This is a genomic window from Mycolicibacterium sp. MU0053 (assembly GCF_963378095.1).
GTDB classification, from domain to species: Bacteria; Actinomycetota; Actinomycetes; order Mycobacteriales; family Mycobacteriaceae; genus Mycobacterium; species Mycobacterium burgundiense.
Genome location: NZ_OY726397.1, coordinates 2,219,510 through 2,275,972 on the forward strand (window position 1 = coordinate 2,219,510; position 56,463 = coordinate 2,275,972).

Genomic DNA, 56,463 nt, shown 5'->3' on the forward strand with positions numbered 1-56,463 from the left:
GGGAGCTTTACACGTCGTAGTACAGCGAGAACTCGTACGGATGCGGACGGATCTGGATCGGCATGATCTCGTTCTCCCGCTTGTAGGAGATCCAGGTCTCGATCAGGTCTTCGGTGAATACCCCACCCTCGGTGAGGTATTCGTGATCCTCCTCGAGCCGGTCGATCACTGCCGACAGCGAGGTCGGGGCCTGCGGGATGTTGGCGGCCTCGTCCGGCGGCAACTCGTAGAGATCCTTGTCGACCGGGGTCAACGGCTCGATCTTGTTCTTGATGCCGTCGATGCCGGCCATCAGCATCGCCGCGAACGCCAGGTACGGGTTACCCGAGCTGTCCGGGCAGCGGAACTCCAGCCGCTTGGCCTTGGGGTTGTTGCCGGTGATCGGGATCCGCACGCACGCGCTGCGGTTGCGCTGGCTGTAGACCAGGTTGATCGGGGCCTCGTAACCGGGGACCAGGCGCTTGTAGGAGTTCACGGTGGGGTTGGTGAACGCCAGCAGGGACGGCGCGTGGTGCAGGATGCCGCCGATGTAGTGCCGGGCCAGGTCCGACAGGCCGGCGTAGCCCGATTCGTCGTGGAACAGCGGCTGTCCGTCCTTCCACAGCGACTGGTGGGCGTGCATGCCCGAACCGTTGTCGCCGAACAGCGGCTTGGGCATGAACGTGACGGTCTTGCCGGCCTGCCAGGCGGTGTTCTTGATGATGTACTTGAACAACTGCACGTCGTCGGCCGCGGCCAGCAGGGTGTCGAACTTGTAGTTGATCTCGGCCTGACCGGCGGTGCCGACCTCATGGTGACCGCGCTCGAGGATGAAGCCCGCGTTGGTCAGGTTGGTCGCCATCTGATCGCGCAGGTCGACGTAGTGGTCGTACGGGGCAACCGGGAAGTACCCGCCCTTGGGCCGGACCTTGTAGCCGCGGTTGGCGCTGCCGTCGGCCTCGAACGGCTCGCCGGTGTTCCACCAGCCCGACTCGGAGTCGACCTCGTAGAACGTGCCGTTGATGCGGGAATCGAAGGTCACCGAGTCGAAGATGTAGAACTCGGCCTCGGCACCGAAGTAGCAGGTATCGGCGATACCGGTGCTCACCAGGTAGTTCTCGGCTTTGCGGGCCACGTTGCGGGGGTCGCGGGAGTAGGCCTCGCGGGTGAACGGGTCGTGCACGAAGAAGTTCAGGTTCAGCGTCTTGGCGGCGCGGAAGGGGTCGATGCGCGCCGTGTCGGGGTCGGGCAGCAGCATCATGTCGGACTCGTGGATGGACTGGAAACCGCGCACCGACGAGCCGTCGAACGCCAGGCCGTCCTCGAACACGCTTTCGTTGAACGCCGATGCCGGAATCGAGAAGTGCTGGACCATGCCGGGCAGATCACAGAAGCGGATGTCGACGTATTCGACCTGCTCGTCCTTGATCAGCTTGATGATGTCATCAGCGTTCTTTTCAGCCACTTAGTACTCCTTCATAAGTACGGAGATTGCACACTTTCGTGTAACTCGCGCCTGACGCTATGGAGCCGATGTTGCACGGCAGTCAACCGTATGTTGCATGGACGTTACGGCAATCTGAGGCCCCCTATGCTGGAGGACATGGCTCGTGCGACGTCGTCCTGGCTTTCCGGTGGTGATCCGGCGGATTCGGCACCGGATTCGAGGTATCCCGGCGAGTTGCTCGGTTTGCCCGAGAGCGGGTCGCAATCCCTGGCGTCGAGCGGACGCCGCATCCTCGCGCTGCTGCTGGACTGGCTGATCGCTTACGGGTTCGCGGCGCTGCTGATGAGCCTCGGGCTGTTCTCCCAGGCACTGTTGTCGACGGCCGTGCTGCTGGTGTGGCTGGTGGTGGGCGCGGTCTCGGTGCGGCTGTTCGGGTTCTCGCCTGGTCAACTGGCGCTGGGATTGATGGTGGTGCCGGTCGACAACCGCATCCATGTCGGTCTCGGCCGCGCCCTGGGACGCGGTGCGCTGCTGGCGCTGGTGATTCCGGCGTTGTTCATGGACGGTGACGGCCGTGGCCTGCAGGACAAGTTCACCCACACCGCGGTGGTGCGCAGGTAGTTTCTCCGGCCGAGTCAGACCTGAGGCGACGGGCTTCTCGCACTTTGCCTGCGTGGTTTCTGACTCGAGCTCAGGCGGCTGCGGTTGTGGATAGCCGAGCACGCGACGTTCGCCTGATCTGGCATTTTGCCTTGGATGGCTCACGTGTTCATCGGCAGCGAGGCGCTCGCGGCCGGCAAGGTCACTCGCTATGAACTCAGCACGCGTTATCAGCGGGTGTTGCCCAATGTCTATGCGCCCAAGCGTGCCTCGCTGTCCCTCTTTGATCGCACGACCGCGGCATGGTTGTGGTCCAAGCGAAAAGGTGTCGTCACCGGCTTGGCGGCCTCGTCGCTGCACGGTGCTCGCTGGGTGAAAAGCGAAGTGGCGATCGAATTGAACTTGGCCAACAACAAGTCGCCCGCAGGGGTGTTGACCAGGAACGAGACGCTGCCTGAGGGGGAGGTCACCCGCCTTAAGGGGATGGCCATCACCACAATTGAGCGCACCGCCTTTGATCTCGCGCGCCGCTTACCGGTGGGCAAGGCGGTTCAACGACTGGACGCGCTGGCCCACGCCACCCATTTCAAACCGGCGGACGTGCTGGAACTCCTGCAAAGCCATCGTGCGGCAAGGGGGTGTTCAAGAGTCCCCAGCATCTTGGACCTCATTGACGCGGGCGCACAATCGCCGCAGGAGACGTGGCTGCGGCTGCTGTTCATCGATGCGGGATACCCGAGACCACAAACCCAGATTCCGATCCTGGGCCCGACTGGCTTCCCCAAGTACTACCTGGACATGGGTTGGCCGGAGTTGATGGTGGCCGTCGAATACGACGGTGAGCAGCATCGGCGCGATGACGGCCAGTACCGCCGCGACATCGGCCGCTCGGAGTACATCGAGCGAATAGGCTGGCGTCGTATCAGGGTGATCGCGGGCGACACCGCGCCCAGCATCTTGCGGAGAGCTGAATTGGCCGGCTTGCGACGCTGATCAGATCGAGTCAGACCTCAGGTGAGGGCCTTCTCGCACTTTGCCTGCCAGTTTTCTGACTCGGCTCAGCACCAGCTACTTGCGGCGGACGGTGCGGCCCACGCCGCGCATCTTGGCCTGGGCGGGCAGCGGCCCCTTCGGCATTGCCGCCGGGCCGATCTTGCTGCCCAGCGCCACCAACTTGGACTCCAACGCGTCGATCTGCTTGGCCGGGATGTTGGCCGGCAGCCGGGTCAGATGCCGCTCCAACTTGGCCAGCGGCACCTCGCCCTCGCCATTGCCGACGATGACGTCGTAGATCGGGACGTCGCCCACCAGGCGCGCGGTGCGCTTCTTCTCCTGCGCGAGCAGGGGCTTGACGCGGGTGGCCGAGCCCTCCGCGACGAAGATCACCCCGGGCCGCCCGATCACCCGGTGCACGGCATCGAAGTTGCCGGTGGCGGCGACCCCCGGCGTCACGCGCCACTTGCCGCGGAGGTTGTCCAGCGCCCACGCGGCCGCACCGGTCTGCCCCTCGGCCTTTTGGTAGACGGACTTCTGGGCGCGGCGGCCGAAGACGATGAAGGCGATGAGCGCCCCCAACACGATGCCCAACGGGATCATCATGTACATCGTGAAGCCGCCGATCGCGACGCCACCCAGTACCGACAACCCGACGACGACCAAGAAGGCCAGGATCATGTAGGGCAGCAGCCGCTTGTCTTCTTTGCGCTGCATCTGGAACGCCTGCCAAAGCTGACTGCGACGCTGCTTGGAAGCGGCCTTGCGGGCGGCCTTGGCCTCAGCCTTGGCGGCCTTGGACGCGGCAGGTTTACGGGGTTTCGCCATACAGCAAGGATAAGGGCTGAAAATTAGTGCTTGGCAGCGGTGCGCTGCTCGACGGCCTGGGCGTAGAGGCGGCCGGCGCGGTAAGAGGAGCGCACCAGTGGACCGGCGAGTACTCCGGCGAAGCCGAGACGCTCGGCGAACGCGGCATGCTCGACGAATTCCTCGGGCTTGACCCAGCGCGCGATCGGATGGTGGCGCACCGAAGGCCGCAGGTACTGGGTGATGGTGACGATGTCGCAGCCGGCCCCATGCAGATCGCGCAGCGCGGTCTCGACCTCGTCGGGGGTCTCGCCCATGCCGAGGATCAGGTTGGACTTGGTGACCAGGCCGTCCTCGCGCGCGGCGCTCAGCACGTCCAGGCTGCGCTGGTAGCGAAACGCCGGACGGATGCGCTTGAAGATCCGCGGCACGGTCTCGACGTTGTGCGCCAACACCTCTGGGCGCGTCTCGAACACCTCGGCCAGCTGCTCGGGGATGCCGTTGAAGTCCGGGATGAGCAGCTCCACCCCGGTGCCGGGATTGAGCGCCTTGATCGCGCGCACCGTCTCGGCGTACAGCCAGGCGCCGCCGTCGGGCAGATCGTCGCGGGCCACGCCGGTGACCGTCGAGTACCGCAGGCCCATCGCGGCCACGCTTTCGGCGACCCGGCGCGGCTCGTCGCGGTCGAGTTCGGCCGGCTTGCCGGTGTCGATCTGGCAGAAGTCACACCGGCGGGTGCATTGTTCGCCGCCGATCAGGAACGTCGCCTCGCGGTCTTCCCAGCACTCGTAGATGTTGGGGCAGCCCGCTTCCTCACACACGGTGTGCAGGCCCTCGCGCTTGACCAGCGCTTTGAGTGCGGTGTACTCCGGTCCCATCCGGGCGCGGGTCTTGATCCACGGCGGTTTGCGCTCGATCGGGGTCTCGGCGTTGCGAACCTCGAGACGAAGCAGCTTGCGGTTACCGGGATCGACACTCACAACGATGATGCTACGCGGTGCGACTCTTTGCGCTGGACCGGCAACAGTCCGTCCAGCGCGTCGCACACCGCGTCGCTGACCTGCCGGCGCACCTCGGCGACCCCGACGGGTCGGCCCAGTTCGGCCGAGAGCGAACTGACCCCCGCATCGGCGATCCCGCACGGCACGATGGCGCCGAACGCGTTCAGGTCACAGTCACAGTTCAATGCGAAGCCGTGCAACGTCACCGCCCGCGCGACGCGGATGCCGATCGCGCCGATCTTGCGCTCCGGCCGTGGGACGCCGCCGACGACCTGTTCGGGCAGCCAGACCCCCGAGCGGCCCTCGACCCGGCCGGCGTCGAGTCCGAGCCCGGTGCACACGCTGATCAGCGATTCCTCCAGGCGCCGAACGAAATTCACCACATCCAGCGGCTCGGCCAGGCCGATGATGGGATAGCCCACCAATTGTCCGGGCCCGTGCCAGGTGATCTTGCCGCCGCGGTCGGTGTCGACCACCGGGGTGCCGTCCACCGGGCGCTCATGGGCCTCGGTACGGCGTCCCGCGGTGTAGACCGGCGGATGCTCGAGCAACAGCAGCGTGTCGGGCCCGCCGGCCACTCGGGCGTCGGCGCATTCCCGCTGCAATTGCCAGGCGTCCTGATAGTCGATGCGACCCAACTCGCGCACCTCGATCGGCGTGCTCGCCGCTCGAATCGAGGCCGTGGTCATGGGATTCACAGTACTCGCAGCGGCACCTAGGCCCGCCGCATCACATAGGACAGCGCCTCGCCGATGGTGTTGTGCTCGAACCCGAAGCCGGCCCGCTCCAGCGCCGCCGGGATGGCCCGCTGCCCCGTCAACAGCCCCTCGTCGGCGAAGTCGCCCATCGCGATCCGGGCGGCGAATCCCGGAATCGCCAGCAGCGTCGGGCGATTCAGCGCCCGACCCAAAGCCGCGGTGAACTGCGCGTTGGTGACCGGGGCGGGTCCGGTGAGGTTGACCGGCCCGGACAGCTCGGAGTTGGTGAGCGCGAAGCGAAGTGCGCGCACCTCGTCGACCAGGGTGATCCACGGCATGTACTGCCGCCCATTGCCCAGCCGGGCGCCCAGGCCGAGCGCAAAGAGCGGCCGCAACCGGGCCACCAGGCCGCCGGCGGGGGAGAGCACCAGGCCCGTGCGCGCCAACACCACCCGGGCGCCCGCCGCGGTGGCGGCCTGGGTTGCGGCCTCCCAGTCCTGACACAACCTGGCCAGGAAACCCGTGCCGGCCGGGGCACTTTCGTCGACCGTGCGATCGCGGGTGTCCCCGTAGTAGCCCACCGCGCTGGCGTTGATCAGCGTGGGCACCCCGGTGCGCGCGACGGCCGCCGCGAGCACCTCGGTGGGTTCGATCCGGCTGTCGCGCAGGCTCTGTTTGAACGCGCCCGACCACCGGCGACCGCCGACGTTGACGCCGCACAGGTTGACGACGGCGTCGACGCCGGACAGATCGTCGGGATCGAGTTCACCGGTATCGGGATTCCAGTACCGCTCATCCGGGTTCGACGGTGCCCGCCGCACCAGTCGGGTCACGCGGTGACCGTCGGCGCGCAACGCCGAGGTCAGCGCCGAGCCGATCAGCCCGGAGGAACCGGCGATCGCAACGGCGGTGGCTGCTTGCCCGGCCACCGGCTAGAGCCCCAGGTCGGCCTCGAACGCACCTTCCTCGAGTCTCTTCTTGATGGTGGTCAGGAAGCGGCCCGCGTCGGCGCCGTCGATCAGCCGGTGGTCGTAGGTCAGCGGCAGGTAGCAGATGGACCGCACGCCGATGGACTCGTTGCCGGTCTCGTCGACCACCACCCGCGGGCGCTTGACGATCGCGCCGGTGCCCAGCATCGCGGCCTGCGGCGGCACCAGGATCGGGGTGTCGAACAGCGCGCCCTGGCTGCCGATGTTGGTGATGGTGAACGTGCCACCGGACAGCTCGTCGGGCTTGAGCTTGCCGGTGCGGGCCCGGTTGGCGATGTCGTGGATGGCGCGGGCCAGCCCGGCCAGCGACAGATCGCCGGCGTTGTGCACCACCGGCGAGAGCAGGCCCTGCTCGGTGTCGACGGCGAAGCCGAGGTGCTCGGCGTCGAAGTAGGTGATCTCCTTCTTGTCCTCGTCGTAGCTGGCATTGATGTTCGGATGAGCCTTGAGCGCGTCGATCACCGCGCGGGCGATGAACGGCAGGTAGGTCAGGTTCACTCCCTCGCGTTCGCTGAACTCCTGCTTGGCCCTGGTCCGCAGCGCCACGATCTTGGTCATGTCGACCTCGTGGGTCTGCGTCAGCTGCGCGGTGGCCTGCAGCGACTCGCGGGTCTTCTTGGCGGTGATCTGCCGAATCCGATTGGCCTTCTGCGTGCTGCCGCGCAGGTGTGCCAGCGGGCTCGGAGCGGTCGACGCCGCCGGAGCCGCGCTGGCCGCGGGAGCGGACGGCGCCGCCGGTGCCGGCGCGGCCGGAGCCTTCTTGGCCTCCGCGGCGGCCAGCACGTCCTGCTTGCGAATGCGTCCGCCGACGCCGGTGCCCTTGACCGACGCCAGGTCGACGTCGTTCTCCACGGCCAGCTTGCGCACCAGCGGCGTGACATAGGGCGTGCTGTCGGACTCGCCGGCCGGCGCGGCCGCCGCAGCGGCGGGCTTGGGCTCGGGCTTGGGTTCCGGCTTGGGAGTGGCGGCCGGTTCCGGCTTGGCTTCCTCGGCCGGCTTGGCCTTGGGCTCCGGTTCGGGCTCGGGTTCCGGCTCCGGCTCCGGCTCCGGCTCGGGCTCGGGTTCCGGCTCGGGTTCCGGCTTGGACTCCGCGGGTGCGGCGTCCTGGTCGCCGATCACGGCGAGCTCGCCGCCCACCTCGACGGTGTCGTCCTCCTCGGCGGCGATCGACAGCAGGGTGCCGGCCACCGGCGACGGGATCTCGGTGTCGACCTTGTCCGTGGACACCTCGAGCAACGGCTCGTCCACCTCGACGGAGTCGCCGACCTTCTTCAGCCAGCGGGTCACGGTGCCCTCGGTGACGGACTCGCCGAGTTCGGGCATGGTCACCGAGGTCCCGGAACCGCCACCGGAGGAGGGTTCGGCCTTGGCGGCGGGCGCGGGTTCCGGCTCGGACTGCGGCTCTGGTTCGGGTTCCGGCTCGGGCTCGGGCTCGGACTGCTCCTCGGAAGCATCGGCGTCGCCGCCGGCAGCGCTGTCGTCGTCGGCGTCGCCGATGACGGCGAGTTCGCCGCCGACCTCGACGGTGTCGTCCTCCTGGGCCACGATCTTGGTCAGGACACCGGCGACCGGCGAGGGGATCTCGGTGTCGACCTTGTCGGTGGAGACTTCGAGCAGGGGCTCGTCGACCTCGACCGTGTCGCCCTCCTGCTTGAGCCAGCGCGTGACGGTACCTTCGGTAACGCTCTCTCCGAGTTCGGGCATCTGTACGGACACGGACATGTCAGCTGACTCCTCGAAGGTCGTTTGCACCGGTTGTCCTCTGGCTTACCACAGCCTTGTGAGCGCTGCCGGGAACCGATGGGGATCGTCGGGCATCCATCCTGTCACTGCGTGGGTTCTGTCACGAACTCGGGCTGAAAGCAGACTCTGGCACTATCGAAACATGGGTTTTTTCGACCGCTTCCGGAGGTCCGGCAGACGCGGCTCCGCAGAGGTGGCCTACCTGCGTGACTGGGTGGCCTCGCACCACGGTGTGGAGGCCTACATCGAGCCGAAAACCACGGTCACCGACGTGACCGCGTGCCTGGTGGCCAGCGACGGCGAATGGACGCGGCGCAGCGTCGGGGAGGTCGGCGCGCAACGGTTGTCTGCGCAGTTGCGCATTCCGGTCTACGACGTGCAGAAGGTGGGTTACCCGCAGCGGATGCGGGACTTCGACGCGCGTCGGCGGATCGAACGCAAGAGGGCGCTGCGCAGGGAACTCGAGAGCTGACCGATCCCTTGACATCCCGTTACCGGCGGTATGAGGTACTGGCAGGCATGGAACGACGGGAGAGTCAGGGATGACCAGTGCGCGCTACGTGGACGCCGGCGACGGCATTCGGATCGCGGTCTACGAGGAGGGCAACCCGGACGGCCCGCCGCTGGTGATGGCGCACGGCTGGCCCGACTCGCACGCGCTGTGGGACGGCGTGGTCGCCGAACTCTCGGATCGGTTCCGCATCATCCGCTACGACAACCGCGGTGTGGGCGCCTCGACCGTCCCGAGGCCGGTGCGCGAGTACACCATGGCCCGACTCGCCGACGACTTCGCGGCCGTGGTCGCCGAACTGAGTCCCGGGGTGCCCGTGCACGTGTTGGCCCACGACTGGGGTTCGGTGGCCACCTGGGAGTACTTGAGCCGGCCGGCGGCCACCGCGACGGTGGCATCGTTCACCTCGGTGTCGGGCCCGAGCACCGACCACTACGGCGCGTTCATCTTCGACGGGCTGACCCGGCCGTACCGGCCGCTGCGATTCGCGCGCGCCGTCGGACTGGCCGCGCGGATGGCCTACTGGTTCCCGTTCTCGGTCCCGGTGCTGGCGCCGGCCGCGATGCGGGCCGGGCTGGCCCGCCGGCTGCAGGCCAAGGATTCGCCGGGCGCACCGAAATACCGCGGCGAGAACTTCGATGACGACGCCGCCAACTCGATGAAGATCTACCGCGCCATCGCGTTTCGGGCGCCGACCGTGCGCCGCGATCACTACGTGTCGGTTCCCGTGCAGCTCATCTGCAACGACAACGACCCGGTGGTACGCGGGTACGGCTTCACCGACGAGGCGAAGTGGACGTCGCGGCTGTGGCGTCGTGACCTCAAGGCCGGGCACTGGGCGCCGTTCTCGCACGCCCCGGCCATTGCGCGGGCCGTCGTCGAACTCGTCGACCACCTCGAGGGCGCCCCCGCCGCCCGGGCGCTGCGCCGCGCCGAGGTGGGCCGGGTCCGCGGCCTGTTCGGCGACACCCTGGTCTCGGTGACCGGGGCCGGCAGCGGCATCGGCCGCGCGACCGCGCTGGCGTTCGCCGCCGAGGGGGCCGAGGTCATCGTCAGCGACATCGACGAGGCCGGCGCCAAGCAGACGGCCGCGACCGTCACCGCCCGCGGCGGCGCCGCACACGCCTACGTGCTCGACGTCGCCGACGCCGAGGCGGTGCAGCGCTTCGCCGACGAGGTCTGCGCCACCCACGGCGTGCCCGACGTCGTGGTCAACAACGCCGGGGTCGGGCAGGCGGGCCCGTTCCTGGACACCCCGCCGGCGGAGTTCGACCGGGTGCTCGACGTCAACCTCGGCGGCGTGGTCAACGGGTGCCGGGCGTTCGCGGCCAAGATGGTGCAGCAGGGCACTGGTGGTCATCTGGTCAACATCGCCTCGATGGCCGCCTATGCGCCGTTCGGGTCGATGAACGCCTATTGCACCTCCAAGGCCGCGGTGTACATGTTCTCCGACTGTCTGCGGGCCGAATTAGCCTCCGCGGGAATCGGTTTGACCACGGTGTGCCCGGGTGCGGTCGACACCAACATCGTGGCGGCCACCCGCTTCGACATCGACCCCGACGCGGGTGAGGCCGCCCGGGCCCGTGCCCAGAAGGTGTTCCTGCGGCGCGGCTACAGCGCGGACAAGGCGGCCAAGGCCATCCTGGCCGCGGTCCGCAACGACACCGCGATCCTGCCGGTCACGCCCGAAGCGCAGGTGGTCTACGGCCTGTCGCGACTGCTGCCCGGGGCGCTGCGCCGCGCCGCGCGCGCGGAGGCCTTCTAGGGGCCCGCTAGCCCTTCTCGGCGATGTCCTCGAGGACCGCGAGCATGGTCCGGGTCGGCACCCCGGTGCCGCCCTTGGGGGTGTAGCCCCACGGACCGCCGGTGTTGTAGGACGGGCCGGCGATGTCGATGTGCACCCACTGGACCCCGTCCGCGACGAACTCGCGCAGATACACGCCGGCGACCAGCATCCCGGCGAACCGTGACGAGCCGACGTTCGCCAGGTCGGCGACGGTGGACTTGAGCTCGTCCTTGAGTTCATCCGGCAGCGGCATCGGCCAGCCGTTCTCGCCGACCCCCTGGGACAGTTCGGCGACCCGGTCGCGGAATTCCTCGGAGCCCATCACGCCGGGGATCCGCGCACCCAGGGCCACGGTTTGGGCGCCGGTCAAGGTCGAGGTCTCGATCAGGTAGTCCGGATCGTCCTCACAGGCCCGCACGATCGCATCGGCCAGGATCAACCGGCCCTCGGCGTCGGTGTTGAGCACCTCGACCGTGGTCCCGCCGTACTGGGTGAGCACGTCGCCGGGGCGCTGCGCGGTCGACGACGGCATGTTCTCGGCCATCGGCACCGTCGCGATCACGTCGATGGGCAGCTTGAGTCGCGCGGCCAGCACCACGGTGGCGATCACCGCGGCCGCCCCGCCCATGTCGGAGGTCATGTGATGCATGGACGCGGCCGGCTTGATCGAGATGCCGCCGGTGTCGAACGTGACGCCCTTGCCCACCAGCGCGACGGTCTTGGCGTCCTCGCGGCCGGACCGATGGATCAGCCGCACCAGCCGCGGCGGCCGCGACGAGCCCTGCCCAACCCCGACGATCCCGCCGAACCCGTTCTCCTCGAGCGCCTTTCGACTCAGCACCTCGACCTCGAGGCCCGCCGCCTTGCCCAGCGCCTTGGCGCGTTTGGCGAACTCCGCGGGGAACAGGTGGCTCGGCGGGGTGTTGACGAAGTCCCGGGCGGTGGCCACCGCCCCGGCGACCGCGGCCGCGCGCGCGGCCCGCTGCTGCGCGTCCTTGGCCTTCGACAGCACGGTGATCGACCGCAGGCCGGTGTCCTTCGGTGCGGTCTTGGCGCTGCGAAACTCGGTGAAGCGGTAGGCACCCAGGATCAGGCCCTCGACCGTCGCCTCCAGGTCCAGCCCGCCCAGCGTGCTGATCACCGCCTCGGTGCCGTTGAGCGAGCGGGCCGCGGTCCCGGCGGCCTGCCGGATGACCTCGGCCGGCCACTGGTCCCGCGGTTTGCCCAGCCCGACGGCCAGCACGCTGGCCACCGGAAGCGAGGGCACCACCACGCGGCTGACCTGATCGACGCCGCCCTTGGCGCCCAGGGCCGCGCACGCCGACTCGATCTCGGCGATGGCCGCCGCGTCCAGGACGTCGCTGCCGACCACCGTGGCCGTGGCCTCGGGGTTGTCCGGATCGCCGCTGACCACACCGACGATCAGCACGGCCGGGTCCGCGGCGCGGTCGGGCAGCGTTTTGGCGACGGTGACGGCGGGGGACTGGTAACCAAGTTCAGTGCTCACGGTCTTCACCCTATCGAGGTGACTAGGGTGGATGGCCGTGACCGACAACTCAGGTGACCTATTGCACGGACCGCTCGAGGACCGCCACCGCGAACTCGGGGCCAGTTTCGCCGAGTTCGGCGGGTGGTCGATGCCGGTGTCCTATGCCGGGACCGTCAGCGAGCACAACGCGACCCGCACCGCCGTCGGGCTCTTCGACGTCAGCCACCTGGGCAAGGCGTCGGTAAAGGGCCCCGGTGCGGCAAAGTTCGTCAACGCCTCGTTCACCAACGACCTGGACCGGATCGGGCCCGGCAAGGCGCAATACACGATGTGCTGCACCGAAACCGGCGGCGTCATCGACGATTTGATCGCCTATTACGTCGGGCCCGACGAGATCTTCCTGGTGCCCAATGCCGCGAACACCGCCGCCGTCGTCGCAGCGCTGAGAGCCGCTGCGCCCCAAGGTGTCACCGTCACCGACGAGCATCGGTCGCTGGCCGTGCTGGCGGTGCAGGGGCCCCGCTCGGCCGAGGTGCTCACGGCGCTGGGGCTGCCCACCGACATGGACTACATGGGCTACGTCGACGCCGAATACGCTCGGGTGCCCGTGCGGGTGTGCCGCACCGGCTACACCGGTGAGCACGGCTACGAGTTGTTGCCGCCGTGGGATTCGGCCGCGCCGGTCTTCGACGCGCTGGTGTCCGCGGTCAGCGACGCCGGCGGCGAACTCGCGGGCCTGGGCGCGCGCGACACCCTGCGCACCGAGATGGGCTATCCGCTGCACGGCCACGAATTGTCGCTGCAGATCACGCCGGTGCAGGCCCGCTGCGGGTGGGCGATCGGATGGAAGAAGGAGCAGTTCTGGGGTCGCGCGGCGCTGCTGGCCGAGAAGCAGGCCGGACCGAGCCGGCTGGTGCGCGGCCTCAAGGCCGTCGGCCGCGGGGTGCTGCGACCCGAGTTGACCGTGCTGTCCGCGGGCGCCGAGGTCGGTGTCACCACCTCGGGGACGTTCTCCCCGACGCTGAAAACCGGCATCGCCCTGGCGCTCATCGACACCGCCGCCGGAATTGACGACGGCGCAACGGTCACCGTCGACGTGCGGGGACGCGCGCTGGAATGCGAGGTCGTCCGGCCGCCCTTCGTCGATGTCAGCCCCCGGTAACTCGGTGGCGCTCGGTTATACAATTCCTCTCATGACCAACGGCCCTCTCGAGTTCTCGCTTGCCCGCCATCCCAGCCCGGCAAGCGACGAGGTACGGGCGAAGCTGCTGGCCGATCCCGGATTCGGGCGGTATCACACCGACCACATGGTGTCGATCAACTACAGCGACGGCCGCTGGCACGACGCGCAGGTGCTGCCGTACGGGCCGATCGAGCTGGACCCGTCGGCCATCGTGCTGCACTACGCGCAGGAGATCTTCGAGGGGCTGAAGGCCTACCGCTGGGCCGACGACACCATCGTGTCGTTTCGTCCCGAGGCCAACGCGGCGCGGCTGCGCACCTCGGCGCGCCGGCTGGCCATCCCGGAACTGCCGGAGGACGTGTTCCTCGAGTCGCTGCGGCAGCTCATCGCGGTCGACGGCGCCTGGGTGCCGCCGGCCGGGGGCGAGGAGTCGCTGTACCTGCGGCCGTTCATCTTCGCGACCGAGCCCGGCCTGGGGGTCCGGCCGTCGAACGACTACCGCTACCTGGTGATCGGATCGCCGGCCGGGGCCTACTTCAAGGGCGGGGTCAAACCGGTCAGCGTGTGGCTGTCCACCGAATATGTCCGCGCCAGCCCGGGCGGCACCGGCGCGGCCAAGTTCGGCGGCAACTACGCCGCCTCGTTGCTGGCGCAGGCCGAGGCCGCCGAACACGGCTGCGATCAGGTGGTCTGGCTCGACGCGATCGAACGCCGCTACATCGAGGAGATGGGCGGGATGAACCTGTTCTTCGTGTTCGGCAGCGGCGGCTCGGCGCGGCTGGTGACACCGGAGCTGTCCGGCTCGCTGCTGCCGGGCATCACCCGAGATTCGTTGCTGCAGTTGGCCACCGACGCGGGCTTCGCCATCGAGGAACGCAAGATCGACGTCGAGGAACTGCGCAAGGGCGCCGCCGACGGCGAGATCACCGAGGTTTTCGCGTGCGGCACCGCCGCGGTGATCACCCCGGTGTCGGTGGTCAAGCACAGCGACGGTGGCGGCGGGGAGACCGAATTCACCATCGCCGACGGCGAACCCGGCGAGGTGACGATGGCATTGCGCGACACCCTGACCGGTATTCAGCGCGGCACCTTCGCCGACACCCACGGCTGGATGGCGCGTCTGAGCTAGCCGATCGCCAGGCCGAGGGCGGTGAGCGTGGTCGCCGTCTCGACCGCGGCGCCGAGCACGTCGCCGGTGATCCCGCCGAAGCGGCGCACGCAGTGCGCCACCAGCAGCGCCACCAGCACCAGCACGACCAGCACCGTGACCGGACCGTGCCAGGGCCGCGGCGCGGCGAAGGCGGCACCGGCGGCCAGTGCGAGCACCCACACCGCGACGATCCACCGCGGTTGGGTGCCCGCGGCCAGGGCGCCCAGGGTGCTGCCGTCGGCGGCCGGCACGCCGCGTCGGCACACCAGCACCGCCGCGACCCGGCCCGCGGTCACGGCGACGACGATCCCGAGCACGCTCAGTTCGGCGAACGCCAGGGCCTGCAGCCCGATCGCCACCACCACGGCGGCCACCCCGAACGGTCCGGCCGTGCCCTCGCGCATGATGGCCAGCGCCCGCTGCGGGGGCCCGTAGCAGCCCAGGCCGTCGGCGGTGTCGGCCAGCCCGTCGAGGTGCAGGCCGCGGGTGGCCAACAACAGCACGGCCACCGCGAGCAGCCCGGCGATCGGGTTGCCGGTGCCGAACATCGCGGACCCCGCCCAGGCGGTGCCCGCGGCCAGGGCGCCCAGCGCCAGACCCACCACCGGAAGCGCCGTCACCGCGCCCCGACCGAACGCGCCGCCGGGCACCGGCAGCACCGTCGCGAACGCGAAACTGCCCCGCAGCGCGCCGATCACGAATCCGATTGCCCGGATATCCCGGCCGAGTCGAAGGTCGCCATCGATGCCAGCGTCGCCACGGCCGCGCGCACCAGCGGCAGCGCCAGCACCGCGCCGGTGCCCTCGCCGAGGCGCATGTTCAGGTCGAGGAGGGGCTCGAGTTGCAGCTGCGTCAGCGCCAGGGTGTGCGCCGGTTCGGTGGAGCGGTGACCGGCCTGCCACCAGGCGCGCGCGCCGGGGGCCAACCGTTCGGCCACCAGCGCGGCGGCGCTGACCACGACGCCGTCGAGCAGCACCGGGGTGCGACGCACCGCGGCCTGGGCCAGGAACCCGGCCATCGCGGCCAGGTCGGCGCCGCCGGCCACCCGCAGCAGCCCCAGCGGATCGGAGCGCACCGGATGGGCGCGGTAGAGCGCATCGCGCACCGCGGCGGTCTTGCGCATCCAGCCGTCGTCGTCGATGCCGGTGCCGCGGCCGATCACCGCCACCGGTTCGGTGCTGGTCAGTGCGCACACCAAAACCGTTGCCGCGGTGGTGTTCCCGATGCCCATGTCGCCGGCGATCAGCAGGTCGGCCCCGGCGTCGACCTCCTCGTCGGCGATGCGCTGACCGGCGGTGACCGCGGCCTCGACCTCGTCTGGGCTCAGGGCGTCGGCGACGGCGATGTCGCCGCTGGAGCGGCGCACCTTGTACGCGGCTGTCGCGGGGCCGGCGGCCGCGCTGTCGACGGCGATGTCCACCACCCGCACCCCGGCGCCGGCGATTTCGGCGAGCACGTTGATGGCCGCGCCGCCAGCGGCGATGTTGGCCACCATCTGGGCCGTGACCTCCGGCGGATACGCCGACACCCCGGATCGGGCGACGCCGTGATCGCCGCAGAACACCACCACCCGCGCACGTTCGAATTGCCTTGGCGGGCAATGCCCCTGGCAGGACGCGGCCCACACCGACAACTCTTCGAGGCGCCCCAGCGAACCCGCCGGTTTGGTCAGACGATCCTGCCGGGCGCGCGCTGCCGCGGCCACCTCGGCATCCGGCGCGACCACGTCGGAAAATGCCGGTGTGGCCATCAGGCTGCCGCCATAGTCGGTCAGGAGATCTTGTCGCCGCGGTTGACCTGCGGCTTCGGGGCGCGCATCCGGCGCAGCTGCGAGGCGCGGCCGGCGGCGTAGAAGCCCAGCCGCCAATTGCTCTCGGTGTTGTCCGGGAACTTCTCGTCGACCGCCTTGTTGACCCGGCGGGACAGCACGATGGCGTCGATGGCCATCATCGCCATCAGGATCAGCATGGCGGGGGAGATGTAGTACTGCACCTGCGGCACCGCGAGCATCGAGAAGATCATCAGCAGGGCCGCGGGCATGAACAGACCCAGCACGTTGTAGCGCGAGTCGACCAGGTCTCGGACGTACTTGCGGACGGGGCCCTTGTCGCGCGGCAGCAGGTAGCCTTCCTCGCCGGCCATCATCCGCGCGCGGTTCTCGTTCAGCCGGGCGCGACGCTCCAGCCGCTCGGCCTTGCGCTCGGCCTTGGGCAGCTTGGGGCCGGCCATCGCCTTGCGTCGCTTGCGGGCCTCGGCCGTGGTCATCGGGGCCGGCGCGATCGGGCCGCGACGGCGGCGCTCGTCACGCTTGGGCGTCGGGCGACCCTTGGGTGCGGTGGTCTTGGCCGATCCGGCCGCCTCGACACCCGCGATTTTCTCGACGGTCGACTCCGAACCAGGTTCGTCGGCCGGGTTGGTGTCGCCGTCGCCGTTCTTTCGACCCAGCAGCTTCACGCCTGCCAGGTTACTTCGCTCCCGTTGGGCGTCCGGCACGCACCCGTCGGGGCGCGGCCGATCGCCGCGGGACTACGGGAATAGCGCGGCGAGGAGGTACCGTTAGAAGCATTGGTGGTAATGGGGTCAACGGACCCTGCCCACCGGTAAGCGACCCCGCGAGGGAACCCGAGGAGAAGGTAATGACTGTTCAGGACGAGTCGGCGACCACCACGACGCACGGTGCGACCCTGACCGCTGCCGCTGCCGCCAAGGCGAAGTCCCTGCTCGAGCAGGAGGGCCGCGACGACTTGGCGCTGCGGATCGCCGTGCAGCCGGGTGGCTGCGCCGGCCTGCGCTACAACTTGTACTTCGACGATCGGACCCTGGACGGCGACCTCACCGCCGAGTTCGACGGCGTCAACCTGACGGTCGACCGGATGAGCGCACCGTACATCCAGGGCGCCTCGATCGATTTCGTCGACACCATCGAGAAGCAGGGCTTCACCATCGACAACCCCCAGGCCACGGGCTCGTGCGCATGCGGGGACTCGTTCAACTGAGCGCCACCGACCGCTAGAAGGCCCCGGCCGTCCGCAGGACGTAGGAACACACCAGGATCTGGTTGTCGTAGCTCAGCAATTGGGCCACACCCTGGCGTTCTGCCGGGCCGCCGCGGGTTCCGCGGGCCGGCTCGGTGCGCATCGTGAACAGCACCTGAGCGGCGTTCGGGGACGCGTAGACGATCGCGTCCACCGAGGTCACCTCGGCCTCGGAGAACTGCTTCTCGAACGCGTCGCTGGACATCTTCGCCAGCGCGTCGTCGGACCGCCGGTCCTTGACTCCCTCGTAGATCCCGCACAGCGTGTTGCGGGCAATCACTTCCAAATCCTTGTTCGACAGCGCGTCGAGGTAGGTCTGGATGGCCTCCTGCGCACTCTCGGCGGTGATCGCCGGACCCGTCGTCGTCGACGTCGACTTCTCGCCACCGGCGAACACCAGCGCCACCACGATGCCGGCCACCGCCGCCACCGTCACCAGCCCCGCGACCAGCAACGGCCAGCGCGGCGCCTTCGGGAACGGCACCGGCGGCGGCAGTGGGGTGGGGTAGGCCCCGTCGGCCGAACCGCCGTAATTGGGCCCATAGGTGGGCGGCACCGGGTAGGGCCCGGATGGGTCGGTACCCTGGTGCGGCGGATACGGGCCGGCCATGGCTTTCCTTCCCATGCGGTGCGGGAGTCGGGTGAACGTGGTCGAACCATTCCGCGCCAACGGCGTTCGACTGCGCGGACGCGGTATGCAGACTGGCTCTGCTAGGCAGGTTATCGCAACTCGGCACCGGCCAATGTGACCGCGGCGGCCGATAGGCTTGGATAGATCGACTATCGATGAAGGGCGGACCCGTTCGTGACAATTGCTGTGACCGGCTCGATCGCAACTGACCATCTGATGAGGTTCCCGGGCAAGTTCTCGGAACAGTTGTTGGCCGAGCACCTGCAGAAAGTGTCGCTGAGCTTCCTCGTCGACGATCTGGTGGTGCGTCGCGGCGGTGTCGCGGGCAACATGGCCTACGCGATCGGGGTGCTCGGCGGCGAAGCCGCGCTGATCGGCGCGGCCGGCGTGGACTTCGGTGAGTACCGGAAATGGCTCGAGGACTCCGGGGTGGACTGCAATCACGTGCTCGAGTCGAAGACCGCGCACACCGCGCGCTTCGTCTGCACCACCGACCAGGACATGGCCCAGATCGCCTCGTTCTATCCGGGCGCGATGTCGGAAGCCCGCAACATCTCGCTCGCCGACTACGTCTCCGCCAGCGGCGCACCGGAATTGGTGATCATCGGCGCCAACGATCCGGCGGCGATGTTCGCCCACACCGAGGAATGCCGCAAGCTCGGCCTGCCCTTTGCGGCCGACCCGTCCCAGCAACTCGCCCGGCTGTCGGGGGAGGAGATCCGCGCGCTGATCGACGGCGCGGAGATCCTGTTCACCAACGACTACGAGTGGGATCTGCTGCTGAGCAAGTCCGGCTGGACCGAGGCCGAGGTGATGGCCCAGATCGGCCTGCGGATCACCACGCTCGGCGCCAAGGGCGTCGACGTGGTGCAACCCGACGGGACGACGCTGCACGTCGGTGTCGTGGCCGAAACCGTCCGCACCGACCCGACCGGTGTCGGCGACGCGTTCCGGGCCGGCTTCCTGACCGGCCGCAGCGCGGGGCTGGCGCACGAGCAGTGCGCGCAACTCGGCTCGTTGATCGCGGTGCTGGTGCTCGAGACCGACGGCACCCAGGAGTGGGCCTGGGACCGGGATGCGGGTCTGGCCCGGATCAAGGACGCCTATGGTGCCGAGGCCGCCAGCGCGATCGCCGCGGCGCTGGTCTAGCTGGCGGTAACACCCGCCCAGATTGACGCTTTGCCGGACACCACTCGCACTTTGCGGCCCAAACTCACCTTTGGGCGCAAAGAGCGGGCGGGTTACAGCTCGACGGGGTAGGTCGGCTCGCTGATCCGCGGGGTGATGGTCTGCTCGACGAAGATCGCGTGCCAGAGCATGAAGATCAGCACCGTCCACAACCGCCGGCTGTGATCGGCGCCGCCGGTGCGGTGCTCGTCGAGCATCCGGCGCACGGCCGCCCGGTCGATCAGCTGGTCGGTCTGCGAATCGGCGATCATCTGCTGCGCCCACTCGAGCAGTTCCCCGGCGCGCAACCAGTGCCGGATCGGCACCGGGAAGCCGAGCTTGGCCCGGTTCAACACGTGGGCGGGCACGATGGGCTCCAGGGCCCGTCGCAGCGCGTACTTGGTGGTGGTCCGGGTGATCTTCTGGTCCAGCGGTAACCGCGAGGCCACCGCGAAGACCTCGGAGTCCAGGAACGGCACCCGCAACTCCAGCGAGTTGGCCATCGTCATCTTGTCGGCCTTGACCAGGATGTCGCCGCGCAGCCAGGTGAACAGGTCGATGTGCTGCATCCGGGCCACCGGATCCCAGCCCGCGGACTCGGCGTACAGCGGCGCGGTGACGTCGGTGTGCACCCAGTCCTCGCGGAAGCCGGGCAGCACCGCGCGCAACTGCGCATCGTTGAAGCTGCGGGCGTTGCCGTAGTAGCGCTCCTCGAGCGTCAACGAGCCGCGGTGCAGCAGGCTCTTGCCGCGCATGCCCTCCGGCAACGGCTGCGCGATCTTGCCCACCGAGCGGCGCAACCGGCCCGGGAAGTAGTCGAACGGCTTGAGGGACAACGGCTCCCGGTAAATGGTGTAGCCGCCGAACAGTTCGTCGGCACCCTCGCCACTGAGCACCACCTTGACGTGCTTGCGGGCCTCCCGGGCAATGAAGAACAGCGGCACCAGGGCCGGATCGGCGACGGGCTCGTCGAGATACCAGACGATCTGCGGCAACGCCTCGACGAACTCGGCCGCGCTGACCACCTTGGTGACATGCCGGGCGCCGATCGCCTCCGCGGACGCGGCAGCCACGTCGACCTCGGAGAAGCCCTCACGCTCGAATCCGGTGGTGAACGTGATCAGGCGCGGGTTGTGCCGGATGGCCAGCGCGGCGATCGCGGTGGAATCGATCCCGCCGGACAGGAACGCGCCGACGGTGACGTCGGCGCGCATGTGCTTGGCCACCGAGTCCTCCAGGACCGCGGTGATCTCGTCGTAGCGGGCCTGATCGGTGCCGCGCCGGGAGCCGTTGGCGAACGGCACCGCCTCGAAGCGCGGTTCGAAGTAGCGCGTCACGGTGGGGGCGGTGCCCGGCCGCAGGCGCGCGTGGCAGCCGGACTCCAACCGTCGCACCCCGCGGTGCAGGGTTTCGGGCTCGGGCACGTACTGCAGCACGGTGTAGTGCTGCACCGCGCGGACATCGATCGTGGTGTCGATGCCCAGCGGACCGGCCAGCTCCATCAGGCACTTCTTCTCGCTACCGACCACGGTGCCGCCCGGACCGGTGGCCATGAACAGCGGCTTGATGCCGAACGGGTCCCGGGCGCAGAACAGCTCGCCGGCCTCGGTGTCCCAGATCGCGAACGCGAACATGCCGCGCAGCCGGTTCAGTGCCGCCGGACCCCAGTGGTGATAGGCCGCGACGATCGCCTCACTGTCGCCCTCGGTGGCGAACTCGGCGCCGTATTGGGCGCTCAGTTCGGCCCGCAACTCCAGGTAGTTGTAGATCTCGCCGTTGAACACCAGGACGTAGCGCTGCGGCGCCTCCGGCGGGCCCCACCGCAGCGGCTGATGGCTGTGGGCGATGTCGATGATCGAGAGCCGATTGAACCCGAGCACCACGTGCTCGTCGGACCAGGTTCCGGGCTCGTCGGGGCCGCGGTGGCGCATCAGGTGCGAGGCCCCCGCGACGGTCTCCACGATTTCGCTGGTGACGGACCGGTCCGGGTCGCACACCAGAGCTAGCAGTCCGCACATTGTTGGCAAGTATGCCGCACTTGCGGCGGTGCTCACGCAGCAGGACTGAGGACGCGCACCGCGGATCGGGTAGGTGTGTCGCGCCCGGCAAGTGGGCGTGGTCTACGCTGCGTAGTATTCGATTCGCGCCGGATTTGGCTGCGATTGATGGACAGGAACTCATACAGGAGGCACCGACGTGAAAACCCGCGGGCTCGCCTTGCCACAAGGCCGTTCTCGTCGGTTCCGCACAGTGGGTCTAGCGGCAACGCTGGGCGCACTGGCGGTCACCCTCAGCGGTTGCAGCTGGCAGGACGTCATCGGGCTGGGTTGGCCCAAGGGCATCACCCCAGAGGCGCACGCGAACTACAACCTCTGGATCGGCTCGGTCATCACCGCGTTCGTCGTCGGTGGCCTGGTCTACGTGGCGTTGTTCTGGACCTCGGCGTTCCACCGCAAGAAGGACACCGACACCGAGTTGCCGCGCCAGTTCGGCTACAACATGCCGCTGGAGCTCGTGCTGACCGTCGTGCCGTTCCTGATCATCTCGGTGCTGTTCTACTTCACCGTGGTGGTGCAGGAGAAGATCATGCACAACGACCCGAACCCCGAGGTCGTGGTCGACGTCACCGCATTCCAGTGGAACTGGAAGTTCGGCTACCAGAAGATCAACTACGCCGACGGCACGTTCAACTACGAGGGCGCCGACGACGAGGCCAAGGCGGCCGTGCTGTCCAAGCCGGAGAGTCACGGCGACGGCGAGCACCAGGCCGTGGGCGCCATCGCCGGCCTGAACCCCGAGGACCGCTCGTACCTGAACTACAACAAGGTCGAGACGCTGGGCACCAGCGAAGAGATCCCGGTCCTGGTGGTGCCCGCCGGCAAGCGGATCGAGTTCCAGATCGCCTCGGCCGACGTCATCCACGCCTTCTGGGTGCCGGAGTTCCTGTTCAAGCGGGACGTCATGCCCAACCCGGTGCAGAACAACTCCCAACACATCTTCCAGGTCAGCGAGATCACCGAGACCGGTGCGTTCGTCGGGCGTTGCGCGGAGATGTGCGGTACCTACCACGCGATGATGAACTTCGAGCTTCGGGTCGTCGAACCGAACGACTTCAAGGCCTACCTGCAGCAGCGCATCGACGGGAAGACCAACGCGCAGGCATTGCAGGCCATCAACCAGCCGCCGCTGGCCATCACCACTGCACCGTTTGACACGCGACGCGGCGAGCTGGCGTCCGCGCCGGGCAACTAAAGGACGAGGACCGCCTCCATGCATATCGAATCCAGGTTGTTCGAAATCCTCACCGCATTCTTCGTGGTGACCACCGCGGTCTATGCGGTGCTGACGGCGATGTTCGCCCAGGGCGGCGTCGAATGGGCCGGCACCACGGCGCTCGCGCTGTCCGGCGGCCTGTGCCTGATCATCGGTACGTTCTTCCGGTTCGTGGCGCGGCGGTTGGACACCCGGCCCGAGGATTACGAGGATGCCGAGATCAGTGACGGCGCCGGTGAATTGGGCTTCTTCGCCCCGCACAGCTGGTGGCCCGTGTCGGTCGCGCTGTCCGCATCGGTGGTTGCCGTGGGTGTGGCGCTGTACCTGCCCTGGCTGATCTTCTCCGGGTTCTGCATCCTGATCTTGACCGTGGCCGGACTGGTCTTCGAGTACTACCTCGGGCCCGAAAAGCACTGAGCACCCACGCTCTGCGCGTGGCGAGATCCGCGTCGAAGGTCACAATCAGCGAGCGATACGGCGTGCCGTCGATCCGTCGAGCCGGTTCGGCGCCTCCCGTTCGGTAGTGTTGCCGGGGCGCAAACCGAACGGGTGTGCCCGTCGCGGGTGATCCAGTCGAGAAGGACAGGCGAAGATGAGCGGGCCGAATTCTCCGGGACCGGAGTCTGCGGACGGACCGGACAGCACATCCGGTGACGCCGGGCCGACCGAGGAATACGGTGCCGGCGATATCCCCCCGGCCCCCACCGATTTTCCGTCGCAGGCCTACTCCGCGCCCGAGTCCGAGCAATTCGTGTCCGGGCCCTACGTGCCGGCCGATCCCGACCTCTACGACTACGACAGCTATGACGAGTCGACCCAACTGGTCGACACCGGGCCACCACCGCGCTGGCCGTGGGTGGTGGGGGTCACCGCGATCGTCGCCGCGATCGCCCTGGTGGTTTCCGTGTCGCTGCTGGTGACCAGTACCGATACCGACACCCTGGCGACGCCGCAGACCTCGACACCCACCGCGCCGCCGGTGCAGGACGAGATCACCACCCCGGAGCCGCCGCCCCCGCCGCCACCCACCGAGGAACCGCCGCCGCCGCCACCCCCACCGCCGCCGCCGCCGCCGGAGACCGTGACTGTGGTCCCGGAGCCGCCCCCGCCGCCCCCGCCGCCGCCCAGCGAGGAACCGCCGCCGCCGCCCGCGACGACCACCGCGGAGCCGCCGCCGCCGACCACGACGACACCGACCGGACCGCGGCAGGTCACCTACTCGGTGACCGGGACCAAGGCGCCGGGCGACATCATCTCGGTGACCTACGTCGACGCCTCGGGGCGCCGGCGCACCCAACGCAACGTGTACATCCCGTGGTCGCTGACCGTGACCCCGATCTCCCAATCCGAGGTGGGTTCCGTGCAGGCCTCCAGCCTTTTCCTGGTCAGCCAGTTGAACTGTTCCATCACGACCAGCGACGGGACCGTGTTGTCGTCGAACTCGAACAACGCCGCCCAGACGAGCTGCTGATGGCCGCCCAGCGGAGTTTCTCGCGGTCCCCGGAGACCACCGACCGGGCACTGATCGTCGCGTGCGCGGTGGTGTGGCTGCTCGCGTTGGGCTTCTTCGTCGCGGCCGGCGTCGCGCTGACCGATCTCGGGCGCGGTCAGCCGCAGGCCCCGACCGCCGAGGGTGCGACGCCGTGGTTGCTGTACTCGGTGATCGGTGTGTCGGCGGTGGTGATCGTGGCCGCGGTCCCGCTGTTGCTGCGGGCTCGCCGCGGCGACTGGCCGCAGTCCCGCCCCGCGCGGGGGACGACAGGCCCGGTGACCCCGCCGGTGCGTGCCGCGGTCGCCACGCCACGGGCCGGCAGCGCGCTCCCGCCGGCCGCCGTGGACCGGCTGTGGCTGCGCGGCGGCCTCGGTGTGCTGACCCTGATGGGTCTGGCCCTGGTCGCCGTGGCGATCGGCACGCACCTGATGGCGGTGGACTCGGTGACGGCGTCGTGGGTGGCCTACGGCGTGGCGGCGCTGCTGACCGTCGCGATGATCGCCGTCCCGCTGTACCTGCTGCGTGATCTTCGCGCGGCGCTGGACTCCCGCGCCTGACGGCTCAGCCGTCCGCTTTCGGGCTCCCATGACCCCGAGCCCCCATCGGTATCGTCCGGGCCGTCCTGGGCGCGACTGGCGTCCCGCTGGACCCGGGGGCCGGCGCACGCCCGACCGGCCGCCCGCTAGCGGGGGAGGGGAGCGGCGCATTGCAGCCACCCCGGGAAAGTCGTAGCCACCCCCGGAAAGCGATCAGGGCCGTCACCGGAATCCGGTGACGGCCCTGAGCCGTTGAGACGACGCGATGGTCGGCTAGTGCTGTCCGTTCGAGCCGTTGCCGTCCTGGTCGCGCTCCTGGTACTGCTGCAGTGCGGTCAGCGCGCGCTGCTCGGAGACGTGTGCGGCGGTGCCGAGCGCCTGGGCCTCCTCGACCGGATCCGGGGTCAGGAAGCTGCCCATGCCCGGTTCGCCCGCGGAGCCCAACTTGTTCATCTTCTTCGGCACCGCGGCACCCACGTACTCGAGCGGGATCGGATGACCGTGCTCGTCGACGGGGCCCAGCGGCTGGTGCAGTTCGATGTACGCGCCGTGCGGCAACCGCTTGATGATGCCGGTCTCCACACCGTGCTCGAGCACCGCGCGGTCGCTGCGCTGCAGGGCGATGGCCCAGCGGTAGGCGATGAAGTAGATCAGCGGCGGTAGCACCACCATGCCGATCCGGCCGATCCACGTCGTCGCGTTCAGCGAGATGTGGAACTTGAACGCAATGACGTCGTTCATCGCCGAGAAGGTCAGCACCAGGTAGAACGCGATGGCCATGGCGCCGATCGCGGTGCGCACCGGAGCGTCACGCGGACGCTGCAGCAGGTTGTGGTGGGCATTGTCGCCGGTGAACCGCTTCTCCAGGTACGGCCAGGCGATCAACAGCGCGAACACCAGGCCCATCCCGAGCGCCACCCAGGTCGACGCCGGGATGGTGTAGTTGCCGGGGTAGAGCTCCCAGTTCGGGAAGATACGGGCCAGGCCCTCGGTCCACATCATGTAGAAGTCCGGCTGGCTGCCCGCGGAAATCTGGGATGGCCGGTAGGGGCCCAGGTTCCAGATCGGGTTGATCTGCAGCAGACCGCCCATCAGGCCGAGCACGCCCACCGTCATCGCGAAGAACGCACCGGACTTCACGGCGAACACCGGCATGACGCGCACGCCGACGACGTTCTTCTCGGTGCGGCCCGGTCCAGGGAACTGGGTGTGCTTCTGGAACCACACCAGGGCCATGTGCGCACCGATGAGGGCCAGCATGATGCCCGGCAGCAGCAGAATGTGCAGCGCATACATCCGCGGGATGATGATCTCGCCGGGGAAGTCCCCGCCGAAAAGCGCCCAGTGCAGCCAGGTTCCGATCACCGGCATGCCCAGGGTGATCGAGGAGAACGAGGCGCGCAGGCCGGTTCCGGACAGCAGCTCATCGGGCAGCGTGTAGCCGAAGAAGCCCTCGAACATCGCCAGGATCAGCAGCAACGAGCCGATGACCCAGTTCGCCTCACGGGGCCGGCGGAACGCACCGGTGAAGAAGATGCGCGCCATGTGCACCATGATCGACGCGGCGAACAGCAGCGCGGCCCAGTGGTGGATCTGGCGGACGAACAGCCCGCCGCGGACCTCGAAGCTGATGTTCAGTGCGGTCTCGTAGGCCCGCGACATCTCGACACCGCGCAACGGCTGATACACGCCGTCGTAGGTGACATGGGCCATCGACGGGTCGAAGAACAGCGTCAGGTAGACACCGGTGATCAGCAGGACGATGAAGCTGTACAGCGCGATCTCGCCGAGCAGGAATGACCAGTGGGTGGGGAAGACCTTGTTGAGGACCCCGCGCCGCACCGCCGCCGACGGGTGGTAGCGGGAATCGATCGCGTCACCCTGTCTTGCGATCACCTCACCGAGTTTCGGACTCATGATTTGCGCTCCCAGAAGGCCGGACCAACAGGTTCGATGAAGTCACCGTTGGCCACCAGGTAGCCCTCGGTGTTGATCGTGATGGGCAGCTGTGCCAGTGCTCGCGCCGCCGGGCCGAACGTCGGCCGGGCGAATTCCAGTGCGTCGAACTGCGACTGGTGGCACGGGCACAGGATGCGGTAGCTCTGCTGCTCGTACAGCGACGACGGGCAGCCCAGGTGCGAACACACCTTGGTGTAGGCGAACAGGTCGCCGAAGTTGAAGCTCTCCTGACCCTGCCGCTTGACCACCCGGTGCATGTCCTGGGTCTTGATCCGGATGAGCATGACCGGGTTGCGGACACCCATCTGGATCTTGGTCAGCTTGTGGGCCGAGTCCACCGTGGTGCCGTCGCCGTCGGAATCCCGAAGCGGGAACACGGTTTCCATGCCGCCGGCGTCGATGTCCTCGGGACGCATCTTCAAGAACGGCGCGTGGCTGTCACCGGTGGCGCGGGCCAGGTAGATGGTCTCGCCGTGGAATCGCGGGGTCCAGTCGGAGGTCCACAGCACCGCCTTCTTGCCCTCGGCGGTCGGCACGACGGGCTTCCACGGGTTCTTGATCAACCCGCCCGCGAAGGCCACCAGCGTGCCGAGACCGAAGGCGCCCAGGCCCAGGCCGAGCGAGGCGCCGATCATCTTGCGGCGCTTGATCGTCGAACCCTCGAAAGCGTCGGCGAGGTTGGCGACGACGGTCTTGCGATCGAACTCCGAGGAGGCGCCGTCGTGGCGGTCCTGGATGGTGATCTCTTCGGGGATGAACTTCTTCTGGAAGAGCACCGCGCCGATGCCGATCGCGAGGATCGACACGCCGAAGGTCAGGCCGTACATCGGGGTGGCCAGGTTGTACCACCAGCTACCGGGATTGTGCTCCCACGGCCAGAACAGGAAGACCAACAGCAGCGCCAGCCCGCTCAGACCGCCGAGCAGCAGCCAGCCGGCCACCGAGCGTTCCGCGCGCTTCTCGGCCCGCGTGCCCTCGATCGGCCAACGCGGCTCCTTGAAAACGATGTCGACGCCGTCTTGCTTGCCACCGAGTGCGAGCAGTTCCTCCCGCGACATCGCGGCCAACTGTTCGTCGGTGGGTCGTGTGCCCTGATTCTCGGTCATGCTCTTGCCCCGATCCACATTGTGATACCGATCATCACGGTCATGCCCAGGATCCAGATCACCATGCCCTCGGACGTCGGTCCGAGCGCGCCCAGCCCGTAACCGCCGGGGCTCTTGGCCTCGGAGACGGTCCGGACGTAGCTCACGATGTCCGTCTTCTCCTCGGGAGTCAGCTGCCGGTCCGAGAACTTCGGCATGTTCTGCGGGCCGGTCAGCATCGCGGTGTAGATCACCTGCGGACTGGCACCGCCCAGCGCCGGCGCCCATTTACCGGACGACAGCGCGCCGCCCTGACCGGTGAAGTTGTGACAGGACGCGCAGTTGAGGCGGAAGAGGTCGCCACCGCGCGCGAGGTTGCCGTGCGTCAACGAGTCCTGGGCGATTTCGCCGTTGGCATCGCGGAGCACCATGGGGCCGCCACCGTTGGCCTGGATGTAGGCGCCCAGAGCGTCGGTCTGGTGCTCATCGAAGCTGACATCCTTCTGCGGGGCCTGCGCGTTCTGGCTCATCATCGGCATCCGCCCGGTGGAGACCTGGAACCACACCGCGGCCTCGCCGACACCGACCAGGCTGGGCCCGCGGTCGACGACACCCTGCAGATTGGCGCCGTGGCAGCTGATGCACGACGTGTCGTACAGCTGCTTCCCGGTACGGATCAGCGCCGACTGGGATTCGTCGGCGACTGCCACCTGGGGCTTGGGCGTCAAGATGGCGGCCAGCCCACCGGCTAACGCGAGGGCCATAAGCAACAGTGTCCCTGCCGTCAGTCGGCGGCGCCACCGCCGCCGGGACCGGTCACCGTTGGCCGACCCGATCAACCGCGAGATATTCAACCGAGCTCTCCTGTTCTGAGGATTTTCAGGGCTGCTTGAACTCATCGGACGAAGTAGATCGTGGCGAACAGCGCGATCCAGACGATGTCCACGAAGTGCCAGTAGTACGACACGACAATCGCCGCGGTGGCCTGCGCCGGGGTGAACTTGCTCATCGTGGTGCGCAGCAGCAGAAGCACGAAGGCGACCAGGCCGCCGATGACGTGCAGGCCGTGGAAACCGGTCGTGATGTAGAAGACCGAACCGTAGGCGCTGCCGGGGATCGTGGTGCCGTGCTGCACCAGGTGGATGTACTCGTAGCCCTGGCCCAGCACGAAGAACGTGCCCATCGCCAGGGTCAGCAGGTACCACCGACGCAGCCCGAACACGTTGCCGCGCTCGGCGGCAAACACGCCCATCTGGCAGGTGAACGATGATGCGATCAGCACCAACGTCACCGGCACAGCCAAGGCGAGATTCAGCTCGGTGGGGGGTGGGGGCCACTCGCCACCGGCCTGTGCGCGCGCTACGAAATACATCGCGAACAACCCAGCGAAGAACATCAGCTCGCTGGAGAGCCACACGATGGTGCCGACACTGACCATGTTTGGCCTGTTCAGCGAATGTACGCGCGACGTGATTGCAGTCCCAGAGGTACCTACAGCGCTCGTCACGCCTAGAAGTATGACGCTTTGTAGTTGTCGAACTCCACCCGGGGATGCATTTGGTCCAAAGTGTCGCCGTCCCGGATGCCGTCTCCGGCCCGCGACGTGCGAATATCGAGGTTGTGACTGACGCAGCTGTTCGGCCGGACCCGGCCGCCGCATCCTCCTGGCCGAAAATTCTGGGCCGCCTTACCGAGTTGGAGCCCCTCCAGCCGGGCGAGGCCGGCTGGGCCATGGAACAGATCATGACCGGATCGGCCACGCCGGCGCAGATCGCCGGATTCGGGATCGCGATGAAGATGAAGCGCCCGACCCCCGCGGAGGTGACCGAGATCGCCGACGCCATGCTTTCGCACGCCCGCAAGGTGCCGACGGACAAGATCGGCACCGACACCGTCGACATCGTCGGCACGGGGGGTGACGGCGCCAACACCGTCAACCTGTCGACGATGGCCGCGATCGTCGTCGCCGCCGTGGGCATCCCGGTGGTCAAGCACGGCAACCGGGCGGCGTCGTCGCTCTCCGGTGGGGCCGACACCCTGGAGGCCCTCGGGGTGCGCATCGACCTCGGGCCCGACGACGTGGCCCGCTGCGTCGCCGAGGTCGGCATCGGCTTCTGTTTCGCGCCGCAGTTCCACCCGTCGTTGCGCCATGCCGGCGCGGCGCGGCGCGAGATCGGCGTCCCGACCGTGTTCAACCTCCTTGGGCCGCTGACCAACCCGGCCACCCCGCGCGCCGGGCTGATCGGCTGCGCTTTCGGGGATCTGGCCGAGGTGATGGCCGGGGTGTTCGCCAGCCGGCGCTCGAGCGTGCTCGTGGTGCACGGCGACGACGGCCTCGATGAACTCACCACGACCACGACCTCGACCATCTGGCGGGTGCAGGCCGGCACCATCGACCGGTTGACCTTCGATCCCGCCGGGTTCGGGTTCGCCCGCGCCCAGCTGTCCGAACTCACCGGCGGCGACGCCGAGCACAACGCCGCCCAGGCGCGCGCGGTGTTCGCCGGCGAGAAGGGCGCGGTGCGCGATGCCGTGGTGCTCAACGCCGCCGGGGCGATGGTGGCGCACGCCGGGTTGTCCAGCGGGGCGGACTGGCTGCCGGCCTGGGAGTCGGGCCTGGCCCGCGCCACCGAGGCCCTCGATTCGGGTGCGGCCGAGCGGCTCCTGGCCAAGTGGGTGCAGTTCAGCCGGCAGCTGTAACCGCGACCGGCGGGCGGGTCCGGCGCGCCTGCTCCCGATCCGCCAGCGCCTCGGTGTACTGCTCGGCGGCCAGTCGCGCCGAGCGCGCGGCGGCGGCCCAGCCGGCGAACCGGCCCGCGCCGCGGACCGACGACGCCCAGCCCTGGCTGGTTCGCACGATCCTGGTGCCCGGTGTCGCCAGCCAGCGAGCCAGCAGCGCGGTCTCCTCGACGAGGGCCCCGCCCAGCGGCGCGGATTCGGTGAGGATGGTCTGCGCGCCGACGCACAGCGCCTCGACCACCGGCATGGGCGGGATCCCGCGCCGGGCGGTGCCCGCCGCGGCCAGCTGACCGTGCCGCAGCACCGCGAACTGCCAGCCGCCGGCCCCGTCGGGTGCGGCGGCGACGAGTTCGTCGATCGCGGCCAGCGCCGCCAATCGCTGTCCCCGCCAGGCGGTCTCGATGGCCACGGCGGTCTGATCACGCAACCGCGCCGCGCTCTCGAAGCGTCCGCGCCGCGCCAACTCGTCCACCCGGGCGATGGCCGCGGCCAGCGGCGCGTCGTCGAGCCCGGCCAACACCGCCGCCGCGTGCGCCACGGTGGGGGCGTAGTCGGCCGCGGAGATGTCGCGCGCCGCCGGGCAGGGGGACACCTCGCGTTCCGGGCAGGACGGCCCGTGCCGGGCCGAGCGCCCGAGCCGGGTGGTGCAGGTGCGCACGCCGGCGAACCGGGCCAGCAGTGCCGCGGTCTGCGCGGCGTCGGCGCGGACCCGAAACGGTCCCAGCACGCGGCCGTGGCGCGGGGCCCGCACCACGGTGAAGCGACCGAATGCCTCCTCGGACAACGCGACCCACCACCAGCGCTGCGGAAACTTCGAGCGCCGGTTGAAGGGCGGGGCGTGTGCGGCCAGCAGCCGTAGTTCCCGCACGCCGGCCTCCAGCGGGTGCGCGCATTCGACATGGTCGACGGCCTCGGCCAGTCCGACCATCTCGCGCATCCGCGCCCGTGTGTCCGAGCCGTTGAAGTACTGACCGACCCGGCGCCGCAGATCCGTGGCGGTGCCGACGTAGAGCACCTCGGCGGACGGACCGCGGAACAGATAGACGCCCGGACGGTTCGGCAGCCGCGCGGCCATACCGCGCTTCTGCCGCTGCGCGGGCGTGACGTCGGGCAGGTAACCGCGCAGCGCCGGGTAGGTGTGGACGCCTTGATTGCCGACCCGCTCGATCAGCCCGTGCAGCACGTCGACGGTGGCCTTGGCGTCGTCGAGCGCGCGGTGGGTGGGCGTGGTGGTGGACCGGAACAGCCGGGCCAGCTCGGACAGGCGGACGCTGGGTGCCTCGTCGCGCGGCAGCACCCGCCGGGCCAGCCGCACCGTGCACAGCACCGGGGGACGCGGCCACGCGATGTCGCACTGTGCGGCGGCCGCGCGCAGGAAGCCGATGTCGAAGCCCGCGTTGTGGGCCACCAGCACCGCGCCGCGCGCGAACTCCAGGAACATCGGCAGCACCGCGTCGATCGTGGGTGCGGCGCGCACCATCGCGGTGGTGATCCCGGTGAGGTGGACGATCTGCGGCGGGATGTTTCGACGCGGATCGACGAGGGTGGCAAATTCTCCGAGCACCTCGCCGCCCCGGATTTTCACCGCCCCGATCTCGGTGATCGCGTCGCACTCGCCGCCCGGCTGCTTGGGGGCGGCGCGTCCGCCGGTGGTCTCGAGGTCGACCACCACGAACGTGGTGTCGCGCAGCGGGAGGTCCGCGGACGGGTCGAAGTCCGCGAAGCTCAGCTGCCCACCATCAGACGAACGCACGTTCGAATACGTTAGGGCGGGGTCCGGACAATTCCCGGTCGTCGCGGTGCGCGTGTCGCGGCGGCCGGCTCGGCCGCGACTTGTCGGTGCCCTGCGTTAGCGTCCGGCTGCAGCCCGCCGCGAGGCGGGACCGAGAGATGGGACGCGGCATGACAGGAACAAGGCGAACCGCACCGCGGCGCGTAGAGGAATCCCACGAGACGGCGACACCCCGTGACGAGTCCGGTCCGGCTTCGGAACCGCTGGTCATCGACTGCGATGACTGTGCTGTACGGGGCCCGGGTTGTCACGACTGCGTGGTCAGCGTGCTGCTGGGAGTGCCCGATGAGTTGCTGGCCGATGAGCGGGCGGCGCTGGAGGTGCTCGCGGAGGCGGGGATGGCCCCGCGGCTGCGCCTGGTGCCGGTGCATCGCAGCCCACGGCACGGGGTGGCCTGAAGCTCCGGGCCGGGGCGCCGGGTGGGTCCGGTCGCTCGGGCGTGCCGACGCGCGCAGGGGCGGTTAGTACTGCTAGATTTGCAGCTTCTGTTGGACAACGCCGATACCGTTTCGTAACCTATCTGAGACCAAACGCGGTCGGGGGCGACGCGGCAACGGCAACAACGCAGGCAGTTGTAAGCAGTTTAAGGACGCGAAATCTTGAGGATCGACGGCACGAACTGGACCGCTCGCATCATCACCCAACCCCTCATACGGATCGCAATCTGCATGATTGCCGGCTTGACCGTGTTGAGCGGAGCGCTCGCCTCGGCTGTGTATGCGGACCCGCAGCAGGATGCGCTGGCAAAGTTGACCGAACTCTCGCGTGAGGCCGAACAGACCACCGAGGCCATGCATTCGGCCCAGCTCGATCTGAACGAGAAGCTCGAGGTCCAGGCCGCCGCCGAGGCCAAGCTGGCCGCCGACCACGCCGCGGCCGAAGCCGCGCAGGCCCAGCTGGCGGTCTTCCAGGCCGGCGTGAACAAGTTCGCCGCCGCCCAGTACATGGGCGGGCGCACCTCAGGTTTCAACGCGATCCTGACCGCCGGATCCCCGCAGGGGTTGATCGACACGCTCGCCGTGCAGCGGGTGATGGCCACCGAGATGTCGGCGCAGATGAGCAATTTCCGCGCGGTCAGCGAACAGGCCAAGACTGCCGAGGCCAACTCGGTGCGGTCGGCGGCAGAGGCGAAGACCGCGGCCGAGCAGGCCGCCGCGGTGCGCGCCGATCTGCAGTCCAAGCAGAGCGATCTGCAGCGCAAGATCGCCGTGGTCCGCTCGCAGTACAACGCGCTGACCCCGGAGCAGCGGGTCGCGTTGGCCGATCCGGGCCCGGTCCCGCCCGCCGCGCAGCCCGGACCCGACATCCTGGCGCAGGGCCCCGAGGGCATCCCGCCGGGTGATATCGCCCCGCCACCGGAGGCCGCCGCGGTGCCGGTGCCCGGCGGCGGTACTTCGCAGGGAGCGATCGCGGTGCAGGCGGCGCTGACCCGCGTCGGGTCGCCGTACTCCTGGGGTGGCTCCGGCCCGAGCGCCTTCGACTGCTCCGGGCTGGTGATGTGGGCGTTCCAGCAGGCCGGCATCTCGTTGCCGCATTCGAGTCAGGCCCTGGCTCGCGGTGGCACCCCGGTGTCCCGGGATCAACTGCAGCCCGGCGACGTGGTGAACACCTACTCCGATGCCTCGCACACCAGCATCTATGTCGGTGACGGCATGGTGGTGCACGCATCGACCTACGGCGTACCGGTCAGGGTGGTGCCGCTGGATGGCGCCGGACCGTTCTACAACGCCCGCCGTTACTGAGCCCGGGGCACGCCCCTGGACACTCGCGCTGGCCGTGGTGGCCGCACTGGCGGCGCTCGTGGCCGCCGCGGTGTTGCTCAGGCCCGGCCCGCCGGAGCCCGTGAGCGTGCCGCAGACCGCCCCGCCCGCCGCGCCGCTGACCGTCGGTGCCGGCCGCTCCGTGGCGCTGCTGAGCCTCGGAGGCCCCGCCACGGATGCGGTGTTGAGCCGGGTGGCCGCCGAGATCGGCCCCGCCACCGAGCGGGTCGAGCGGTTCTGGGGCACCGACTGGTCCCGGGAGATCACCGTGGTGGCCACCGACTCCGTCGCGCAGTTCGCCGCCGCCGCACCCGGTGCGTCTCCAGACATGGCCGCGGTCGCGGTGGCCGATCACGTCGACCTCGATCGAGGTGTGGCCGACGGGCAGCGCATTGTGCTGGGCCCCGCCGCCGACCGGATGAGCGCTGCGGCGTTGCGAATCGTGTTGACCCATGAGCTCTTTCACTATGCCGCCCGCGCCGCCACCGCCGCCGAGTCCCCGCGCTGGCTGACCGAAGGGGTCGCCGATCACCTCGCCCGCCCCGCCCCCACCGGACCGCCGGGCGCGCTGCCCACGGCGCTGCCCGCCGACACCGATTTCGCCACCGAGGAGCCCCAGCTGTCGCGGGCCTACGACCACGCCTGGCTGTTCGCCCGGTTCCTCGCCGAGCGCCACGGCGAGCCCGCGCTGCGGCGGCTCTACGAGCGGGCCGCGGGGCCCGAGCGGGTGGCGGCCGGTACCGCGCTGCGCGAGATCACCGGCGCCGGCCCGGAGCAGCTGCTGGCCCAGTGGCGGCAGTGGTTGTCCGAGCCGCGCTAGCATCGGCAGGCTATGACTCGAGTCCTGCTGGTAACTAATGACTTTCCGCCGCGGCGCGGCGGCATCCAGTCGTATCTGGAAGAACTGGTGGGGCGCCTGGCGACCGCCGGGGGCCACGACGTCACGGTGTACGCACCGAAATGGAAGGGCGCCGAGGCCTATGATGCCGCAGCCGAGGCCGCCGCCTACCGCGTGGTGCGCCACCCCGCCACCCTGATGTTGCCCGAACCGTCGGTCGAGTCGAGAATGCGCGGACTGATCGAACGCCACGACATCGAGACGGTCTGGTTCGGTGCGGCCGCACCGTTGGCGCTGCTGGCGGGCCGCGCCCGCCGGGCCGGTGCGCACCGCGTGCTGGCCAGCACGCACGGCCACGAGGTGGGCTGGTCGATGCTGCCGGTGGCGCGCTCGGCGTTGCGGCGCATCGGGGACGGCACCGACGTCATCACCTATGTCAGCCGCTACACCCGGGGGCGCTTCGCCTCGGCGTTCGGGTCGCACGCGGCCCTGGAACACGTGCCGCCCGGGGTGGACACCGACCGGTTCCGGCCCGACCCGGCCGCCCGCGCCGAGCTACGCCGGCGCTACGGCCTTGGGGAGCGCCCCACCATCGTGTGTGTGTCCCGGCTGGTGCCGCGCAAGGGTCAGGACATGCTGATCCGGGCGTTGCCGCGGATCCGGCAACGCATCGACGGGGCGGTTCTGGTGATCGTCGGGGGCGGGCCCTACCTGCCGACGCTGCGCAAGCTGGCGGCCGACCACGATGTCAGCGACCACGTGGTGTTCACGGCGGGGGTGCCGGCCGACGAGTTGGCCGCCCATCACGTGCTCGGCGACGTCTTCGCGATGCCCTGCCGCACCCGGGGTGCGGGCCTGGACGTCGAGGGCCTGGGCATCGTGTTCCTGGAGGCCTCGGCCAGCGGCCTGCCGGTGGTGGCGGGCAACTCCGGCGGCGCCCCCGAGACGGTGCTCGACGGAACCACCGGCACGGTGGTCGACGGTCGCCGCCCCGACGAGATCGCCGCCGCGATCAGCGCGGTGCTCGCCGACCCCGAGCGCGCGGCCGCGAAGGGTGCGGCCGGCCGGGAGTGGGTGTTGGCCAACTGGCGCTGGGACACCCTGGCCGGCCGCCTCGGCGACCTGCTGACCGGCTAATCCTTGCGGTAGATCGCCTCGATGTCCGCGGCGAACTTCTCCGCGATGACCTTGCGCTTGACCTTCATCGTGGGGGTGAGTTCGCCGGTGTCCTCGGTGAAATCGACCGGCAGGATGCGGAACTTGCGGATGCCCTCGGCGTGCGAGACCAGCGCGTTGGCCGCCTTGACGGCCTGCTCGACCTCCGCCGTCAGATCGGGATCGGTGGCCAGATCGCCGACCGAGGCGTCGGCGATCTTGCCGTTGCGCTGCTTCCAGCCCTCGAAGGCCTCCGGGTCGATCGTGATGAGCGCACCGATGAACGGCTGCGCGTCGCCGACGGCCATCGCCTGGCTGATCAACGGGTGCGCGCGCAACTCATCCTCGAGCACCGCGGGGGCGACGTTCTTGCCGCCGGCGGTGACGATGATCTCCTTCTTGCGTCCGACGATCTTGATGAAACCGTCGTCGTCGACCTCGCACAGGTCACCGGTGCGGAACCAGCCGTCGTCGAACGCTTCGGCGGTGGCCTGCTCGTTCTTCCAATAGCCGTCGAATACCACGCCACCGCGCACCAGCAGTTCGCCGTCCGGACCGACCCGCATGCTGTTGCCGGGCAACAGCTTTCCGACGGTTCCGACCCGGACGTTGCCCACCTGATTGACGGCGATCGCGGCGCTGGTCTCGGTCAGGCCGTAGCCCTCGTAGATCGTCAGCCCGACGCCGCGGTAGAAGTGGCACAACCGAGCGCCCAGTGGGGCGCCGCCGGAGATCGAGGCCCGGCAATCGCCGCCGAGGGCGGCCCGCAGCTTGTGATAGACCAGCCGGTCGAACACCGCGTGTTTGAGCTTGAGCAGCAGGCCCGGACCGCCGCGATCCAGGGCCTCGCTGTACTCGACCGCGGTCTGTACGGCCAGGTCGAAGATCTTGCCCTTGCCGCCGTCGGCCGCATTCTGGGCGGCGGTGTTGTACACCTTCTCGAACACCCGCGGGACCGAGACCACGATGGTCGGCTTGAACACCCCGAACAACGGCACCAGGTTCTTGATGTCACTGGTGAATCCGACGGTGACCCGGTAATTGAACGCCGCGATGGTCAGCGCCCGCGCCAGCACGTGGGCCAGCGGCAGGAAGACCAGCAGCCGTTCGCCGTCGTTGAGCAGCGTCGGCATCGCGGACTTGGCGCCGCGGATCTCGTAGACCAGGTTGGAGTGGGTCAGCTGGCAACCCTTGGGCCGGCCGGTGGTCCCGGAGGTGTAGATCAGGGTGGCGGGGTCGGCGGTGCGGATGCCCTCGACCCGCTTGGTGACCTCCGCGGGATCGACGCTCGCGCCGGCCTCGGCGAGTTGGTCCAGCGCGGTCGGTCCGGTGGACTCGATCTGATAGACCCGGCGCAGGTCGGGCAGCTCGTCGGAGAGCTCACCGACCATCGCGGCGTGCGCGTCGCTCTCGGCGAACACAAGCACCGCGCCGGAGTCCGACAACACCCACCGCACCTGCTCGGCCGAGGACGTCTCGTAGATCGGCACCGTCAGCGCGCCGACCGCCAGGATCGCGAAGTCGAGGATCGCCCATTCGAACCGGGTTGCCGACAGGATCGCGACGCGGTCGCCGGGCTGCACGCCCTCGGCGATCAAACCCTGTGCCGCCGAACGAATCAGGGCGGCGGCCTCGGCCGCGGTGACAGCACGCCAGTGACCGTCGACCAGGCGCTCATAGATCACCAGGTCGGGGTGGTCGCGCTCATGCTCGAATACGGCGTCGACGACGGTGTCGTGCTCGCCGACGTCAAAGGATGCGGGAACACTTAACTCACGCAATGCTCAAGGCCTCTCCAGGTCGGGTCATCGTCACTCAGCCTATCGCCACCGTCGCCGCGGTGTGACGGTCCTCACGGTTACCGGCGGCGGACGCCGGGGGATTGCGGTGCCGCCGGGCCCGATATGTGAAGCTAACCGCATGAACAGCATCCAGGTGGCCGACGAGACGTTCTTGGCGGCCGAACCGCAGCTGGTCGGCGCGGCCGTCGCCGAGCCGGCCCGGTGGCGCCGGTGGTGGCCGGACCTGCACCTGCAGGTCGTGGAGGAGCGCGGCGAGAAGGGCATCCGGTGGACCGTCGGGGGCGCGCTGACCGGAACCATGGAGATCTGGCTCGAACCCATGCTTGACGGGGTTCTGCTGCACTACTTCCTGCATGCCGAACCCGCCGGAGTCTCCGCGCACGACCTGAAGAAGCTGAACCTGGCCAAACTCGTGCACCAGCGCCGGGTCGCCGGCAAGAGGATGTCGTTCGAGATCAAGGCCGAACTCGAGGCCAACCGCCCGGTCGGGGTGGGGCCGCAGGCACAATGACGAAACCGGCCGTACGCGCCGGGGTACCGTTTTAGCCAAAGAGACGGGCCGGGGCAGCGGCGCGGGTTTCACGACGAGCTTCGAGGTTAGGCAGCAGGTGGCGGACAAGACGACCCAGACCATTTTCATCGATGCCGATCCCGGCACGGTGATGGACGCCATCGCCGATATCGGCTCCTACCCGGAATGGGTCAAGGAGTACAAGGAGGCCGAGGTGCTCGAGGCCGACAGTGCCGGCCTGCCGAAGACCGCCCGCCTGGTGCTCGACGCGGCCGTGCTGCGCGACACCATGGTGTTGTCCTACGAGTGGCCCGCGGATCGCAAATCGGTGCGGTGGTCACTGGTGTCGAGCTCGTTGCTGCGGGCGCTGGACGGCGCTTATCGCTTGGCGCCCAAGGGCTCTGGGACCGAAGTGACCTATGAACTCGCGGTCGACCTGCAGATCCCGATGATTGGACTGCTCAAGCGCAAGGCCGAACGCAGGCTGACCGACACGGCGCTGAAGGATCTGAAGAAACGAGTCGAGGGCTGATCGAATCCGGCGAGCCTGTCTCCGCTGACCGCACCCGGATCAGCCTCTTCGTCGGCAAGGGTGGGGTCGGTAAGTCGACGCTGGCATGCGCCACCGCGGTCCGCGACGCTCGCGCCGGGCAGCGGGTCCTGGTGGTCTCGACCGATCAGGCCCATTCGCTCGGCGACGTGCTCGGAGTAGCGGTGGCGCCAACCGGCGCCCGCGAACCGGTGCGGGTGCTGACCGACGATGCCGACGCCGGCGGGGGACTGCTGGAGGCGCTGGCGCTGGACACCCTGGCGCTGCTGGAGTCGCGCTGGCGTGAGATCGCCGGCCCGGTGGCCGACAGGTTTCCCGAGTCCGAGCTGGGAGACGTTGCCCCCGAGGAGCTTTCGGCGTTACCGGGGATTCAGGAAGTGCTCGGGCTGCACGAGGTGGGGGAGTTGGCCGCCGCCGGCCAGTGGGACCACATCGTGGTCGACTGTGCCTCCACCGCGGATGCGCTGCGCATGTTGACCCTGCCGTCGACGTTCGGGCTGTACGTGGAGCGGGCCTGGCCCCGGCACCGCAGGCTCTCGGTGCTCGACGACGGCGGTGCCACCGGGGCCATCGTCGAACTGCTCGAACGCATCAGCGGCGGGGTCGAACGGCTCTCGAGCCTGCTGACCGACGGCACCGCCGTCGCGGCCCACCTGGTGCTCACCCCGGAACGGGTGGTGGCGGCCGAGGCGGCCCGGACGCTGGGTTCGTTGACCCTGATGGGGGTGCGGGTCGCCGAACTCGTCGTCAACCAGGTTCTGATCCAAGACGATTCGTATGAGTATCAGAATCTTCCCGAGCATCCGGCGTTCGACTGGTACGCCGAACGCATCGCCGAGCAGCGGACCGTGCTCGACGAGTTGGCCGGCACCATCGGCGGCGTCGAAATGATCCTGGTGCCGCACCTGCCCGGTGAGCCGATCGGTCCCAAGGCGCTCGGTGATCTGCTCGACGGTGTTCGGCGCCGCGACGGGTCGCCGCCACCGGGTCCGCTGCGCCCGAGCGTGGATCTGGAGTCCGGCGCCGGGCTCGAATCGGTGTACCGGATGCGGCTAGAGTTGCCGCAGGTGGATTCGGGCGCGCTCACGCTCGGCCGGGTCGACGACGACCTGATCATCGGAGTGGGCGGTATGCGGCGCCGGGTGCGGCTGGCCTCGGTGTTGCGGCGCTGCGTCGTGATCGGCGCCCAGCTCAAGGGCAACGAATTGACCGTCCGATTTCGACCTGATCCGGAGGTGTGGCCACAGTGAGTGGAACGCACCCCGATCTGGGCCCCGAGTTGCGCCAGTTGGCGCAGGTGATCCTGGACCGCCTCGACCCCGCGGTGCGGTCGGCCGCGCTGCTGGCCGCCGCGCGCAGCACCGACGGGCCGGGCAGTTGCCAGCAGGTGTGGTGTCCGGTGTGTGCGCTGGCGGCGCTGGTCACCGGCGAGGAACACCCGCTGATCACCGTGATCTCCGAACACAGTGTGGCGCTGCTGGCGGTGATCCGGGCGGTACTGGACAACACCGACGGCGCCGGAACCGCCGACGAGGGCCCCGACGGGCCCGAGCCGCCGCCGGAACCGCCGCGCGGGCGTTACGAACCCATTCCCGTCACCATCGAGGACTAGCCGGGGCGGCTCGGTAGAAGCACCCCGTCGGGGTGGGTAAAGTTGCCCGCAGCATCGTGTGGTGCGGCCAAAACGGGAGGGTCCATGTGGTATTGGCTTTTCAAGTACATCCTGCTGGGACCCCTGCTGGCGTTGATCGGCCGCCCCAAAGTCGAAGGACTCGAACACGTTCCGGCCGACGGTCCGGCGATTCTGGCCAGTAACCACCTGGCCGTGATGGACAGCTTCTACCTTCCGCTGGTGGTGCGTCGGCGGATCACCTTCCTGGCCAAGCAGGAGTACTTCACCGGAACCGGGCTCAAGGGCCGGTTGCTGGCCTGGTTCTACACCGTGGCCGGGCAGGTGCCGATCGACCGCACCGACGCGGACTCCGCGCAGGCCGCGCTGGACACCGCGGTGCGCATCCTCGGCCAGGGCAAGCTGCTGGGCATGTATCCGGAGGGCACCCGGTCGCCGGATGGTCGGCTCTACAAGGGCAAGACCGGCCTGGCCCGGCTGGCGCTGGAAACCGGTGTCCCCGTCATTCCCGTCGCGATGATCGGAACCAACGTCGTGAACCCGCCGGGGCGCAAGGGGCTGCGGTTCGGCCGGGTGCGGGTCCGGTTCGGCGAGCCGATGGACTTCTCCCGGTTCGAGGGGATGGCCGGCAACCGGTTCATCGAACGCGCGGTCATCGACGAGGTGGTCTACGAGCTGATGGGCCTGTCGGGTCAGGAATACGTCGACATCTACGCGGCGAGCCTCAAAGAGGGTGCAGCGCCTGCGCAGAACGGCCAGTCGTCGGCTCGGCTGCCGCAGTCCGCGGCGGGCTGAGTCTGGGCCCGGCGATCCGGCCCGCCATCAGGCCGGCCACGAGGATCGTCGCGACGGCCCACCAGATGTAGGAACCGCCGAGCAGTTGGCGCCACCAGGCGGCGTCGGCTTCCTGGTGCTCGGGCAGCAGGTCGATCGGGGTCCAGATCATCAGGGCCAGCCCGGCCGCCGTGACCACGCCCAGGGCCGCATTGCGGTGCCGCACCGCCAGCACCGCGGTCACCACCAGCGTGGGCAGCACCCACACCCAATGGTGCGACCAGGACACCGGCGACACCACCAGGCCGAACAACGCCACGCACATCAGCGCCAACACCGATTCGGGACCGTCGGAGCCGGCGGTCAGGATCCGCCGCACGGCCCACGCCGTGAGGCCCAGGACGGCGAAGCAGGCCAGCACCCACAGGACGAACCGCAGGTTCTCGCCCAGCCCCAGCCGCGCCAGCGCGCCCGAGATGTTCTGGTTGGTGTTCAGCGTGGCGGTGCCGATGCGGTCGGTGTTGACGACGGTCGTGGTCCAGTACTCGATCGAGTCCTGCCAGGCCATCGCGAAGCCCACCAGCGTCGCGACCACGAACGAGGCCGCGGCCACCAGCAGCGCCCGGCCGTCGCGGCGCAGCACGAAATAGAGCAGGAACACCGCGGGGGTCAACTTCAGCGCGATGGCCAGCCCCAGCAACATCCCGCGCGGCCACGGGGTGCGCCGCGGCACGCAGTCGGCGAGCACCAGCGTCATCAGCACCACGTTGATCTGGCCGAAGTCAAAGTTCGATCGCAGCGGCTCCAACCACAGCACCGCCGGCGCGGTGATGGCCGCGGCCACCCACCACCGGTGCGAAGGTGCGCTCGGCAGGACGTCCAGCCGCGTCAGCACGACCATGGTGGCGACCACCAGCAGCACCAGCGTGGTGGCCGTGATCGCGATGCTGGCCGCCGGCAGCGACAACCAGGCGAACGGGCTGAAGAACACCGCCGACAGCGGCGGGTAGGTGAAGGGCAGATCGATCCCGCCGACCGTGTGGAACGTCGCGCCTTCGCTGTAGAGCGGCTGCGAATCCAGCCAGGCCCGGCCGCCCATCCGGTAGACATCGATATCGATGCGGTACGGGTTGGGCGCGAACAGCCGCCACACCGCGTAGCCGAAGGCGGCCACGGTGGCCAGTTGAAACACCCGCCAGGCGGTTTGCCGCCGTCGCTGTTTAGTCATGACCCGAACAGCGTATCTGTGTCGTACCGCCACAAGGTTTTCCCACGGCGTAAGTTCACCGCCGTGCCGCAATGGTCAGTCGACTTCCACTGGGACGTCATCACGCCGAGTCGGGTGCCATTGATGTGGTGCCTGATCGCGTTCATCGTCACGTTCTGCATCACGCGGACGATCGTGCGCTACATCCGCGCCACCGCCGACAGCGATCGGCCCAAGAAGTGGTGGCAGCCGCGCAACCTCTCGTTCGGCGGCACCGACGCCGGGGGTGACGGTGGGGGCTTCCATCTGCACCACGTCGTGATCGGCGTGATCCTGGTGCTGGTGTCGGGGATCGCGATGGTCACCCTGGCGGTCGACGGCGGGGTGGGGGCGTTCACCACGGCGGCCGTCTTCTTCGGTATCGGTGCGGCGCTGGTGCTCGACGAGTTCGCCCTGATCCTGCACCTGCAGGACGTGTACTGGTCCGAGGACGGCCGCACCTCGGTGGACGCGGTGTTCGTCGCGGTCGCCATCGCCGGTTTGTTGGTGCTGGGGTTCAATCCGCTGGCGTTCTTCGACCTCGACATCTGGCGTGCCGACGACTCCTGGGCGGTGCGCTCGGCCGTGGTGGCGTGGGCCGTCGCGAGCCTGCTGTTGGCGCTGGTGACGCTCGCCAAGGGCAAGGTGTGGACGGGTCTGCTGGGGATGGGCATACCGCCGCTGCTGGTGATCGGCGCCGTGCGGTTGTCCCGGCCGCACGCGCCGTGGGCGCGCTGGCGGTACCTGCACCGACCGCACACCATGCATCGGGCGTTGGAGCGCGAACGGCGCATTCGCCGGCCGATGGTGCGGGCCAACCTGTGGCTGCAGAGCGCGCTGGCCGGGATGCCGCGGTTGCCCGACGATCCCACGGTCGATGCCGCGTTGGACCGTCAGGTGCACGCGGCACCGGCGCCGGTGGCTGGTTAGGCTGCTTCGACGTGCGGTACTTCTATGACACCGAGTTCATCGAGGACGGCCGCACCATCGACTTGATCTCGATTGGTGTGGTGGCCGAGGACGGTCGTGAGTATTACGGTGTCTCAACCGAATTCGCGCCCGAAAAGGCCGGTAGCTGGGTCAAGAAGCATGTGCTGCCCAAGCTGCCGTCGCCGTCGTCGCAGCTGTGGCGGTCGCGCCGGCGCATCCGCGAGGACCTCGAGGAGTTCTTCGGCGTCGGCGGCAGCGAGCCGATCGAACTGTGGGCGTGGGTGGCGGCCTACGACCACGTCGCGCTGTGTCAGCTGTGGGGTCCGATGACCGAACTGCCGCTGCAGATTCCGCGGTTCACCCGGGAATTGCGGCAGTTCTGGGAGGACCGGGGCAGTCCGCGGATGCCACCGCGGCCGCCGGACACCCACGATGCGCTCGTCGATGCCCGCGACCAACTGCGGCGATTCGCGCTGATCACCGAACTGACGGGGCCGCCCGGCGGCCCCTGATCGTCGCCTCCAGCCCGGCATTGGCGCGGGGGGAGCCCAGCTACCATGTAAGGGTGAACTGGACCGTCGACGTACCCATCGAGCAGCTGCCGTCGCTGCCGCCCTTACCGGATGACCTGCGGCAACGCCTGGATTCCGCGTTGGCCAAGCCGGCCTTGCAGCAGCCGAGCTGGGATGCCGAGCAGGCCAAGGCGATGCGTACCGTGCTCGAGAGTGTTCCGCCGGTCACCGTGCCCGCCGAGGTGGACAAGCTGCAGACGCAGCTGGCCGCGGTGGCCCGTGGCGAGGCGTTCCTGCTGCAGGGCGGCGACTGCGCCGAGACGTTCGCCGACAACACCGAACCGCACATCCGCGCCAACATCCGCACGCTGCTGCAGATGGCGGTGGTGCTGACCTACGGCTCGAGCATGCCGGTGGTCAAGATGGCCCGCATCGCCGGGCAGTACGCCAAGCCGCGGTCCTCGGATACCGATGCGCTGGGCCTGAAGTCCTACCGCGGTGACATGGTCAACGGTTTCGCCCCCGATGCCGCGGTGCGCGAACATGATCCGTCGCGACTGGTGCGCGCCTACGCCAACGCGAGCGCCGCGATGAACATGGTGCGCGCGCTGACCTCCTCGGGCCTGGCCTCGCTGCAGTTGGTGCACGACTGGAACCGGGAGTTCGTCCGCACCTCGCCGGCCGGGGCGCGCTATGAGGCGCTGGCCGCGGAGATCGACCGCGGGCTGCGCTTCATGTCGGCCTGCGGGGTCAACGACCGCAACCTGGACACCGCCGAGATCTATGCCTCGCACGAGGCGCTGGTGCTCGACTACGAGCGGGCCATGCTGCGGATGGCGCATCCGCTCGACAACACCGACGAGCCCGGCGAGGCCAAGCTCTACGATCTGTCCGCGCATTACGTCTGGATCGGCGAGCGCACGCGGCAACTCGACGGCGCGCACATCGCGTTCGCCGAGGTGATCGCCAACCCGATCGGCGTCAAGATCGGCCCGACGACCTCACCCGAATTGGCCGTGGAGTACGTCGAGCGGCTGGACGCGCAGAACGTCCCGGGCCGGCTGACGTTCGTCAGCCGGATGGGCAACAACAAGGTTCGCGACGTGCTGCCGCCGATCATCGAGAAGGTGCAGGCCTCGGGCCACCAGGTGATCTGGCAGTGCGACCCGATGCACGGCAACACCCACGAGGCGTCCACCGGCTACAAGACCCGCCACTTCGACCGCATCGTCGACGAGGTCCAGGGCTTCTTCGAGGTGCATCGGGCGCTGGGCACCCATCCCGGCGGCATCCACGTCGAGATCACCGGTGAGAACGTCACCGAGTGTCTCGGTGGGGCACAGGACATTTCGGATACGGACCTGGCCGGCCGCTATGAGACGGCGTGCGACCCGCGGCTGAACACCCAGCAGAGCCTCGAGCTGGCGTTCCTGGTCGCCGAGATGCTGCGCGACTAGAAACCTCCGGCGCTACGGACCCAGCAGCGCGGTGAGGTTGCTGCCCAGCGACCACCCGGCGGCCGCCACCGAACCGGTGAGCACCAGCACGACGGCCAGCCAGAGGATGGTCGTGCGCCGGGCGCGCTGCCGGGCCCAGGCGAATTCGGTGATGTCGATGCCGGCGAACTGCCCGGCCGGCGGCAGCTCGAAGTCCTGATGTTCGGCCGTCGCGTCGTCCCAGTCGTCGGGGCCCCGGGTCATGGCGCGGGTCGGGTGGCGCACCGGCAGGATCGGGGCGGGCGCCGCCGGTGCGGCGTGCCGCTCGGTGGTGTGCTCGTGTATCCGGCTCTGGTGGATCTCGGCCGACGCATGCTGGGCGGAGTTCCGCGGCGCCGGCACCTGGAAGGCCGGCAGGTTCAACTCCGCGGCGATGGCCTCCAGATGCTCGGCCATGGCCGCGGCGTCCGGATAGCGCCGGTCGGCATCGCGCGAGGTGGCCCGCAGCACCAACTCGTCGAACTGCACTGGCACGCCTTCGATCTGGGTGCTCGGGGCGGGCACGTCATGATCCATCCGCTGATACGCCAACGCCAGCGCGGTATCGCCGGTGAACGGCGTTGCGCCGGTCAGCAATTCGTAGGTCAGGATGCCCACCGAATACACATCGCTGCGGGGATCGGAGCTACCGCTGGCGACCTGCTCCGGCGACAGGTAGGCGGCGGTGCCCAAAATCACACTGGTGGACGTGATCCCGGCCTCGGCCATCGCTCGCACCAGGCCGAAATCGACCAGTTTGACCTCGCCGTCGTCAGAGATCAACACGTTTTCGGGCTTGACGTCGCGGTGCACCAGCCCGGCTCGGTGCGCGACCCCGAGCCCGCCGAGCACCGGACGCAGCACCGCGGTCACCGCGTGCGGCGGCATCGGTCCGCGCTCGCGCAGCAGTTCGCGCAGCGTCCCGCCCTCGACGAGTTCCATCACCAGGAACGTGTGCCGGTGGTCCCGGCCCTGGTCGTAAACGGCCACCAGGCCCGGATGCTTCAGCCGGGCCACCGCCCGGGCCTCGAGCTGGAACCGGGTGAGGAACTGCTGATCACCGGCGTAACGGGGGTCCATCACCTTGCAGGCCACCGGACGGTCCAGCCGGGTGTCCAGCCCCCGGTAGACCGTCGACATGCCGCCGGTCGCGATCTTGGTCTCCACCAGGTAGCGGCCGTCGAGCAGCTCACCCTCGAGCGGATCGGTCGGCACGGTTGGCGTCACTGGGCCATCGTAGGTGGACTGTTGACGCGGTGGTGAAAACCCCGGCTCAGCGTGCTTAGACTTGACCCCGTGAGCAGCATTCCGGCCGCGGACGACGTCCTCGACCCCAACGAACCGGTCATCGACCTCGCAGCAGTCGCCGAGATGCTCGGCATCGCGGTCACCAGAGTCCATCAACACCTCCGCGACGGCCACCTGATCGCGGTGCGCCGCGGTGGCGTCCCCGCGGTGCCCGAGGCGTTCTTCACGCCCAAGGGCCAGGTGGTCAAGCTGCTGACCGGGCTGCTGGCGGTGCTGCGCGACGGCGGCTACCGCGATACCGAGATCCTGCGCTGGTTGTTCACCGCGGACCCGTCGCTGACGCTGACCTTCGACGGCAGCCGCGAGGTCCGGGAGAACGCCCGGCCCATCGACGCGCTGCATTCCCACCAGGCCCGGGAGATCGTGCGCCGGGCGCAGGCCATGGCCTACTGACCGGCGCTACCGATCCACGGCCTGCCGGGGTACATCGGCGCGGCGCAGGGAATACCACGCGCCCACCCCGCACGCGGTGGCCAGCAGCACGTGCACCCAGGAGTACATGCCGTGCGAGCCATCGGGTTTGAAGATCACCATGATCCATGTCGAGAAGCCGGCGATGCCGGCGAGCCAGGTGCGGGACTGGGTCAGCGGCGCCAGCACCGCCAGCAGCCAGGTGTAGTACCAGGGCAGCGCCGCGGGCACGAACAACACCACCACGCCCATCGCCCAGGCGGTGCCGGCCAGGGCCTCGCGGTCGGTGTGCCGGAACCGCCACCACAGCACCGGCAGTGCCAGCACCATGACCAGGATGCCGCCGATGCGGGTGACCTCCAGCACCGCATAGAAGTTCACGTCGAAGAACAGTCCGCCGATCGCGTTGCTCAGGTTGGCGATCGCGGTCGGGATGGTCAGCCAGTTGATGATCTTGACCGAACCGGCCAGCGCCGTCAGCCAGCCCAGACCGACACCGGCCAGCCACGACAGCACCGCGAACACCGCGACGAAGATTCCCACCGACCCCGCCGACGCGGCCAGGAAGGCCGTCACCGGATGTCGTGGGGCGCCCTCGGTTCCGCGTTGCGCGGGTCGATTCTGCAACTGTCGCATCCACACCCAGACCAGAAACGGCAGCGCCACTCCCGCGGTGGCCTTGACCGCCACGGCGGCCGCGACCAGGGCGATCCCGGCGATCGGACGCCGATCCAGGGTCAGCGCGATGCCGGCGGCCATCAGCCCGACCATCAGCATCTCGTTGTGGACGCCACCCATCAGATGGATGATCACCAGCGGGTTGAGCACGCAGATCCACAGCGCCACTGCGGCATTGGCGCCCAGATGGCGGGCGATCCGCACGGTCGCCCAGATCAACAGCACGAGCCCGGGCAGCATGCACAGCCGCAGCACCATGGTGCCGGCGATCACGTTCTCGCCGACCAACATCGTGACGAACCGGGCGATCAGGATGAACGCCGGCCCATACGGCGCCGTCGTCGTCGTCCAGATCGGACTGACGTCGTCCAGCAATGCGTTCGGGTTCTCCACCGGCCCGACGGCGTACGGGTCCAGGCCGTCGCGCAACAGCGCACCCTGGGCGAGGTAGGAGTAGGTGTCGCGGCTGAACAGTGGGACCGAGGCCAGCAGCGGCGCCAACCAGAAGCCGGTGGTGGCGACCATGGTGTACACCGTGGTGTCCTGGTGCACCACCCGTCGGCCCAGCCAGAGCCACGCGACCAACATCAGCGCGACGCCGCTCCACAGCAGGATCGAGGAGACCACCAGGCCGTGGCCGAACCGCAGCCAGGACAGGTGCCACCCCTCGAGCACCGGGTCGTGTAGCCGCGTGCTGCCGGCGCCGAGGCCGCCGGCGCAGATCAGCAGCGCACCCACGAACCCCAGCAACGCGGGGCGGGCCTCTTCGGCGCCGGCGAATTCCCGCAGCCGCGCCACACCGGCCTTGTTCACGGCCGCGTCACGCGGTTCGGTTGGCGGCCAGCCTGGCGAGCTCGGTGAGCCCGACCTTGGCCGCCGGGTTGATCGCCGCGGCGTCGATGGCGCTCAGCGCGGTGCGGGTGAGTTCCTCGATCCGGGATTCGACCGCCGACAGGGCGCCGACGGACTCGATGACGCCGCACAACTCGCGGACCCGGTCCTCGGTGAGGTCGGTGCCGACCGCGCCCCGCAGCAGCTCGGCGGCCGCCGGATCGGAGGCGTCCGCGCGCTCGATGGCCTCGGCCAGCAGCACCGTGCGCTTGCCGGACCGCAGATCGTCGCCGGAGGGCTTGCCGGTCACAGTGGGGTCACCGAAGACCCCCAGGACGTCGTCGCGCAGCTGGAAGGCGATGCCGAGATCGGTGCCGACGTCGTGGAACACCGTCTGGATGTCCGGGCGGTCGGCGCCGGCCGCCGCCCCGAGCTGCAGCGGGCGGGTCACGGTGTAGCTGGCGGTCTTGTAGGTGTTGACCTTCATCGCCGAGGCGATGGTGTCCGCGCCGCTGGATTCGGCGACGATGTCGAGGTACTGGCCGCCGAGCACCTCGGTGCGAATCTGCGACCACACCTGCCGGACCCGCAGGCGCGCGGCGTCGGGCAGCGGCGCGGTCGCGACGATGTCGTCGGCCCACACCAGTGACAGGTCGCCGAGCAGGATCGCCGCCGAGAGGCCGAACTGCTCGGGCGAGCCGTTCCAGCCGTGGCGGCGGTGCACGTCGGCGAAGTGCATGTGCACGGTCGGCATGCCGCGCCGGGTCGCCGAGGCGTCGATGACGTCGTCATGGATCAACGCGCACCCGTGCAGCAACTCGAGCCCGGCGAACAACAGCAGCATGTCGGCGCGGTGCGGATCCTCGTCCGCGCCGGCGACCGCGCGCCAACCCCAGTAGGCGAACGCCGGTCGCAGGCGTTTCCCGCCGCGCAGCACGAAATCCTCCAGGGCCGCGATCAGACCGTCGTAGTCGTCGCCGATGTAATTGGTATCGCGGCGGCGTTCGCTCAGGTAACCGCGCAGTTGTTCGGTGACGGCATCGACCAACTCACGGGCGGGCGGTGCCGCGTTTTCGACGCTCAGCGTCCGGCCCCTTTCTTCCAGAGATCCCGACTGATCAGACTAGAGCGTAGGTGCTCGGCCGGCGCACCGAGCACGATGCCCTGCCGCGGCTAGGCATCGTCCTCGGCGGTTTCGGCACCCACCCGCGGGGAGCGGTCCCGCGCCGACCATGCCAGCGCCCCGATGGCCGCGGCGACGAGCAGCGAGGCGATGCCCAACACCCAGGCGGCCCCGGTGAACGAGCGGGTGCTCGGGTCGGTGTAGCGGGCCTGGGCGTTCATGGTGTTGACGATGCCGGGTTCCAGCTCCCACTTGACCACGTCGGTGCCGATCCGGTCGCCGTTGGTCGAGGTCACCTCCCCGGGGAAGGACGCGGTGAGCTCCACCTCGGCCTCGGCGTCCGAGAGTGAGGTCAGGTCCACCCGGCCCTCGAGGATGACGAGGTTGCCCGCCCGGCGCAACGACAGGTCCACGCCCGCGGCGTCGCGGTTCATGTTCGCCAGCTGCGGAAGCTCGGCGAAGCTCAGGTTGGAGAACACCGCCTCGGATCCGACGAAGCCGTCGGCCTCGTAGTCGGAGATCGCCACCTTGTGCGCGAACGGCAGCTCGTTGCGCAGCTGCGGACCGGGGTCGTCGGCGTTGCGCGGCACGGCCGCGGCGATGATGCGCCCGGAGACCACGTCGTCGGGGGACACCGTGATCGAGGCGCGTACCCGGACACAGCCGACGGCCATCGGGACGAGCAGCAGGAGCAGGACGACCAGGGTGAGCAGACGCTTACGACGCTGACCATGGTGTTGCACGGTGTCTCGCGGCACCCGAGTATCCTGCCAGACTCCCCGCCCCGACCGGCGGTCCGGCGTCGAACTCGGCCGTTCTACAGCGGCAGCGGCCGACCCAGGATCGCGAACGGCCGGGGATCCCCGGCGAAGTGGTAACCCCGGATGACGTCGTCGAAGCCGAGCCGGCGATACAGCCGCCAGGCCCGATTGCTCTCGCCGTTGATCTCCGGAGTCGACAGCAGCACGTTGGCCTCGGTGCGGTCGCTGAGCAGCCGGCGGGCCAGCGCTTCGCCCAGGCCACGGCCCTGGGCGCGGGGGTGGATGTGCAACTCGGTCAGCTCGAAATAGCTCGACATCAGCCGTTCGATCGCCTCGAGCGGCAGCCCGCTGCGCTGTAGGCCCTGCAGCACCTGCTGCTGCCACCACTGATCCGGCGCCCCGCAGTAGCCGTAGGCCACGCCGAGCAGCGGCGCGTCGGCCAGCGCCGCGGAATCCCCGGATTCGTCGGTCTCGACGGCGGCGACGGCCTTCCAGCCGCGCCGGCGCATGTGCTCGAGCCACATCGACTCGCGTTGGTTCTCGGTGCCGCGCGGGTAGCGCATCGCATCGACATAGACGTGCAGCGCCTCGCGGAGGCGGCGCTGCATGTCGTTCGGCGACAGGTCGATGAGATACATGGCCAAGGCCGGCTGCCCTCCCGGAGCGTGGGATTCGGGGGTCGAAAGCGTGCAAACTCATTATGTCGGGGAAGGTGGTGGCCGCGGTGTGTGCGCCCTGGGCCTAGAATCGTGAGTCAACAAGGTGGTCCCATACAGATTCACCTCGTATCATTGATGAAGACGGTCCGCCACGCGTGGGCCGGCACCGACCGAAGCACCGACCGAAACGACCCGCCGCGCCGGCAAGGAGGGACGAATGCCACTCTCCGAGCATGAGCAGCGCATGCTTGATCAGATCGAGAGCGCGCTCTACGCCGAGGACCCCAAGTTCGCATCCAGCGTTCGTGGTGGGACGTTGCGCGCGCCGTCGGCCCGCCGCCGCTTCCAGGGCCTCGCGCTGTTCGTGGTCGGTCTGGCGATGCTGATTTCCGGTGTCATGATCAAGGCCACCTGGCTCGGCGACCTACCGGCACTGTCGGTGCTCGGGTTCATCGTGATGTTCGGTGGCGTGGTCTTCGCGGTTTCCGGGCGACGTGAGGCGGCACCGGATCTCAAGCTCGTCGACGGTCCGGCGGGCGTGTCGCGGGCCAAGAAGGCCAAGGGCGCCGGGGGGTCGTTCACCAGTCGGATGGAAGACCGCTTCCGGCGCCGTTTCGACGAGTGACGTCCGGGTAGTTTCGCCCCGTCAGGGCCGGCCGCGAGGCCGGCCCTTTTTGTTTCCCCACTTTCACCCCACCTTGCCCCACCGCGGCCCCACTGGGCTGTTTCCGCAGCATGGAGCCCGTATTCCAATGCGTCGGCAGAGTTTGCCAGCCGGCGCAGGTCCGGTGCTGGCGCGTCTTGTCCTGGGCGGATGGGCGCAGAGTGGGGGACGGCGACATTTTCATGGCGCCAGATGGAGAAAAGTGGGGGATTGTGGGGTATGGTGGCGGAGTACGGAGCGAGGGGGTTTCGGACCTGACGGTTCGAGGGTGGAGGTGACGAGTGTTTCTCGGCACTTACACGCCCAAGCTCGACGACAAGGGGCGGCTCACGTTGCCCGCCAAATTCCGCGACGCACTGGCAGGAGGGTTGATGGTCACCAAAGGCCAAGATCACAGCCTCGCCGTGTATCCGCGGGCCGAGTTCGAGCAGCTGGCGCGCCGGGCCGCCAGCGCCTCACGGAGCAATCCCGAGGCGCGGGCCTTCCTGCGTAACCTGGCCGCGGCCACCGACGAGCAGCATCCGGACGGTCAGGGCCGGATCACCCTGTCGGCCGACCACCGGCGCTACGCGGACTTGTCCAAGGAATGCGTCGTCATCGGCGCGGTCGACTACCTCGAGATCTGGGACGCCCAGGCCTGGCAGGACTACCAGCAAACCCACGAAGAGAACTTCTCCGCAGCCAGCGATGAAGCACTCCGCGACATTATCTGATGAGCCTGTACCGGCTATGGCCCCTGCAACGTGGCCTCTGCCCGAACCGGCCCTGGCGTACTTCCCCAACGCCAGGTCCGTATCGGACAGGGACCTCGCTGCAGGGGCCGTCATTCACCTGAGGGGCGGTGTCGACATGGCTGATCAACAAGGCCAGTTCGGTCACCTGCCCGTGCTGCTCGACCGCTGCGTCGAACTGCTGGCCCCGGCGCTGACCCGGACGGCCGCCGACGGATCCGGTGCGGTGGTGGTCGATGCGACCCTCGGTGCCGGCGGTCACTCCGAACGGCTGCTGAGCGAGTTCGCGGGACTGCGCGTGATCGGGCTGGACCGCGATCCGGGCGCGCTGGAACTGGCCGGCGGGCGGCTGGCTGGTTTCGGGGACCGGTTCACCGCGGTGCGCACCCGTTACGACGGACTCGCCGACGCGTTGGCCCAATGCGGCTACGCCGAGCGACGTTCGATCGACGGGGTGCTCTTCGATCTGGGCGTGTCCTCGATGCAACTCGACCGCACCGAACGGGGCTTCTCCTATTCCGTAGACGCGCCGTTGGACATGCGGATGGATCCGGACCTGCCGCTCACCGCGGCGGACATCCTCAACACCTACGACAAGGCCGCGCTGACGCGGATCCTGCGCGAGTACGGCGAGGAACGTTTCGCCAGCCGCATCGCCGGGGCCGTGCTGCGGCGACGCGAGACCGCGCCGTTCGCCTCGACCGCCGAGCTGGTCGAACTGCTCTATCAGGCCATCCCGGCGCCGGCCCGGCGCACCGGCGGCCACCCGGGCAAGCGCACCTTCCAGGCGCTGCGGGTCGCCGTCAACGCCGAACTGGATTCACTGCGCGCGGCGCTGCCCGCCGCGCTGGCGGCCGTGCGGGTCGGCGGCCGTGTGGTCGTGATGGCCTATCAGTCCCTCGAAGACCGCATCGTCAAGAGCGTCTTCGCCGACGCGACGGCCAGTCGCACCCCGGCCGGGCTGCCGGTCGAACTTCCCGGCCACGAACCGGAATTCACCTCCCTGACCCGGGGCGCCGAGCGTGCCGACGCCGAGGAGATCGAACGCAATCCGCGCAGCGCGGCGGTCCGACTGCGGGCCGTGCAGCGAGCGACCGAAAGGGGCCAGGCATGAAGACCAAGCGCGGCACCGGGCCCAACGCGGCCGCGGCGCGACGGGCGGGTAAACCAGCGGCTCCGACCCGGAAGCCGGTGCGCCGCCGTCCCCACGCCGGCGATCCGCGCGAACCGCGGCGGGCCGAGGCACAGCGTCGGCGCGAACAGCGCCGGCCGGTCGAACCGCAACCCCGCGACGGCCGCACCCGCAACCGGGATCCGCGCGGGTTGCAGCACGGCCCGGCGACCGCACCGGCGCGACGGCCGGTGCGGCCCAAGAACGCCAACCAGGCGAAGGCCCGGGCCAAGGCGCGCAAGGCCAAGGCGCCCAAGGTTGTCCGGATACCGCTGCGGGAACGGATCCTGACCCGCATCGCGTCGATCGATCTGCATCCGCGGACGCTCGCGGCCCGTGTCCCGTTCGTGGTGCTGGTGATCGGCGCGCTCGGGATGGGTCTCGGCGTCACGCTGTGGCTGTCCACCGACGCCGCCGAGCGCTCCTACGAGCTGGGCACCGCCCGCAAGGCCAATCAGGTTCTGCTGCAACAGAAAGAAGCGCTCGAACGTGATGTGCTCGAGGCGCAGGCCGCGCCGGCGCTGGCCGAGGCCGCCCGCAATCTCGGGATGATCCCGTCGAAGAACACCGCGCATCTGGTGCAGGACCCGGCCGGGAACTGGATCGTGGTCGGTGAGCCCAAGCCGGCCGAGGGCGTGCCGCCGCCGCCGCTGAACACCCCGCTGCCCGAGGCGCCCGCGGTCCCGTTGGCAACCGCGCCCGGGGCCAATCCCGAAGTCCTGGTGCGCCCGTCGGAGCAGGTGCTGCCACGCGAGCATGTGCCCGGGGTCGCGACGTTGCCGGGGCCCGTAGCGGCGCCCGGACCCATGGACGCGCCGCCGCCACCACCGGTTGAGGCGCCCGCGCCGCTGCCGGCTCAGGCGCCGCCGGCATGAGTCGGGGACCGGGCTCGGCCCCGCGGGCCGGCCAGGAGCGTTCCGCACGGGCGCGGCGCAGCCGCCCCATGTCCGATGTCGAGTCCGGGACGGCGTCCTTCGAGTTCCGGCAGCGCGTCGGTATCGCGGCGATCTTCCTGGTGCTGATCGTGGCCGCCGCGCAACTGTTCAGCCTGCAGGTGCCGCGCGCGGCCGGGCTGCGCGCCCAGGCGGCCGGACAGTTGAAGGTCACCGACATCGAACCCGCGATGCGCGGGGCCATCGTCGACCGCAATCTGGACAAACTCGCCTTCACGATCGAGGCGCGGGCATTGACGTTCCAGCCGGTGAAGATTCGTGAACAACTCGCCGAGGCCAGGGCGAAGTCGGCGGAGGCCCCCGAACCCAACGAGCGACTGCGCGACATCGCCCGCGCCGTCGCCGAGCACCTGGACAACAGCCCGGACGCCGCCACGGTGCTCAAGAAGCTCAAGAGCGACGACACCTTCGTCTATCTGGCCCGCGCCGTCGATCCGGCGGTGGCGACGGCCATCTCGACCGAGTTCCCCGAGGTCGGCTCCGAGCGGCAGGACCTTCGGCAGTACCCCGGCGGGTCGCTGGCGGCCAACATGGTCGGCGGAATCGACTGGGACGGCCACGGATTGCTGGGCCTGGAGGATTCGTTGGATGCGGTGTTGGCCGGCACCGACGGTTCGATCACCTACGACCGCGGTTCCGACGGCGTCGTCATTCCCGGCAGCTACCGCAACATGCACAGTGCGGTCAACGGCTCGACCGTGCAGCTGACCATCGACGACGACATCCAGTTCCATGTGCAGCAGCAGGTGCAGATGGCCAAGGACGCCTCCGGCGCCAACAACGTCTCCGCGCTGGTGCTCGACGCCAAGACCGGTGAGGTGCTGGCGATGGCCAACGACAACACCTTCGACCCGTCCCAGGACATCGGCCGCCAGGGCGACCGCGAGATGGGCAACCCGGCCGTCTCGTCCCCGTTCGAACCCGGCTCGGTGAACAAGATCGTCACCGCGGCCGCCGCGATCGAGAACGGCCTGACCCATCCGGACGAGGTGCTGCAGGTACCCGGCTCGATCAACATGGGTGGCGTCACCGTCGGGGACGCCTGGAAGCACGGCGTGATGCCCTACACCACCACCGGAGTGTTCGGAAAGTCCTCCAACGTGGGCACTTTGATGCTCGCCCAGCGCATCGGGCCGGAGCGCTACTTCGAGATGCTGCGCAAGTTCGGTCTCGGCCAGCGGACCAATGTCGGGCTGCCCGGCGAGAGCGCCGGGCTGGTGCCGCCGATGGAGCAGTGGTCCGGCAGCACCTTCTCCAACCTGCCCATCGGACAGGGCCTTTCGATGACGCTGCTGCAGATGACGGCGATGTTCCAGGCCATCGCCAACGACGGTCTGCGCGTCCCGCCGCGCGTCATCAAGGCCACCATCGCCCCGGACGGCACCCGGTCCGAGGAGCCGCGGCCCGAGGGGGTGCGGGTGGTGTCGCCGCAGACGGCGAAGACCGTGCGCAACATGTTCCGCGCCGTGGTGCAGCGCGACCCGATGGGATATCAGCAGGGGACCGCGCCGCAGGCCGCCATCGACGGCTATCAGGTCTCCGGAAAGACCGGCACCGCACAGAAGATCAACCCGGCCTGTGGTTGCTACTACAGCGACGTCTTCTGGATCACCTTTGCGGGCATGGCCACGGTGGACGATCCGCGCTACGTCATCGGCGTGATGATGGACGCGCCGCACCGAGCCTCTGACGGCTCGCCCGGATCCTCGGCGGCACCGCTGTTCCACAGCATCGCGTCCTGGCTGATGCAACGCCAGAACGTGCCGCTGTCGCCGGACCCCGGCCCGCCGCTGTTGCTGCAGGCGACGTAGGAGAATCGGCAACGCCCTCGGTAGGGTGTCAGGCTGATCTGGACACCGTCAGCGGTGTCGCGCGGGGACGGAGGTGACGGTGACGGTGGACTTG

General features: G+C 69.2%; 56 protein-coding genes (1 of these 56 running past the window's edge). 32 read left to right on the forward strand and 24 right to left on the reverse strand.

Features of this window, described 5'->3' with window-relative positions; translation table 11 throughout:
- Positions 1-7 precede the first annotated feature (7 nt).
- The gene (gene glnA, locus RCP80_RS10185) at positions 8-1,444 is read right to left on the reverse strand and encodes a type I glutamate--ammonia ligase (protein ID WP_308482208.1); all 1,437 of its coding nucleotides are present in this window, start codon (positions 1,442-1,444) and stop codon (positions 8-10) included.
- Between the two features lie 138 nt (positions 1,445-1,582).
- Between glnA and RCP80_RS10190 the strand changes: the two genes are divergently transcribed.
- The gene (locus RCP80_RS10190; protein ID WP_308482209.1) at positions 1,583-2,047 is read left to right on the forward strand and encodes an RDD family protein; all 465 of its coding nucleotides are present in this window, start codon (positions 1,583-1,585) and stop codon (positions 2,045-2,047) included.
- A gap of 135 nt (positions 2,048-2,182) precedes the next feature.
- Positions 2,183-3,019, forward strand: a complete 837-nt coding sequence (locus tag RCP80_RS10195; RefSeq protein WP_308482210.1) for an endonuclease domain-containing protein — start codon at positions 2,183-2,185, stop codon at positions 3,017-3,019.
- Between the two features lie 75 nt (positions 3,020-3,094).
- Here RCP80_RS10195 and RCP80_RS10200 read toward each other — a convergent pair whose 3' ends face one another.
- The 5 genes from RCP80_RS10200 to sucB are packed head-to-tail and all read right to left on the reverse strand — an operon-like array spanning position 3,095 to position 8,236.
- Complete coding sequence (locus RCP80_RS10200; protein WP_308482211.1) at positions 3,095-3,847, reverse strand: DUF4191 domain-containing protein; 753 nt, start codon at positions 3,845-3,847, stop codon at positions 3,095-3,097.
- A 23-nt stretch (positions 3,848-3,870) separates the two neighbouring features.
- Entirely contained in the window at positions 3,871-4,806 is a 936-nt protein-coding gene (gene lipA / locus RCP80_RS10205) for a lipoyl synthase (protein WP_308482212.1), read from the reverse strand.
- A complete protein-coding gene (gene lipB / locus RCP80_RS10210; protein WP_308482213.1) occupies positions 4,803-5,516 on the reverse strand; it encodes a lipoyl(octanoyl) transferase LipB in 714 nt (237 codons plus the stop codon). Before lipB ends, lipA begins: the two co-directional genes overlap by 4 nt.
- Before the next feature lie 26 nt (positions 5,517-5,542).
- On the reverse strand, positions 5,543-6,454 hold the full coding sequence (locus RCP80_RS10215) for a TIGR01777 family oxidoreductase (RefSeq protein WP_308482214.1): 912 nt from the start codon (positions 6,452-6,454) through the stop codon (positions 5,543-5,545).
- 3 nt (positions 6,455-6,457) lie between these two features.
- Positions 6,458-8,236, reverse strand: coding sequence for a 2-oxoglutarate dehydrogenase, E2 component, dihydrolipoamide succinyltransferase (gene sucB / locus RCP80_RS10220; RefSeq protein ID WP_308482215.1), 1,779 nt, complete (start codon positions 8,234-8,236; stop codon positions 6,458-6,460).
- A gap of 163 nt (positions 8,237-8,399) precedes the next feature.
- Here sucB and RCP80_RS10225 point away from each other — a divergent pair, with 163 nt between their 5' ends.
- Positions 8,400-8,729 (forward strand): oxidoreductase, encoded by a 330-nt coding sequence (locus RCP80_RS10225; protein ID WP_308482216.1) that lies wholly within the window; start codon positions 8,400-8,402, stop codon positions 8,727-8,729.
- Positions 8,730-8,799: 70 nt separating this feature from the next.
- The gene (locus RCP80_RS10230) at positions 8,800-10,533 is read left to right on the forward strand and encodes an SDR family oxidoreductase (RefSeq protein WP_308482217.1); all 1,734 of its coding nucleotides are present in this window, start codon (positions 8,800-8,802) and stop codon (positions 10,531-10,533) included.
- A gap of 7 nt (positions 10,534-10,540) precedes the next feature.
- Here the strand turns inward: RCP80_RS10230 and RCP80_RS10235 are convergent, their stop codons facing one another.
- On the reverse strand, positions 10,541-12,061 hold the full coding sequence (locus tag RCP80_RS10235) for a leucyl aminopeptidase (RefSeq protein WP_308482218.1): 1,521 nt from the start codon (positions 12,059-12,061) through the stop codon (positions 10,541-10,543).
- Positions 12,062-12,092: 31 nt separating this feature from the next.
- Between RCP80_RS10235 and gcvT the strand changes: the two genes are divergently transcribed.
- Both gcvT and RCP80_RS10245 read left to right on the forward strand, forming a co-directional pair.
- The gene (gene gcvT, locus RCP80_RS10240) at positions 12,093-13,205 is read left to right on the forward strand and encodes a glycine cleavage system aminomethyltransferase GcvT (RefSeq protein ID WP_308482219.1); all 1,113 of its coding nucleotides are present in this window, start codon (positions 12,093-12,095) and stop codon (positions 13,203-13,205) included.
- A gap of 31 nt (positions 13,206-13,236) precedes the next feature.
- Entirely contained in the window at positions 13,237-14,355 is a 1,119-nt protein-coding gene (locus RCP80_RS10245; protein WP_308482220.1) for a branched-chain amino acid aminotransferase, read from the forward strand.
- Here the strand turns inward: RCP80_RS10245 and RCP80_RS10250 are convergent.
- Genes RCP80_RS10250 through RCP80_RS10260 form a run of 3 tightly spaced genes read right to left on the reverse strand, consistent with a single transcriptional unit; the run spans position 14,352 to position 16,830 of the window.
- On the reverse strand, positions 14,352-15,074 hold the full coding sequence (locus tag RCP80_RS10250) for an adenosylcobinamide-GDP ribazoletransferase (RefSeq protein WP_308482221.1): 723 nt from the start codon (positions 15,072-15,074) through the stop codon (positions 14,352-14,354). The genes RCP80_RS10245 and RCP80_RS10250 overlap by 4 nt on opposite strands.
- Positions 15,071-16,126, reverse strand: a complete 1,056-nt coding sequence (gene cobT, locus RCP80_RS10255; protein WP_308482222.1) for a nicotinate-nucleotide--dimethylbenzimidazole phosphoribosyltransferase — start codon at positions 16,124-16,126, stop codon at positions 15,071-15,073. The genes RCP80_RS10250 and cobT overlap by 4 nt, the downstream gene beginning before the upstream one ends.
- A 20-nt stretch (positions 16,127-16,146) precedes the next feature.
- Positions 16,147-16,830: a DUF3043 domain-containing protein gene (locus tag RCP80_RS10260; RefSeq protein ID WP_373693483.1), complete on the reverse strand. Its 684-nt coding sequence runs from the start codon at positions 16,828-16,830 to the stop codon at positions 16,147-16,149.
- Positions 16,831-17,012: 182 nt separating this feature from the next.
- On the opposite strand from RCP80_RS10260, the gene RCP80_RS10265 reads away from it, so the two are divergent.
- Positions 17,013-17,372, forward strand: a complete 360-nt coding sequence (locus RCP80_RS10265) for a HesB/IscA family protein (protein ID WP_308482223.1) — start codon at positions 17,013-17,015, stop codon at positions 17,370-17,372.
- Between the two features lie 13 nt (positions 17,373-17,385).
- Here RCP80_RS10265 and RCP80_RS10270 read toward each other — a convergent pair whose 3' ends face one another.
- A complete protein-coding gene (locus tag RCP80_RS10270) occupies positions 17,386-18,021 on the reverse strand; it encodes an Rv0361 family membrane protein (RefSeq protein ID WP_308482224.1) in 636 nt (211 codons plus the stop codon).
- Positions 18,022-18,216: 195 nt separating this feature from the next.
- On the opposite strand from RCP80_RS10270, the gene RCP80_RS10275 reads away from it, so the two are divergent.
- The gene (locus RCP80_RS10275; protein WP_308482225.1) at positions 18,217-19,191 is read left to right on the forward strand and encodes a carbohydrate kinase family protein; all 975 of its coding nucleotides are present in this window, start codon (positions 18,217-18,219) and stop codon (positions 19,189-19,191) included.
- A gap of 92 nt (positions 19,192-19,283) precedes the next feature.
- On the opposite strand, the gene asnB is transcribed toward RCP80_RS10275, so the two are convergent.
- Positions 19,284-21,227, reverse strand: coding sequence for an asparagine synthase (glutamine-hydrolyzing) (gene asnB / locus RCP80_RS10280; protein WP_308482226.1), 1,944 nt, complete (start codon positions 21,225-21,227; stop codon positions 19,284-19,286).
- Between the two features lie 199 nt (positions 21,228-21,426).
- Here asnB and ctaC point away from each other — a divergent pair, with 199 nt between their 5' ends.
- From ctaC to RCP80_RS10300, 4 genes are all read left to right on the forward strand, one after another.
- Positions 21,427-22,461 (forward strand): aa3-type cytochrome oxidase subunit II, encoded by a 1,035-nt coding sequence (gene ctaC / locus RCP80_RS10285; RefSeq protein WP_308482787.1) that lies wholly within the window; start codon positions 21,427-21,429, stop codon positions 22,459-22,461.
- 18 nt (positions 22,462-22,479) lie between these two features.
- On the forward strand, positions 22,480-22,899 hold the full coding sequence (locus RCP80_RS10290; protein ID WP_308482227.1) for a cytochrome c oxidase subunit 4: 420 nt from the start codon (positions 22,480-22,482) through the stop codon (positions 22,897-22,899).
- A 175-nt stretch (positions 22,900-23,074) separates the two neighbouring features.
- A complete protein-coding gene (locus RCP80_RS10295) occupies positions 23,075-23,953 on the forward strand; it encodes an MmpS family transport accessory protein (protein ID WP_308482228.1) in 879 nt (292 codons plus the stop codon).
- On the forward strand, positions 23,953-24,531 hold the full coding sequence (locus RCP80_RS10300; protein ID WP_308482229.1) for a DUF2561 family protein: 579 nt from the start codon (positions 23,953-23,955) through the stop codon (positions 24,529-24,531). The genes RCP80_RS10295 and RCP80_RS10300 overlap by 1 nt, the downstream gene beginning before the upstream one ends.
- 252 nt (positions 24,532-24,783) lie before the next feature.
- On the opposite strand, the gene qcrB is transcribed toward RCP80_RS10300, so the two are convergent.
- The 4 genes from qcrB to ctaE form a co-directional block, all read right to left on the reverse strand.
- Positions 24,784-26,427, reverse strand: coding sequence for a cytochrome bc1 complex cytochrome b subunit (gene qcrB, locus RCP80_RS10305; protein ID WP_308482230.1), 1,644 nt, complete (start codon positions 26,425-26,427; stop codon positions 24,784-24,786).
- Positions 26,424-27,575, reverse strand: coding sequence for a cytochrome bc1 complex Rieske iron-sulfur subunit (gene qcrA, locus RCP80_RS10310; protein ID WP_308482231.1), 1,152 nt, complete (start codon positions 27,573-27,575; stop codon positions 26,424-26,426). The genes qcrB and qcrA overlap by 4 nt, the downstream gene beginning before the upstream one ends.
- Positions 27,572-28,318, reverse strand: a complete 747-nt coding sequence (gene qcrC, locus RCP80_RS10315; RefSeq protein ID WP_373693484.1) for a cytochrome bc1 complex diheme cytochrome c subunit — start codon at positions 28,316-28,318, stop codon at positions 27,572-27,574. Before qcrC ends, qcrA begins: the two co-directional genes overlap by 4 nt.
- Before the next feature lie 131 nt (positions 28,319-28,449).
- A complete protein-coding gene (gene ctaE / locus RCP80_RS10320) occupies positions 28,450-29,061 on the reverse strand; it encodes an aa3-type cytochrome oxidase subunit III (RefSeq protein ID WP_308482233.1) in 612 nt (203 codons plus the stop codon).
- A 113-nt stretch (positions 29,062-29,174) separates the two neighbouring features.
- On the opposite strand from ctaE, the gene trpD reads away from it, so the two are divergent.
- Positions 29,175-30,254, forward strand: coding sequence for an anthranilate phosphoribosyltransferase (trpD, locus tag RCP80_RS10325; protein WP_308482234.1), 1,080 nt, complete (start codon positions 29,175-29,177; stop codon positions 30,252-30,254).
- Here trpD and RCP80_RS10330 read toward each other — a convergent pair.
- Positions 30,238-32,046, reverse strand: coding sequence for a DEDD exonuclease domain-containing protein (locus RCP80_RS10330; RefSeq protein WP_373693485.1), 1,809 nt, complete (start codon positions 32,044-32,046; stop codon positions 30,238-30,240). The two genes, trpD and RCP80_RS10330, sit on opposite strands and share 17 nt — an antisense overlap.
- A gap of 149 nt (positions 32,047-32,195) precedes the next feature.
- Here RCP80_RS10330 and RCP80_RS10335 point away from each other — a divergent pair, with 149 nt between their 5' ends.
- The 4 genes from RCP80_RS10335 to RCP80_RS10350 all read left to right on the forward strand — a co-directional run bounded on the left by RCP80_RS10335 (position 32,196) and on the right by RCP80_RS10350 (position 35,820).
- Positions 32,196-32,483 (forward strand): hypothetical protein, encoded by a 288-nt coding sequence (locus tag RCP80_RS10335; protein ID WP_308482235.1) that lies wholly within the window; start codon positions 32,196-32,198, stop codon positions 32,481-32,483.
- Between the two features lie 201 nt (positions 32,484-32,684).
- A complete protein-coding gene (gene ripC / locus RCP80_RS10340; protein ID WP_373693486.1) occupies positions 32,685-33,827 on the forward strand; it encodes a peptidoglycan hydrolase RipC in 1,143 nt (380 codons plus the stop codon).
- A gap of 37 nt (positions 33,828-33,864) precedes the next feature.
- Complete coding sequence (locus RCP80_RS10345; RefSeq protein ID WP_373693522.1) at positions 33,865-34,665, forward strand: hypothetical protein; 801 nt, start codon at positions 33,865-33,867, stop codon at positions 34,663-34,665.
- A 12-nt stretch (positions 34,666-34,677) separates the two neighbouring features.
- Positions 34,678-35,820: a glycosyltransferase family 4 protein gene (locus RCP80_RS10350; RefSeq protein ID WP_308482238.1), complete on the forward strand. Its 1,143-nt coding sequence runs from the start codon at positions 34,678-34,680 to the stop codon at positions 35,818-35,820.
- On the opposite strand, the gene RCP80_RS10355 is transcribed toward RCP80_RS10350, so the two are convergent.
- Positions 35,817-37,619, reverse strand: a complete 1,803-nt coding sequence (locus RCP80_RS10355) for an AMP-dependent synthetase/ligase (protein WP_308482239.1) — start codon at positions 37,617-37,619, stop codon at positions 35,817-35,819. The genes RCP80_RS10350 and RCP80_RS10355 overlap by 4 nt on opposite strands.
- Before the next feature lie 139 nt (positions 37,620-37,758).
- On the opposite strand from RCP80_RS10355, the gene RCP80_RS10360 reads away from it, so the two are divergent.
- From RCP80_RS10360 to RCP80_RS10380, 5 genes are all read left to right on the forward strand, one after another.
- The gene (locus RCP80_RS10360) at positions 37,759-38,151 is read left to right on the forward strand and encodes a polyketide cyclase / dehydrase and lipid transport (protein WP_308482240.1); all 393 of its coding nucleotides are present in this window, start codon (positions 37,759-37,761) and stop codon (positions 38,149-38,151) included.
- A gap of 97 nt (positions 38,152-38,248) precedes the next feature.
- Positions 38,249-38,683: an SRPBCC family protein gene (locus RCP80_RS10365; RefSeq protein ID WP_308482241.1), complete on the forward strand. Its 435-nt coding sequence runs from the start codon at positions 38,249-38,251 to the stop codon at positions 38,681-38,683.
- Positions 38,680-39,951, forward strand: coding sequence for an ArsA family ATPase (locus tag RCP80_RS10370; protein WP_373693523.1), 1,272 nt, complete (start codon positions 38,680-38,682; stop codon positions 39,949-39,951). Before RCP80_RS10365 ends, RCP80_RS10370 begins: the two co-directional genes overlap by 4 nt.
- Positions 39,948-40,313 (forward strand): hypothetical protein, encoded by a 366-nt coding sequence (locus tag RCP80_RS10375; protein ID WP_308482242.1) that lies wholly within the window; start codon positions 39,948-39,950, stop codon positions 40,311-40,313. Before RCP80_RS10370 ends, RCP80_RS10375 begins: the two co-directional genes overlap by 4 nt.
- Before the next feature lie 84 nt (positions 40,314-40,397).
- On the forward strand, positions 40,398-41,126 hold the full coding sequence (locus tag RCP80_RS10380; RefSeq protein ID WP_308482243.1) for a lysophospholipid acyltransferase family protein: 729 nt from the start codon (positions 40,398-40,400) through the stop codon (positions 41,124-41,126).
- On the opposite strand, the gene RCP80_RS10385 is transcribed toward RCP80_RS10380, so the two are convergent.
- Complete coding sequence (locus tag RCP80_RS10385) at positions 41,056-42,333, reverse strand: glycosyltransferase 87 family protein (protein WP_308482244.1); 1,278 nt, start codon at positions 42,331-42,333, stop codon at positions 41,056-41,058. The two genes, RCP80_RS10380 and RCP80_RS10385, sit on opposite strands and share 71 nt — an antisense overlap.
- Positions 42,334-42,456: 123 nt before the next feature.
- Here RCP80_RS10385 and RCP80_RS10390 point away from each other — a divergent pair, with 123 nt between their 5' ends.
- Genes RCP80_RS10390 through RCP80_RS10400 form a run of 3 tightly spaced genes read left to right on the forward strand, consistent with a single transcriptional unit; the run spans position 42,457 to position 45,250 of the window.
- A complete protein-coding gene (locus tag RCP80_RS10390) occupies positions 42,457-43,281 on the forward strand; it encodes a hypothetical protein (RefSeq protein WP_308482790.1) in 825 nt (274 codons plus the stop codon).
- 11 nt (positions 43,282-43,292) lie between these two features.
- The gene (locus RCP80_RS10395) at positions 43,293-43,793 is read left to right on the forward strand and encodes a polyadenylate-specific 3'-exoribonuclease AS (protein WP_308482245.1); all 501 of its coding nucleotides are present in this window, start codon (positions 43,293-43,295) and stop codon (positions 43,791-43,793) included.
- Positions 43,794-43,846: 53 nt separating this feature from the next.
- Complete coding sequence (locus RCP80_RS10400) at positions 43,847-45,250, forward strand: class II 3-deoxy-7-phosphoheptulonate synthase (protein ID WP_308482246.1); 1,404 nt, start codon at positions 43,847-43,849, stop codon at positions 45,248-45,250.
- A gap of 12 nt (positions 45,251-45,262) precedes the next feature.
- On the opposite strand, the gene RCP80_RS10405 is transcribed toward RCP80_RS10400, so the two are convergent.
- The gene (locus RCP80_RS10405; RefSeq protein ID WP_308482247.1) at positions 45,263-46,495 is read right to left on the reverse strand and encodes a protein kinase domain-containing protein; all 1,233 of its coding nucleotides are present in this window, start codon (positions 46,493-46,495) and stop codon (positions 45,263-45,265) included.
- Between the two features lie 69 nt (positions 46,496-46,564).
- Between RCP80_RS10405 and RCP80_RS10410 the strand changes: the two genes are divergently transcribed.
- Positions 46,565-46,969, forward strand: coding sequence for an Rv2175c family DNA-binding protein (locus RCP80_RS10410; RefSeq protein WP_308482248.1), 405 nt, complete (start codon positions 46,565-46,567; stop codon positions 46,967-46,969).
- A gap of 6 nt (positions 46,970-46,975) precedes the next feature.
- Here RCP80_RS10410 and RCP80_RS10415 read toward each other — a convergent pair whose 3' ends face one another.
- The 4 genes from RCP80_RS10415 to RCP80_RS10430 form a co-directional block, all read right to left on the reverse strand.
- Positions 46,976-48,478: an alpha-(1->6)-mannopyranosyltransferase A gene (locus RCP80_RS10415; RefSeq protein WP_308482249.1), complete on the reverse strand. Its 1,503-nt coding sequence runs from the start codon at positions 48,476-48,478 to the stop codon at positions 46,976-46,978.
- Between the two features lie 7 nt (positions 48,479-48,485).
- Positions 48,486-49,544 carry a bifunctional (2E,6E)-farnesyl/geranyl diphosphate synthase gene (idsA2, locus tag RCP80_RS10420; RefSeq protein ID WP_308482250.1) on the reverse strand — a complete coding sequence of 353 codons (1,059 nt, stop codon included), beginning with the start codon at positions 49,542-49,544 and terminating at the stop codon, positions 48,486-48,488.
- A gap of 125 nt (positions 49,545-49,669) precedes the next feature.
- Entirely contained in the window at positions 49,670-50,293 is a 624-nt protein-coding gene (locus tag RCP80_RS10425) for a DUF3153 domain-containing protein (protein WP_308482791.1), read from the reverse strand.
- Positions 50,294-50,436: 143 nt separating this feature from the next.
- Positions 50,437-51,024 carry a GNAT family N-acetyltransferase gene (locus RCP80_RS10430; protein ID WP_308482251.1) on the reverse strand — a complete coding sequence of 196 codons (588 nt, stop codon included), beginning with the start codon at positions 51,022-51,024 and terminating at the stop codon, positions 50,437-50,439.
- Positions 51,025-51,256: 232 nt separating this feature from the next.
- Between RCP80_RS10430 and RCP80_RS10435 the strand changes: the two genes are divergently transcribed.
- From RCP80_RS10435 to RCP80_RS10460, 6 genes are all read left to right on the forward strand, one after another.
- Positions 51,257-51,664: an SCO2097 family morphological protein gene (locus tag RCP80_RS10435; RefSeq protein WP_308482252.1), complete on the forward strand. Its 408-nt coding sequence runs from the start codon at positions 51,257-51,259 to the stop codon at positions 51,662-51,664.
- Positions 51,665-51,984: 320 nt separating this feature from the next.
- On the forward strand, positions 51,985-52,416 hold the full coding sequence (gene mraZ / locus RCP80_RS10440) for a division/cell wall cluster transcriptional repressor MraZ (protein WP_308482253.1): 432 nt from the start codon (positions 51,985-51,987) through the stop codon (positions 52,414-52,416).
- A complete protein-coding gene (rsmH, locus tag RCP80_RS10445) occupies positions 52,391-53,548 on the forward strand; it encodes a 16S rRNA (cytosine(1402)-N(4))-methyltransferase RsmH (RefSeq protein ID WP_308482254.1) in 1,158 nt (385 codons plus the stop codon). The genes mraZ and rsmH overlap by 26 nt, the downstream gene beginning before the upstream one ends.
- Positions 53,545-54,480, forward strand: a complete 936-nt coding sequence (ftsL, locus tag RCP80_RS10450; RefSeq protein ID WP_308482255.1) for a cell division protein FtsL — start codon at positions 53,545-53,547, stop codon at positions 54,478-54,480. Before rsmH ends, ftsL begins: the two co-directional genes overlap by 4 nt.
- Positions 54,477-56,369, forward strand: coding sequence for a peptidoglycan D,D-transpeptidase FtsI family protein (locus RCP80_RS10455; protein ID WP_308482256.1), 1,893 nt, complete (start codon positions 54,477-54,479; stop codon positions 56,367-56,369). The genes ftsL and RCP80_RS10455 overlap by 4 nt, the downstream gene beginning before the upstream one ends.
- A gap of 79 nt (positions 56,370-56,448) precedes the next feature.
- Positions 56,449-56,463, forward strand: partial view of a UDP-N-acetylmuramoyl-L-alanyl-D-glutamate--2,6-diaminopimelate ligase gene (locus RCP80_RS10460; protein ID WP_373693487.1) — the start only. The gene runs 1,518 nt beyond the window's last position; 15 of the gene's 1,533 nt are visible here — the first part of the coding sequence; the start codon lies at positions 56,449-56,451; its stop codon lies off the right edge, out of view.

Excerpts from the sequence above, each read along its gene's own strand:
- RCP80_RS10190 (WP_308482209.1), top strand. The coding sequence starts at position 1,583 with ATGGCTCGTGCGACGTCGTCCTGGCTTTCCGGTGGTGATCCGGCGGAT.
- RCP80_RS10195 (WP_308482210.1), top strand. The coding sequence starts at position 2,183 with ATGGCTCACGTGTTCATCGGCAGCGAGGCGCTCGCGGCCGGCAAGGTC.
- RCP80_RS10200 (WP_308482211.1), bottom strand. The coding sequence starts at position 3,847 with ATGGCGAAACCCCGTAAACCTGCCGCGTCCAAGGCCGCCAAGGCTGAG.
- lipB (WP_308482213.1), bottom strand. The coding sequence starts at position 5,516 with ATGACCACGGCCTCGATTCGAGCGGCGAGCACGCCGATCGAGGTGCGC.
- sucB (WP_308482215.1), bottom strand. The coding sequence starts at position 8,236 with ATGTCCGTGTCCGTACAGATGCCCGAACTCGGAGAGAGCGTTACCGAA.
- RCP80_RS10225 (WP_308482216.1), top strand. The coding sequence starts at position 8,400 with ATGGGTTTTTTCGACCGCTTCCGGAGGTCCGGCAGACGCGGCTCCGCA.
- RCP80_RS10230 (WP_308482217.1), top strand. The coding sequence starts at position 8,800 with ATGACCAGTGCGCGCTACGTGGACGCCGGCGACGGCATTCGGATCGCG.
- gcvT (WP_308482219.1), top strand. The coding sequence starts at position 12,093 with ATGGCCGTGACCGACAACTCAGGTGACCTATTGCACGGACCGCTCGAG.
- RCP80_RS10245 (WP_308482220.1), top strand. The coding sequence starts at position 13,237 with ATGACCAACGGCCCTCTCGAGTTCTCGCTTGCCCGCCATCCCAGCCCG.
- cobT (WP_308482222.1), bottom strand. The coding sequence starts at position 16,126 with ATGGCCACACCGGCATTTTCCGACGTGGTCGCGCCGGATGCCGAGGTG.
- RCP80_RS10265 (WP_308482223.1), top strand. The coding sequence starts at position 17,013 with ATGACTGTTCAGGACGAGTCGGCGACCACCACGACGCACGGTGCGACC.
- RCP80_RS10270 (WP_308482224.1), bottom strand. The coding sequence starts at position 18,021 with ATGGCCGGCCCGTATCCGCCGCACCAGGGTACCGACCCATCCGGGCCC.
- asnB (WP_308482226.1), bottom strand. The coding sequence starts at position 21,227 with ATGTGCGGACTGCTAGCTCTGGTGTGCGACCCGGACCGGTCCGTCACC.
- RCP80_RS10290 (WP_308482227.1), top strand. The coding sequence starts at position 22,480 with ATGCATATCGAATCCAGGTTGTTCGAAATCCTCACCGCATTCTTCGTG.
- RCP80_RS10295 (WP_308482228.1), top strand. The coding sequence starts at position 23,075 with ATGAGCGGGCCGAATTCTCCGGGACCGGAGTCTGCGGACGGACCGGAC.
- RCP80_RS10300 (WP_308482229.1), top strand. The coding sequence starts at position 23,953 with ATGGCCGCCCAGCGGAGTTTCTCGCGGTCCCCGGAGACCACCGACCGG.
- qcrB (WP_308482230.1), bottom strand. The coding sequence starts at position 26,427 with ATGAGTCCGAAACTCGGTGAGGTGATCGCAAGACAGGGTGACGCGATC.
- qcrA (WP_308482231.1), bottom strand. The coding sequence starts at position 27,575 with ATGACCGAGAATCAGGGCACACGACCCACCGACGAACAGTTGGCCGCG.
- qcrC (WP_373693484.1), bottom strand. The coding sequence starts at position 28,318 with ATGGCCCTCGCGTTAGCCGGTGGGCTGGCCGCCATCTTGACGCCCAAG.
- RCP80_RS10335 (WP_308482235.1), top strand. The coding sequence starts at position 32,196 with ATGACAGGAACAAGGCGAACCGCACCGCGGCGCGTAGAGGAATCCCAC.
- RCP80_RS10350 (WP_308482238.1), top strand. The coding sequence starts at position 34,678 with ATGACTCGAGTCCTGCTGGTAACTAATGACTTTCCGCCGCGGCGCGGC.
- RCP80_RS10360 (WP_308482240.1), top strand. The coding sequence starts at position 37,759 with ATGAACAGCATCCAGGTGGCCGACGAGACGTTCTTGGCGGCCGAACCG.
- RCP80_RS10380 (WP_308482243.1), top strand. The coding sequence starts at position 40,398 with ATGTGGTATTGGCTTTTCAAGTACATCCTGCTGGGACCCCTGCTGGCG.
- RCP80_RS10385 (WP_308482244.1), bottom strand. The coding sequence starts at position 42,333 with ATGACTAAACAGCGACGGCGGCAAACCGCCTGGCGGGTGTTTCAACTG.
- RCP80_RS10390 (WP_308482790.1), top strand. The coding sequence starts at position 42,457 with ATGTGGTGCCTGATCGCGTTCATCGTCACGTTCTGCATCACGCGGACG.
- RCP80_RS10425 (WP_308482791.1), bottom strand. The coding sequence starts at position 50,293 with ATGGCCGTCGGCTGTGTCCGGGTACGCGCCTCGATCACGGTGTCCCCC.
- RCP80_RS10435 (WP_308482252.1), top strand. The coding sequence starts at position 51,257 with ATGCCACTCTCCGAGCATGAGCAGCGCATGCTTGATCAGATCGAGAGC.
- rsmH (WP_308482254.1), top strand. The coding sequence starts at position 52,391 with ATGAAGCACTCCGCGACATTATCTGATGAGCCTGTACCGGCTATGGCC.
- ftsL (WP_308482255.1), top strand. The coding sequence starts at position 53,545 with ATGAAGACCAAGCGCGGCACCGGGCCCAACGCGGCCGCGGCGCGACGG.
- RCP80_RS10455 (WP_308482256.1), top strand. The coding sequence starts at position 54,477 with ATGAGTCGGGGACCGGGCTCGGCCCCGCGGGCCGGCCAGGAGCGTTCC.